This window comes from Mycobacterium sp. Soil_C_30, from assembly GCF_057656995.1.
In genome coordinates, this window is sequence record NZ_JBDGJH010000005.1 from 1 (window position 1) to 55,642 (window position 55,642).

The window sequence follows — 55,642 nt, forward strand, 5'->3', positions numbered from 1 at the left end:
AGGTTCATCGACCCGAACAGCGCGCCGTCCTGGAACATGACGCCGAACAGGGTGCGGATCTCGTAGAGCTCTTTGGCCGAGCACTCGATGATGTTGGTGCCGTCGACGATGATCTTGCCGCGCTCGGGACGCAGCAGACCGATCAGCGACTTCAAGAACACCGACTTACCGGTACCGGAGGGGCCCAGGAGCACGCTGACCTCACCCGGGGGCAGGTCGAAGGTCACGTCTTCCCAGATTCGCTGGGAACCGAAGGACTTGGTCAGTCCCTCGACCTGGATACCAATGCCCACGCGAAATCCTTCCGACTGTTCATCACCCCGGCCACCAGCACCCCGCCTGTGGCTTGAGTCACTGTAGCGCACGCCGTAACGGCCTACGCCCTTTGTGTCATTACCTTTATTGACGCAGTTGACGGGCTTGCCGTCGGTGAACCCCGGCGTCGAAGTCACCCTAGACGACAAACCGCCCGGGATCGCGAGGATCCCGGGCGGCTGTTGCAGAGCGTGGAACTACTTGACGGTCACCGAAGCGCCGGCAGCCTCGAGCTTGGCCTTGGCGTCCTCGGCGGCTTCCTTGTTGACCTTCTCGAGCAGCGGCTTGGGGGCGCTGTCGACCAGATCCTTGGCCTCCTTGAGGCCCAGGCCGGAGACGATCTCGCGGACGACCTTGATGACGCCGATCTTCTTGTCGCCGGCACCCTCGAGGATGACGTCGAACTCGGACTGCTCTTCAGCAGCCTCGGCGGGGGCGCCACCGACGGGGCCGGCAGCGGCGACGGCCACGGGGGCAGCCGCGGTGACGTCGAAGGTCTCCTCGAACGCCTTGACGAACTCCGAGAGCTCGAGCAGGGTCAGTTCCTTGAAGGCGTCGAGCAGTTCTTCGGTGCTGAGCTTGGCCATGGTGTGGTCCTTTCCTGATTCCTTGACCGGGTTGTCGATCGAGATGTGGTTCTTGGGGTTATTCGGTTGTCTCGGCAGGAGCCTCGGCGGACTCCTCCGCGGCGGGAGCCTCGTCGGCTGCCGGCGCCGCGGGGGCACCTTCGGCCTCGGTCCGCTTGTCCTGCAACGCCTGAGCCAGGCGGGCGACCTGCGACAGAGGCGCCTGGAACAGCGCCGCGGCCTGGCTGGTCTTCGCCTTCATCGCGCCGGCCATCTTGGCCAGCAGGACCTCGCGCGACTCCAGGTCGGCGATGGCCTGGACCTGCTCGACGGACAGCGGAGCGCCGTCCATGTAGCCGCCCTTGATGACCAGCGCCTTGTGGTCCTTTGCGAAGGCCTTCAGTGCCTTGGCCGCCTCGACCGGCTCGCCCTGGATGAAGGCGATGGCGGTCGGACCGGCGAAGAGCTCGTCGAGGCCCTCGACACCTGCTTCTGCCGCGGCACGCTTGACCAGCGTGTTCTTTGCGACAGAGTAGGTGGCCCCAGCGCCGAGCGAGCGACGCAGTTGGGCCAGGTTGGCCACCGTCAGACCGCGGAACTCGGTGACGACGGTGGCAGTCGAGGCCTTGAACTGCTCGGTGATCTCTGCAACGGCGGTGGCCTTGTCAGCCTTGGCCATGCATGCCTCCTCGGTGTGTCTAGCTGCTTACGTTCTGCCACCGAGGCCTGAAACGACGAACGCCCCGACGCAGGATGCGGCCGGGGCGTGAATAATCCAGGTTTTGACGCTGGTACCTCGTCCTCCTGCGTGGGCCGCCGGGATGTTCCCGGACCTTCAACCGATTGCTCGGTGGCCGACGGTCTTCGGTGGATCGTCGACCAGAGTAGCGTGCCGGTGCCCGATCAGCCAAAACGGCGCGACAAGCGCGGTCCCTGACCCTCTATAACCCGCCCCGGGTGCTATCGCGAACTGCAGCTGAGGGCTGCTTTCCGACACCCCGCACCACTCATGCGCAACCATCAGCTACATCGACAGGCCGTGTTTCCGCCAAACCAGCCACCTCGCCGCAGCACATGGCCGCAACAGCGATCACAAACACAAGAACCGACCACCCACAGCTGCGTTTCGCCGTAGTCCCGCAGCAGAGACATGACAGCACCTAAGACCGCAGCAGCGCCGCCGCACCCACCAGCCCGGCGTCAGCGCCCAGCACAGCGGGCACCACCTGCATCCCGGCCAGAAAGTCGAGCCGGGCATAACTGGCCACCGCTTCGCGCAGCGGGTCGAACAGAACGGGGCCCGCGTCGGCCACGCCCCCGCCGATCACCGCCAGATCGAGATCGCACACCGCGCCCACCGAGGCGATCATCGCCCCCAGCGCGTCGGCCGCTCGTTGGAACGCACGCAGTGCCACCCCCTCGCCGATGCGAGCCGCCTCGGCCAGCTCTCGAGCTCCGGCCGAAGGCGGTGCGTCCCAACCCAGTTCACGCGCCCACTGCGCCATCCGGGGTCCGCCCGCTATCGCTTCGACGCAGCCCCGCGCGCCGCATGAGCACAGCGGCCCACCGGGTTCGACGACAACGTGCCCGACGTGTCCGGCGTTGCCGGTGCGGCCGAAGTACGGCTTCCCGTCGAGCACCAGCCCGCCGCCCACCCCGGTGGAGATCACCATGCCCAGCACGAATGACGCCCCGCGGCCGGCCCCGCGCCAATGCTCGCCGAGCGTCATGCACACGCCGTCACCCGCCAGCCGAACGGGCTTGCCGGGAAGCGCAGCGGCCACGCGGTCGCGCAGCGGGAACTTCGACCATGCCGGGATGTTGATGGGGCTGACGGTTCCCGAGGGCAGATCGACGGGCCCGGCCGCGGCGATGCCCACCCCGGCGACATCGCTGTGCGCCGCGATCAACCCAGCGACCACGGCCCACACCGCTTCGGGATCACTGCTGCGCGGGGTGGGCTCGGTGCGTGCGGACACCAGGTTGCCGTCGTCGTCGACGAGGCCGGCGGCGATCTTGGTTCCACCGATGTCGAGGGCGAGCGTCAGGTCGGCCATCAGCGGCGACGGGCGCGGTGGTAGCCGGGGTTGGAATGAGCCAGCTCGGCGCTGCGGGTCTCGAGCCACTGCCGGAAGGCGCGGCGGCGTGCGGAGCCGCGCAGATGGGCCGCGATGGCCGGGCGGACGGCGTCCAGGGACGGCGTGCCACCCCGCAGGAGCGCCACCGTCGACGCGAACCGCCGGGGGTTGCGCTCGTGGTAGGCAGCGACTTCCATCTCGCTGACGTCGACGTCCTCGGTGACGTACCAGAACACCGCCCGCGCCATCGGGTCGGCCAGCGCCGCGGCGGCCAGGCTGCCGATCTCGAACCGGGCGGTGCCGTCGGGCAGCACGTCGGCCAGCGACGGGGCGTGGTCGACGGTGACGCCCAACCGGGCCGCTTCGGAGCGCAGCACCCGTTCAGTGATGATCAGTTGACTCAGCCAGCTCCGAAGCTGACGCCATTGCGCCGTCCCTACCAGCGGCAATGCCGCTCCGGGCGTGCAGGCACGGAACTGCGCCTCGCGCGCGTCGACGTCCTCGATCGATACCGGGACGGCGACCGTGTGCTGAATTGGCCGTGCCATGGCTTCAAGCTTGTCGGCGCGGTCGGCCAAAGCCATCGCCTGTTCACCGATCGTGCCCAAGAGTTCATTGGGCTGTGACCAGGATCCGGCCTCGCATGACAGGCCCCGCGCCCCCTGCTGTGCCACAGTGGAGTCATTGTGAGAAACCGAATCATCACCCGAAATCACAGTGGTGCGCGTGACCTACTGTCGTTGGGATTCGAGGCACACCGCAGCGCGCTGCTGTTGAAATTGCGGTGGCATCACTCGCGAGAGTCGAGGCGCGAGACCGTATCCGCGAACACGTCGACCACCAGTGGCCGGTGGTCGGAGACGGACAGCAGGGGCGCCGAGGACTGACCGGCCTGCAGTGTCGGGTCGTCGGTGAGGATGTGGTCCAGCTGGCGGGTCGGCGCCTGCGCGGGGAAGGTGTTGGCCACCGCCAGCGGCCGGAACCGTGACGTGCGCGCCACCGCGGGCGGCGTCATGTTCAGATCGCCCATCAGCACGCGCGGCCCCGGGAAGCCCCGCACGTCGCGGACCAGGTGGCGCAGCTGCGCGCGGTTCCAGGCCGGCACGAACGACAGGTGGGTGTTGGCCACCGTCAGCGGCCCGATCGGGGTTTCGAAACGCGCCACCATCGCCGCCCGGGGTTCTTCGTTGACCACCAGCACTTTTCCGGGCTCGTGCAGGTACATCGGGAACCGGAACGGGATGCGCGGCAGTCGCAGCACCTGCCACGTCACCGCGGGATACCGCGACAGCAGCGCGATGCCGTAGGCCGCCGTTCCGGGCTGCTCGGTGCCGGTGGCGGCCATCCACGTCGCACCCGGTGTGCCGGAGATCGCCGCGACGAACCGGTGACTCACCGCGCCCATGGCCTCGGCGGCCACCGCCGTCAGGTCGGCCATCGACGAGCGGGTTTGCGCCAGGTCCACCTCTTGCAGGGCCAGGATGTCGGCGTCGAGCTCTTTGATGCTGTCGACCAGCCGGTCCAGCTCCACCGCGCCGTCGTGCACGCTTCTTCCGTGCAGGATGTTGAATGTCGCGATCCGCATGGGGTATTAGGTACCCACCCAAGACCGAGGAGCACCATATGCTCGAACGCAATGACGACCTGCGCGATGCGCTCAAACGCGCCGCGTCGGCCTTCAAGGCGCACGGGCCGGACTTCGCCCTGGCCGGAAGTTATGCACTGTGGGTGCACGGCGGCCCGGAACCGGTGCACGACGTCGACTTCGTGGTGGCCGAGCAGGACGTCGAGACCGCGGCTCTCACCTTGGAGAAGGTGGGGTTCAACATCGAACGCACCCCTGAAGACTGGTTGTTCAAGGCCTGCGTCAAGGACGACTTCGTGATCGACGTGCTGCACCGGCTCAACGGTGTGGAGGTCACCGCCGACACCATCGCCCAGGCCGAGGAGCTCGATGTCCTGGCCATCAGGATGCCGGTGATCCCGCCCACCCAGGTGGTCACCGAGAAATTGTTGTCCCTCAACGAACATCACTGCGACTTCGCCAAGTTCCTGCCCAGTGTGCGCGCCGTCCGCGAGGCCGTCGACTGGGATTACGTCCGTGCCACCACCGCCGGGCACCCGTTCGCCGAGACGTTCCTGTTCCTCACCGACAAGCTAGCCATCACCAGCTGAGGCGCTGAGCCGCCGCGCCATGGTGCGCGCTCCTTCGATCACCTCCGGCGGCCCCAGGATCTCGAAGTCCTCGCCGACCATCGCCAGGAACAGCGTGATCTTCTCGGGGTCGTCGCCCCCGGCCGTCACCAGGCAGGCGTCGGGCCCGTCGGCTTCGACGGTTGCCGAGGCCGGTGAGAAATGTTGTTCCACAACCTCTTTCGAGCAGAAGAAGCGCACCTGCGCGACGTACGGGTACGGGTTGCTGCTGATCGCCCGGCTGACGTAGGTGGCTGCGTCCGGCGCCTCCCGCGGGGTGAACGTGGTGCCGCGGGCGCGCACCTCAGCCATCCGGTCCAGCCGCAGTGTGCGCCAGTCCTGCCGGTCGCGGTCCCAGGCCAGCAGGTACCACCGCCGGCCGGTGGTCACCAGCTGGTAGGGCTCGAGCCGTCGCTGGGTCTGGTTGCCGCGGATGTCGGTGTAGGTGGCGTCGACGTGTTCGTGGTCGCGGCAGGCGCGGGCCAGCGCCATCAGTGCGTCCGGCTCGACCGGGGTGTCGGTTCCGGAGGTCAGCGTCACCGTCGTCTCGTGCACGGCCGACACCTGCGATCGCAGCCGGGCCGGCATCACCTGATCCAGCTTGGACAGGGCCCGCAACGCCGACTCCCCCACACCGGCGACACTGCCCCCGGCCGCCAAGCGCAGGCAGACGGCCATCGCCACGGCCTCGTCGGGGTCCAGCAGCAGCGGCGGCAGCGCGGCCCCGGCGCCCAGTTGATAACCGCCGCCGTGTCCGGTGCTGGCGTGCACGGGATAGCCGAGTTCGCGCAACCGGTCGATATCACGGCGCACGCTACGGCCGGTGACCCCGAGCCGTTCGGCCAGCTCCTCGCCGGTCCACACTCGGCGGGCCTGCAGCAGGCCGAGCAGTTGCAGCACGCGACCGGTTGTTTCGGACATGCCAAGAGTCTGCCGCACTTCTAGGACCGAAACTGTCCTAAATGCCTGCGACGCTGTAGTCATGACAGCCCGAAGCCTCACCGACGAACTGGTGTTCCAACTGGACCTCCACTGGCAGAACGCGCTGCGGCCCCGCCTGGACGGTCTGACCGACGACGAGTATTTCTTCGAGCCGGTGCCTGACTGCTGGACGTTGCGACGCAACGCCGCCCGAATGGTTCCAGACTTCTCGTATCCGCCGCCGCGGCCCGAGCCGTTCACCACCATCGCGTGGCGGATGGCGCATCTGATCGTCGGTGTGCTCGCCGCACGCACGCACAGTCACTTCGGCGGTCCGCCGGCCGACTATTACAGCTGGGAGTACGCCCTCGACGCCGACACCGCGCTGCGCCAGTTCGACGACGCCTACCGCGGCTGGATCGACGGAGTGCGCAACCTCGACGACGACGGCCTGGCCCGCCCCGTCGGTGCGGCCGAAGGCGAGTGGGCGGCCGAACCCATGACCACGCTGATCCTGCACATCAACCGCGAGGTGATCCATCACGGAGCTGAGATCGCTTGTATCCGTGATCTTTACGCTCACACGTCGAAGGAGTCTTGATCCATGACCATGCCCGCACCGGTGGCCGATGAGCGTGCCGGCCTGCGTGAGTACCTCACGGCGCAGCATCAGGCCTTCCGGATCGTCACCGTCGGCCTCACCGATGAGCAGGCCCGCTCCACCCCGTCGGCCAGCGCCCTGTCCCTCGGCGGTCTGCTCAAACACCTCACCCAGGTCCAGCGCGGCTGGATGGCGCGGGTGTCCGCGGCACCCGAACTCACCGTCGCCGACCGGCGTCCCGTCGACGAACAGGGTGCCGAGTTCCACCAGGGTTTCGCCATGACTGATGGCGACACGCTCGCCCAGCTGCTGTCCGCCTTCGACGACAGCTGCGCCGAGGCCGTCCGGCTGGTGGAGACCGCGGACCTGGACATCACCGTGCCGGTACCGCCGGACGTTCCGTGGTTCCCCCAGGACGGATCCAGCTGGACGGTCCGCTACGCATTCTTCAAACTCATCGAAGAGCTGACCCGGCATGCCGGACATGCCGACATCATCCGCGAAACCATCGACGGCGCAACCCTTTACGAATTAGTGTCCGCTTATCACACCTCGAAGGAGAACTGACCCATGGCCGCCATGCCCCCACCCATCGCCGACGAACGCGCCGGGCTGCTGGAGTACCTCAAGGCCCAGCACTACGCCTTCCACGCCATCGCCTTCGGCCTCACTGATGAGCAAGCCCGGCAGAAGCCGACGGTCAGCGCCCTGTCCATCGGCGCGATCATCAAGCACGTCACCAGTTGCCAGCGCGGCTGGATGCAACGGGCGGCGTCGGCTCCGGAGCTGGCGCCGGCGGACACGCGGTCCATGGAAGAGCAGTCCGCTGAGTACGAGAGCCAGTTCGTCATGCGTGACGACGAGACGTTGGCCGGGATACTCGCCGATTTCGACGCCGGCAACGAGGAGGCGTTGCGGTTGATTCAGACCGTCGATCTGGGCGCTGCGGTGCCCGTTCCCCACGACGTGCCGTGGTTCCCGAAGGACGTCTCAGCGTGGTCGGTGCGGTGGGTGCTGTTCCACATGATCGAGGAGCTGGCGCGCCATGCCGGTCAAGCCGACATCATCCGCGAAAGCATCGATGGCGCAACGCTGTACGAGCTGCTGGCCGGGCTCGAAGACTGGGAGCCGACACCGTGGCTGACGCCGTGGGGCAAGGAGCCGGTGAGCGGCTGAGCACCGCATCCCGACTTGCCCGCGTCTGTGCGACAACCTTGCGACAAACCAGTTCTGTCGCACAGACGCGGGCAACTCGACTCTCGCCCCAGCCGGGTGCGGTACGGGGTAACCCGCCCCGGGGGAACGCGAATTCGCCCGCCGACATGGGAACGCCGGCAATACGTCCCGCGAGCCGACTTCCAACACATCCCACCAACGCACCGATCCGCCGCCTCCGATCCAGCGCGCGGATGCGCCATCCGCCGGAAGTCACCACCCCAAATGCCCGCGTCTGTGCGACAACCTTGCGACAAACCAGTTCTGTCGCACAGACGCGGGCAACTCGACTATCGCCCCGAAGAGCGCCGGAACGCACTACGAACTACGCCGCGCGCCCGTCGCGCCCTGACAACGCAGCGACTTTCGCGCGCAACGCCAACACTCGCTGGTCGATCCGATATTCGGTGGCGCGTGGCATTTCTCCCGGGCCGTAGCGCCCGCGGCCGCGTCGGATCACTCGGCCTATCTTGACGTCCGTTCGCAGCGCGTCGGACACCGTTTTCGACGGCCGGCCTCTGATCGAAAATCCTTGGTGGGCCAGGGACTCGACGAGTTCTTCCACGGAAACGACCCCGTGGTCGTAGATGTGAGTAACCAGTAGGTAGCGCAGGTCGGTGCAGCGCAACGGTACGAGCGGGTCCATCTCCAGACCATGGCACCCGTCACCGACAAAGCCGGCGAGGTCAGTGGCAGGCCGACCTGGTGGCCATCATCTCGAGGTAGGCGGAGGTCATCTCCGTCATGTCGAACCCGATGTCAAGGTCGGCCCTCGGGTGCACTCCGCCGGGGGCCGACTCCAGGACAGCTTCCCGGTGCTCACGGGGCACGGCGTCGGCCCGGCACTCGATGAGCGCTGCGCGCACCTCGGGTGCCAGGTCCTGCCACCAGTCGTCGAGCCGGTGCCTTTCGTCCTCGAGCAGGTTTGCTTCGGCGCTGCGCAGCAGCCACCGCCGCGGGTACTGCACGGTCTCGTCGTGACGGGCCGAATCGACATGGGGACGGATTTCTTCGGCTACCCCGTCGGGGAGATACCCGTGCGGGTCCGCCAACAGGGCAGCTTGCTGACCGAGATCGAGCCGGTGGAACCATGACAGTGTTCGATCTCTACGCATACATCCAGGCTACGCATGAGCGCTCATTCGCTTGCCGGCCGTGATTCAGCGTAGGCTGGACTTGTCGGCGGTACTTCGCACACGGTCCATTCGAGCCGTGTCATCGCTGATCACCGGCCATCTGGTGGCCGCAGATAGGAGCGTCACCATGACGCCACAACAGACACGCAGCGACACCCAAGACCATGCCGCACCCGAACGCCGACCGCGGTTACGGCTGAAACCAAAAGCCCCACAAAGCGGTTTCGTCGACGGCGCATGGTGGCCTCATACCGATGACCTGGCCGCGGAACTGCCGGACCTGCTGTCGGTTCTGTCGGTTCGCCTGGGCCGTATCAGTCGAGTGTTGTACAACCTGGACACCTGGCCTCCGGTGCCCAAGAAGATGGTTTTCGACGGGAACGTCGTGCGGCTCGGTGGATATCACCGGCAGCCGCTGAACACCGTCGAAGCTCTCGGGCTTCATGGTGGCCGAATCGTTCTACTGGTGGTACCGCCGAACACCGACGCGGGCGCCGCCCACAACACCATGATGGCCGCCGCGCAGCCCGAAGACAGGACCACCACCGAAGGACTGCTCGCAGTCAAGTCGCCGGTTCCTGCCTGACCCGTCGCATCGGCGCACCCACCTCGACCGCTCAACCCGAACGGAGCTCGCCGATGCGCGACTTCATCTGTCCGCGCTGCGGCCAGCACCTGGCTTTCGAGAACTCGCTGTGCCTGTCCTGCGGCAGTCGCCTGGCCTTCTCCCTCGAGCAGCGCACGATGGTGGTGATCGCCGACGCTGGTCCGTCCGCCGCCAGCTGCGCGAACGTCGACGTCGCCGGATGCAACTGGCTGGTTCACACCGTCGGCGGCGTCACACCACTCTGCGCGTCCTGCCGGTTGACTCGCACCCGGCCCAGCGATTCCGATCCGGCGGGCATGGTGCAATTCGCGACCGCGGAACGCGCCAAACGACGCCTGATCGCCGAACTGGCCGAGCTGAAACTGCCGATCGTCAGCCGCCAGGAGGACCCCGACTTCGGGCTGGCCTTCGACCTGCTGTCCAGCACCCATGAGCAGGTGCTCACGGGACACGAAAACGGTGTCATTACATTGGATCTGGCGGAGGTCGACGACGCCTACCGCGAGCAGCTGCGCATCACGATGGACGAGCCGTATCGCACCTTGCTGGGCCATTTCCGGCACGAGACGGGCCACTACTACTTCCACCGCCTGGTCGGAGCATCGGCGTCACAGTCCGCGCGGTTCCGTGAGCTGTTCGGCGATCCGGACGCCGACTACCAAGCCGCACTCGATCGTCACTACACCGGGGACACAGTGCAGGCATGGCGGGACAATTATGTCTCGGCCTACGCCGCCATGCACCCGGCCGAGGACTGGGCCGAAACCTTCGCCCATTACCTGCACATCCGCGAAACCCTGGACACCGCGGCGGCATTCGGGTTGGCGCCGGCCAATGCCACGTTCGATCACAAGCCTTTGGGCGCCAGCGCTTTCGACACGATCATCGGCATGTGGCTACCGCTGGCTTGGTCGCTGAACATGGTGAACCGCTCGATGGGCCGCGACGACCTCTACCCGTTCGTGCTGCCCACCCCGGTGTTGCAGAAGATGCGCTTCATCCACACCGCCATCGAGGAATTGTCCCGCGCCGTCGACCACGCCGCCTGAACTCGCACCGGCAGGGGTTGGACGCCGACAAGGAGGGGTACTAATCACCACCACCATCAGCACAGCCCCGGGGGCCCACATGGTCGCTACCAACTCTTCGGCCCATGAGATGGCCCATGGCAAGGCCCCTGAGACAGCACCCGAATTCCTCGAGGCCGAGATCTGGGCAGGCAAGGCGTACCCGCTGGGTGCCACGTACAGCGGGTCCGGCACCAACTTCGCGCTGTTCAGTGAAGTCGCCGAGCGGGTCGAGTTGTGCCTGTTCGATGTCGACGGCACCGAGACCAGGCTGGAACTACCCGAGGTCGACGGCTTCGTGTGGCATGGGTTTGTGCCCAGCATCGAGCCCGGGCAGCGGTACGGCTACCGGGTGCACGGCCCCTTCGACCCGGCCCGCGGGCACCGCTGCAACCCCAACAAACTGCTCACCGATCCCTACGCCAAAGCAGTCGACGGCACCTTCCAGTGGGATCAGTCGCTCTTCGGTTACAACCTGGGCGACCCGGACAGCCGCAATGACGACGATTCCGCGGCGAGCATGCCGAAGGCGGTGGTGCTCAATCCCTATTTCGACTGGGCCAACGACCGCCCGCCCGGCCATCACTACGCCGACAGCGTCATCTACGAAGCCCACGTCAAGGGGCTGACTCAGACTCACCCCGGCATTCCCCCACGCGACCGCGGCACCTACGCCGGTATCGCGCACCCGGTGATCATCGATCACCTCAAAGCCCTGGGCGTCACCGCCATCGAGCTCATGCCGGTGCATCACTTCGCCAACGACTCCACCTTGATCGACAAGGGTCTGTCGAACTACTGGGGTTACAACACCATCGGATTCTTCGCCCCCGACCCGAAATACAGCAAGAGTTCCACTCCGTGCGGGCAGGTGCAGGAGTTCAAGGCCATGGTGCGCACACTGCACGAGGCGGGTATCGAGGTGATCCTCGACGTGGTCTACAACCACACCGCCGAGGGTGATCACCTGGGCCCCACCGTGTCGATGCGCGGTATCGACAACGCCGCCTACTACCGCCTCACCGACCACGACAAGCGCTATTACACCGACTACACCGGCACCGGTAACACCCTCAACGTCGGGCATCCGCACTCCCTGCAGCTGATCATGGATTCGTTGCGGTACTGGGTCACCGAGATGCACGTCGACGGTTTCCGGTTCGATCTGGCCTCGACGCTCGCGCGCGAGTTCTACGACGTGGACAAGCTGGCGACGTTCTTCGAACTCGTGCAACAGGATCCGGTGGTGAGCCAGGTGAAGCTGATCGCCGAACCCTGGGATGTCGGGCCCGGCGGTTACCAGGTCGGCGGCTTTCCCCCGCAGTGGACCGAATGGAACGGCAAATACCGGGACACCGTGCGCGATTTCTGGCGCGGTGAGGCAGACGGCATCGGCGAGTTCGCCTCGCGGCTCACCGGCTCGGCGGATCTGTACGCGAACACCGCCCGCCGCCCGGTGGCCTCCATCAACTTCGTCACCTGTCATGACGGCTTCACGTTGCGAGACCTGGTGTCCTACAACGAGAAATACAACAAGGCCAACGGCGAGGACAACAACGACGGCGAACGCCACAACCGGTCGTGGAACTGCGGCGTCGAAGGACCGGCCGAGGATCCCGAGGTCAATGCGCTGCGCGCCCGGCAGCAACGCAATTTCATCGCCACCACGTTGCTCTCCCAGGGCGTGCCCATGCTGTGCCACGGCGACGAACTCGGCCGCACGCAGGGCGGCAACAACAACGGTTATTGCCATGACAACGAGATCACCTGGATCGACTGGGCGGCCGCCGACACCGACCTCTTGGAGTTCACCCGCTCGGTGTCGGCGCTGCGGGCCGCGCATCCGATCTTTCGCCGGCGCCGGTTTTTCACGGGCCTACCGGTGAAACATCGCGGTGTCGAAGGTCGGTCCGACATCTCCTGGTTCAGCCCGGACGGGTCGGAGATGACCGACGAGACCTGGGGTTCAGGGTCGGGCCGAGCGGTCGCCGTCTACTTCAACGGCCACGGGATCTCGGGCCATGACGACCGCGGCCGCCCCGTCACCGACGACTCGTTCCTCCTGTGCTTCAACGCTCATCACGAGGACATTGAATTCACCCTTCCCGCGGGCGATTTCGCGCCGGCGTGGACACCGGTGATCGATACCGCGGCCCCGCACGGGCCGCTCGACGCCCAGCCCGTCGTGGCGGGTGCGGTCGTGTCGGTCAAAAGTCGCTCGGTGGTGGCGCTGCAAGCCGTGCCTTGACGGTCCCGCCGCCCCCGAACCGCGATCCGGGCCAGATCTGGCAGCAGGCGTGACCACACTCACGCACCCCGAGACCGTCACCGAGAAATGCCCGTCTACCAGGGCCGACAACAGCCGGCCACGCCGCGAACCGGCGACACAGGCAAAGCCCATAGCACAGCTTCGTTTGGGCTCACACCAGAGGATTTGAGACACTGCAAGACATGAGTTCAACCAAACACCGCGAGGTGGCCAAACTCGACCGGGTGCCATTGCCCGCCGAGGCCGCCCGGATCGGCGTGACGGGTTGGCAGCTCACCCGCACCACCGCCCGCGTCGCCGCCAAACTCCGCGCCCGTGGCCCGTGGCAGTCGAAGGTCATCAAGGAGATCCCGCAGACCTTCGCCGACCTGGGGCCCACCTACGTCAAATTCGGCCAGATCATCGCCTCCAGCCCCGGCGCCTTCGGTGAGCCGCTGAGCCGGGAGTTCCGCACCTTGCTGGACTCCGTGCCGCCGGCCGACCCCGAAGAAGTGCACAAGCTGTTCATCGAAGAGCTCGGCGACGAGCCCGCGAAGCTGTTCAAGCACTTCGAGGAGAAGCCGTTCGCCAGCGCGTCCATCGCGCAGGTGCACTTCGCGACCCTGCATTCGGGTGAGGAAGTGGTGGTCAAGATCCAGCGGCCCGGTATCCGCCGGCGAGTGGCCGCCGACCTGCAGATCCTCAAGCGGTTCGCCCAGCTGGTCGAGGTCGCCAAGCTCGGCCGCCGGCTGTCCGCCCAGGACGTCGTCGCCGACTTCGCCGACAACCTGGCCGAGGAGCTCGATTTCCGGCTCGAGGCACAGTCCATGGAGGCGTGGGTCAGTCACCTGCATGCCTCCCCTCTGGGCAAGAACATCAAGGTGCCCGACGTGCACTGGGACTTCACCAGCGAACGCGTCCTGACCATGGAACGTGTCTCTGGTGTGCGCATCGATGACGTGAAGGCCGTCCGCGAGATGGGCCATGACGGCACCGAACTCGTCAAGGCTCTGCTGTTCTCCACCTTCGAGGGCGGCCTTAGACACGGCCTGTTCCACGGCGACCTGCACGCCGGCAACCTGCTGGTCAATGAGCAGGGCCAGGTGGTGTTCCTCGACTTCGGCATCATGGGCCGCATCGACCCGCGTACCCGCTGGCTGCTGCGCGAGCTCATCCACGCCCTGATCGTCAAGAAGGACCACGCCGCCGCGGGCAAGATCGTGGTGCTGCTCGGCGCGGTGGGCACGGTCAAGCCCGAAGCCCAGGCCGCCAAGGACCTGAAGGCGTTCGCCGAGCCGCTGACGCTGAAGTCGCTCGGCGACATGTCGTATGCCGACATCGGCAAGCAGCTCGGCGCGCTGGCGGAAGCCTATGACGTCAAGCTGCCGCGTGAGCTGGTGCTGATCGGCAAGCAGTTCCTCTACGTCGAGCGCTATATGAAGCTGCTGGCGCCGCGCTGGCAGATGATGAGCGATCCGCAGTTCTCCGGCTACTTCGCCAACTTCATGGTGGAGGTCAGCCGCGAACATCGCGCGGATCTGGACACCCCGGAGAAGGTGTAAGTGGACATCCGGAAGGGATACGCCAAGTCCAAGTCCAAGTCCAACGCCGGGCCTCTTACTCGCGGAAAAACGCCGCTCGACGAACCCGGCGGGTCCGGCGAGCTGGACATCTACTTCGAAGATCTGGGCGACGAGAACGATCCCGCTGTCCTGCTGATCATGGGCCTGGGTGCGCAGCTGCTGCTGTGGCGCGACGGGTTCTGCGAGAAGCTGGTCAACCGGGGCCTGCGCGTCATCCGGTTCGACAATCGTGACGTCGGGCTGTCGAGCAAGCTGGACGGCCAGGAAGTCGACACCAACCAGTACGCCAGCATGGCGCGCTCACTGGTGGGCTGGAAGAGCCCGGCGGTGTACACGCTGGAAGACATGGCCGACGACGCCGCGGCTGTGCTGGCTCATCTGGGCATCGAGCAGGCCCACATCGTCGGCGCCAGCATGGGCGGCATGATCGCGCAGGTGTTCGCCGCCCGGCACGCCGGCACCACGCAGAGTCTGGGTGTCATCTTCTCGAGCAACAATCGCGCGGCCCTGCCCCCGCCGGATCCGCGTGCGTTGTTCGCCGTCACCCGGGGTCCGCATCCGAACTCCCCGCGCGAGGTGATCATCGACAACGCGGTCCGCGTCAGCAAGATCATCGGCAGCCCGGGTTATCCGGCGGCCGAAGAGCGGATCCGGGCCGACGCCATCGAGGGGTATGACCGCAGTTTCTACCCGTGGGGCGTCAAGCGCCAGTTCGGCGCCATCCTCGGCAGCGGCAGCCTGTTGCACTATGACCGGCAGATCACGGCGCCGACGGTGGTGATCCACGGCCTGGCCGACAAGCTGATGCGCCCGTCCGGGGGCCGCTCGATTGCGACGACGATCCCGCGGGCGCGGCTGGTGCTGTTCCCCGGTATGGGCCACGAACTGCCCGAACCGCTGTGGGATCAGATCGTCGGCGAACTGTGTGTGACGTTTGCCGAAGGCACGCCGTCGTCGGCTCCGGACGCACTTGACTCTGCCTGTTGAGGTTCTCGCGGTAGAGTCCGAACCGGCATCGGGGTGGTTGTTGGTTTCGGGGGAAACGAGATGACCGGCCTCTGGGACTACCAGAAGGACGCACGTCAGTATGGCGAGAAAACTGAAACCGCACTTCGAAGACGTGCAGGCGCACTACGACCTGTCCGATGAGTTCTTTGCGCTCTTCTTGGACCCGTCGCGCACCTACAGCTGCGCGTACTTCGAGAAGGATGACTACACCCTCGAGCAGGCGCAGCAGGCCAAGGTCGATCTGGCGCTGGGCAAGCTGGGCCTGCAGCCGGGCATGACGTTGCTCGACGTCGGCTGCGGCTGGGGCGCCACCATGATGCGTGCCGTCGAGAAGTACGACGTCAACGTCATCGGCCTGACTCTGAGCAAGAACCAGAAGGAGCGGGTGGAGGAGGTCTTCGCCGCGTCGGACAGCCCGCGCACCAAGGAGGTGCGTCTGGAGGGGTGGGAGGACTTCAACCAGCCCGTCGACCGCATCGTCTCGATCGGCGCCTTCGAGCACTTCGGCCGCGACCGCTGGGACGACTTCTTCGCCAAGGCCTACGAGGTGCTGCCCGACGACGGTGTGATGCTGCTGCACACCATCACCGCGTTGACCATTCCGCAGATGGCCGAGCGGAAGATCCCGCTGACGTTCTCGGTCGCGCGGTTCATCAAGTTCATCCTCACCGAGATCTTCCCCGGCGGGTACCTGCCCACCATCGAGCTGGCCGAGGAGCACGCGCAGAAGGCCGGGTTCACGCTCACCCGCACGCAGTCGCTGCAGCCGCACTACGCCCGCACGCTCGACTGCTGGGCCGCCGCGCTCGAGACGCACAAAGACGAGGCCATCGCCATCCAGTCGCAAGAGGTGTACGACCGTTACATGCACTACCTGACCGGTTGCGCAGACGCGTTCCGCAAGGGCTACACCGATGTCTGCCAGTTCACGCTGGAGAAGAAGTAACGGCGTTTCGAGGTTCCGGACTGGGCTACAGCAGCGTGTCCCGTCGTTCGGTTTCAGGACCACTAGAGGTAGGGTGCCAGCAACGCAAGGGGCGACCTCGTGCTGCGCACCATCAGGAAGGGCGAGTAAGACAGATGGCTGATCAGACTTCGGGTACCGCGGATTTGCAGCCGCATTTCGAGGACATCCAGGCGCATTACGACCTGTCCGATGACTTCTTCGGGGTGTTCCAGGATCCGACGCGCAAATACAGCTGCGGATTTTTCACCGGCCCCAATTGCACACTGTCCGAAGCGCAGATCGCCAACGTCGACCAGCACCTGGACCGGCTGGAGCTGAAGCCGGGGATGACGCTGTTGGAGGTCGGGTGCGGCTGGGGTCTGACCCTGCAGCGCGCCATGGAGAAGTATAACGTCAACGTCATCGGCCTGACCCTGAGCAAGAACCAACAGGCTTACTGCAACAAGCTGCTCAGCGACGTCAACTCCGAGCGCACCTTCGACGTGCGCCTCGAGGGCTGGGAGCAGTTCTCCGGCTCCGTCGACCGCATCGTCTCCATCGAGGCCTTCGAGCACTTCGGGTTCGAGCGCTACGACGCCTTCTTCAAGACCTGTTTCGACAGCCTGCCCTCCGGCGGTCGCATGACCATCCAGAGCAGCTGCGGGTACCACCCCAACGACCTGATGGCGCGCGGTAAGAAGTTGACCTTCGAGCTGGCGCGGTTCGCGAAGTTCATCGGCGAGGTCATCTTCCCCGGTGGTCGCATCCCGACCACGCAGATGATGGTGGAGCACGGCGAGAAGGCCGGGTTCACCGTGCCCGAGACGCTGTCGCTGCGCAATCACTACATCAAGACGCTCGGAATCTGGGCCGCCCGCCTGGAGCAGCACAAGGACGAGGCCATTGCGGCCGCCGGTGAACAGTCCTACAACGACTACATGCGTTACCTCACCGGGTGTCAGTACTACTTCGTCGACGAGGCGCTGGACGTCAGCCTCGTGACGTATGTAAAGCCCTAAGAGCTTTTTCGGCTCGGCTGTCGGATCGCTGCATCGTCGTTCGTCCTTCAGGTAGAGAGTGGACACACCGGTTTCCGCTCACTGACGAGGACGGACGACGATGCACTATTTCGTACTGCTGCTGGGCCCGCAGACCACTGAAGGCGGAGAAGCCGCCCAACAGGCGCTCATCGCCGAATACACCGAGTTGGACACCCGCATCGCGTACGCGATTCGCGGGGGCGACGCGCTGGCCGACGCCGCGGAGGCGGTGCGCATCACCGGTGGGCCCGCCAACCCGGTGATCACCGACGGGCCTTTCGCCGAAGGCGCCGAGGTGGCGGGCGGTTTCTACGTACTGGAAGCCGACAACCTCGACGACGTTCTGGAGTTGGCCCGGCAGATGCCGGCATGCCGGGACGGGGCGGTCGAGGTGTGGCCGATGGTCGCGTGGGAGGCGCCGACGGAGCAGGTGGGCGCGGATTGGCTGGCGCTACTGCTCGAACCTCCCGGCCAGGTGTGCGGACCCGCCGACGAGGAGCAATGGGCCAACGGCCTGTGCGAGCACCAGGCGTTCGGCAAGGCCGCTGGTGATCACATTCTCGGTGGCGCTCCCCTGCATCCACCGTCGACGGCCACCACCGTGAAGGTTCGCGACGGTCAGACCCTCTTCACCGACGGTCCGTATGCCGAAGGCGCCGAGGTGGCCAACGGGTTCTATCTGCTGCGGGCCGCCGACAGAGACGAGGCCGTCAAGATCGCGTCGATGATTCCCGCTTCGGCGGTCGAGGTCCGGCAACTCATGGGTTGGGCGGTCGCGTAGAACGCTGTGTCAGACCTGGACGGCGTCTTCCGGCGCGAATGGGGTTCCGCAGTGGCGGCGTTGGCGCGCTGGTGCGGCGATCTCACCGTGGCCGAGGACGCCGTTCAGGAAGCCTGCGCCGAGGCACTGCGCACGTGGGGCCGTGACGGTGTGCCGGACAACCCGCGCGGTTGGCTGGTCACGGTGGGCCGCAACCGTGCGCTGGATCGCCTGCGGCGCGAATCTGCGCGTCCGGGAAAGGAATTGGCTGCCGTGGCCGATGGCATGCTGGTCCGCGCCTCCGGCAGTGAACCGCACCCGGTGCGCGACGATGAGCTGCGGATGATGTTCACCTGCGCACATCCCGCGTTGGAGCGCTCTTCGCAGTTGGCGCTGACGCTGCGCCTGGTGTCGGGGTTGACGGTCGCCGAGATCGCCCGTGCGTTGCTGATCAGCGAGGCCGCCGTCGGTCAGCGAATCACGCGCGCCAAGAACAAGATTCGGCACGCCAACATCCCGCTGCGGGTGCCGCCGGCGGAGCTGCTGCCGCAGCGGATGCCGCATGTGCTGTCGTGTGTGTATTCGGTGTTCACCGAGGGCTATTGGTCCACCGGCGGCCCGTCGGCCATCCGCGATGAACTGTGCGACGAGGGCATCCGGCTGTCCGGTGAGTTGTGTGCATTGATGCCGGCCGACCGGGAATCTCACGCTCTGGCTGCGCTTGTGCTGCTGCACGATTCGCGACGCGGCACCCGGGTGGACGCCACCGGCGCATTGGTTCCCCTGGATGAGCAGGACCGCCGGCGGTGGAATCAATCCAAAATCGCGCGTGGGCTGGAGCGGCTGCGAAGGGCGCAGGGCTCGTCCGGGCCGTATCTCCCCCAGGCGGTCATCGCCGCCGTGCATGCCTGCTCCCCCAGTTGGGAGCAAACCGACTGGGCCACCATCTGCGCGGCGTATGACCGGTTGTCGACGATGACGGACTCGCCGGTGGTGCGGGCCAACCGTGCGCTGGCGGTCGGCTTCCTTCGTGGTGCAGCAGCCGGGTTGGCCGAGTTGGAGAAGGTCGCCCATGATCCGCGTCTGGCCCGGTCGAACCTGGTGCCGTCGGTGCGTGCCGATCTGCTTCGGCGCGCCGGACGGCACGCCGAAGCAGGGCACTGGTATCGAGTTGCCTTGGATTACAACAGCTCAGAGCCCGGCAGGGCGTTTCTGCGGCGCCGGATCGCGGAGTGCGGGGCTCAGTAGGCGCCGGAGCTGGAGAAGACGGCGCGGACCGTCTTCACCGCGATCACCATGTCGGAGATCATGGTCCAGTTCTCGACGTAGAACATGTCGAGGCGAACCGAGTCCTCCCAGGAGAGGTCGGAGCGTCCGCTGACCTGCCAGAGGCCGGTGATACCCGGCTTCACCAGCAGGCGCTTCTTGGCGTAGTCATCGTAGGTCTTCACTTCGCGTGCCAGCGGAGGACGCGGACCGACGACGCTCATATCGCGCTTGAGCACGTTGATGAACTGTGGCAGTTCGTCGATGCTGAACTTGCGCAGAATGCGGCCGACGGTGGTGACGCGGGGGTCTTCCTTGATCTTGAACAGCACCCCGCCCTCGCTCTCGTTCTGCGAGGCCAGCTTGTCGATCATCTTGTCCGCATCGACCACCATGGTGCGGAACTTGATCATCTCGAACGGTTTGCCGTCGATACCGATGCGCTCGGAGAGGTAGAACACCGGGCCGCGGCTGGTGAGCTTGATCGCGATGGCGACGGCGATCAGGATCGGCGAGGCGAAAAGTAGCACTGCGCTGGAGAACACGACGTCGAAGAAGCGCTTCTCGAACCGCTTCGCGCCGTGGTACTGCGGCTTCTCGACATGGATGAGCGGCAGGCCGGCGACCGGGCGCATCTGCAGCCGCGGCACCGCAACGTCGACGACGCCCGGCGAGACCAGCAGGTCGATGTTGTGCTTCTCGAGCTCCCAGGACAGGTCACGGATGCCGCGGCCGTCGAGACGCTCGGTGGCCGTCACAGCTACCGCCTGGCAATCCGTCGCCGCCACGGCGGCCGGAATATTGGTCTCGTCACCGAAGGTGCGGATGGTGCCCACGCCCGGGACGTCGATGTATTTGCGTTGTTCCGGGCCCGCAATGCACGCGCCGACGACGCGGTACTCCGTACCTGGTTCGCGTGCAAGCGCTTTGGTGAAATCGCGAACGGCTGGGGCATTGCCCACAACCAGAACCCGGGTCAGGCAATGGCCGTCTTGGCGGGCCTTGACGATCTGGCGGCGGGCCAGCCAACGGAACAGCGCCAGAATCAGAATGCCGGTGGGCAACGCGATCATCAGATATCCGCGTGCGATCTCGAGCTTGAAGAGCATCGAGATAACGGCGACAGAACCGAACGTCGACAGCGTCGCGAGGACTACGCGGCGGTACTCCTCAGCACCGGAGCCGATGATGCGCGGTGAGCGAGAACGGTTGATGGACAACGCCAGCATCCAGGCGGCGGCGATGACGATGGAGACGGTGGTGTAGTTCGAATACTGGAAGGTGTGCTCGGTGGCCGGAAGTTCCCCGCCTGACAACTCACCGAATCGCAACCACTGCGCAAGTCCGATTGCCAAAATAACGCCGACGAGGTCGACCACCACGAGTCGCTGGGCATAACTCCGCTGCCAGCCCGGGACCTGGGAGGGCCTACGCGGAAAGCCATTTGGGGATTCGGAGTTTGCTAGGTTGCCTAGCCGCTCATGTACCGCCGTCATCGATCCCCCCACATAATCGCCCCCTTGGGCTGCAACTTTAACTCACCGACCACGCGATTCTCAAGGTCAGCTCAGCCTTCGCTCAGAAAACTAGCACGCCCGGGCCTACCGGCTCTCGATTGCGCGGTGAAAATTCACCCTTGCGTAACTTTGCAGGCCTCAAACAACAGCTACACGAATGGCCGCACTGCCTGAAAGCGGTTTCCACCGCGCAGCACCAGTTCTCGCAGCAAGCTCGCCGCGGTGGTCAAACAGGCATCGAAGAACGCCGAACTAGCTCGAGGATCGGGGGTAAGAAATCGGCTATCTGCGAGCCCACCGCGTCGAAAACCCTGGCTTCTTGGCCGATCGGGTCCGGCACATCGGCCAACGCCTGCGTGGCCAGTTGCGGCCGTAGCAGAGCCAGGTCCGCAATAGTTTCCGCTTCTGGATGCGCCGCGATGTGCGCAGCCTCGGACATCGTGAAGGTTCGTCGCAGTAGCCGAGGCGCGAGTCCAAGCACTTTGTCGCGGTGCGCACGAGTCATTGCCAGCACAAGATCGGCCTGGGAGGCGACCTTGGCTGTTAGTTGCCTCGCGACAAAGCCGGCGGGATCACCACCTAGCTCCTCCAGTACACGCGCGGCCTGCTCGTGCATGGGATGCGCAATCACAGCCCGTGTCCCCGCGCTAGACGAAATGAGGTTGGGAATGCCGAGCTGGGCGGCATGCGCTGCGGCCAGCCGCTCTCCGATCGGAGAACGACAAATGTTCCCGGTGCAGACAAAAAGAATGTGCAGAACGATCGCCTCCATCGTTATTCGGCCACATCCGATAGACCTTAGTTCAGAGTTCCTTCGCGGCTGCCTACGCGCGAGAAGCTCGCAGATGCCGCTAGCAGCGTCCTTAGATGGGTGAGGCGAGCGCGACCGGCCGCACGGGTAGCGAGTGTGGTGAGATTGGTGAATGCTGGTCCGGTCGTAAACACGACTCAGGGCGGCAAACGCGATGACACTCTGATGCGCTGGTATCGGGTGCGCTAATGGGGAACTAAGTGGGGGAAGTCAAATGGGTTGTCGGATAGCGGTTTTCGGAACCGGCTACTTGGGTGCGACACACGCTGCGTGCATGGCCGAGCTGGGACATGATGTGATTGGCGTCGATGTCGACCCCGTGAAGCTCGCGAAGCTAGCCGCAGGGGAAGTCCCCTTTTACGAGCCGGGGCTCGACGGGGTGCTCAAAGCAAACGTCGATGCGGGCCGCCTTCGCTTCACCTCGTCCTATGAAGAGGCTGCCGAGTTCGCCGACGTGCACTTCATCGGTGTGGCCACGCCGCAGAAACGCGGCGAATTCGCTGCTGACGTCACGTACGTTGACACTGTCGCAACAACTCTGGCGCCGCTCATAACTCGGCCGTCTGTCATCTTCGGCAAGTCGACAGTGCCTGTCGGTACGGCAGCCCGCGTCGGCGAGATCGTACGGCGCTTAGCGCCCGTCGGCGATGCCGCAGAAGTGGCTTGGAACCCGGAGTTTCTTCGAGAAGGGTTCGCGGTACAAGACACCCTCCATCCGGACCGGATCGTGCTCGGCGTGGACAGTGGCCGCAAAGGCCGCGCAGAAGAAGTTGCGAGAGAGGTGTACGGCAGCATACTGGCTGAGGGCGTTCCATTCCTGGTCACTGATCGTGAGACCGCGGAACTAGTCAAGACTGCCGCCAACGCGTTCCTGGCAACGAAGATCTCGTTCATCAACGCCATGGCGGAAGTGTGTGAGGCTGCCGGGGCCGACGTCACTGAGTTGGCCGACGCAATCGGGTACGACGCGAGGATCGGTCGGCGTTTCCTCAACGCAGGGATCGGGTTCGGGGGCGGCTGCCTACCGAAAGACATTCGTGCATTCATGGCGCGTGCGGGTGAACTTGGCGCCAACCAAGCGCTGACATTTCTCCGCGAGGTGGACAGCATCAACATGAGACGCCGCGCGAAGCTGATGGAGATGACCAGAGATATCGTGGGCGGATCCCTCATCGGGGCAAGGGTCGCTGTGCTTGGCGCCGCTTTCAAACCCGATTCAGATGACATTAGGGACTCGCCGGCGCTGAATATCGCTGGCCAGATTCAGCTGCAGGGCGCTTCGGTCTCTGTTTACGACCCGAAAGCAATCGATAACTGCCGCAAGCTGTTTCCGACGTTGGACTACGCAACTAGCGTAAAAGAAGCTTGCCGCGACGCAGATGTCACACTCGTGCTCACAGAGTGGGAGGAATTTCGGAAACTCGAGCCACAAGACCTGGACGGGATCGTACGTTCTAAGCGCATCATCGACGGACGAAACTGTCTCGATCAGGCAAAGTGGAGGGTCTCGGGCTGGACGTACAAAGGTATGGGCACGCGTTAGCGTGCACGACCTTTACTCCAGCAGGAGAACAGGGCCTGGCACGCTCGCAACCCGAGAGCCGCGTTCGGATTCGGTCACGCTGCCGCGTTCTACGCGTGCCGGCTCGTAACCGGGCGTTGCCCGGGCAGGTTGCAACTTAGATCGGCCTCGATCACACGCCCCTCGCCGGCGGCCAGTTATCGAAGGGTCTAGTTCGTTGGCGATGGACACCCGCGTCGGCGCACAAAGGTAGCAGCAGGTTTGCGGTCGGAGATCGGCACAACAGTTTCGTCTGGAAAATCGCCAACTGCGATGAACATAGTGATCATTTCGGAATCATCGATCGACAACAACTCCCGTACAGCGCGCTGATCCTTGTAATACATCATCGCGTTGAGTGGAACCGCTGCGAGGCCTTCGTGCTCGAGGCCGTACATCACCGACATCGAGAAAAGGCCCCCATCCACGAAGGCTTCGTTGCGCTCGACCGGACTCAGAAACGTGTTGTTCGAAACAGTGATTGTGAGCAGCACTTCCGGCATCTGCCGTTGCCCGAACCCTCGCTGGTGCTCAAGAACACGCGCCGCAAGCTCTTTATCCTCAACCCAGTAAACGCGCCATCCTTGCCGGTTGCACACCGATGGGGTCTTTTCGGCGGCTTGCAATGCGGCCATCACTTTCGAGGTGTCGATGGGCCGACCAGAGAACTGGCGCACGCTGCTGCGACCATACGCCACCTCGTAGAAGTTCTTCTCATTGTTCTGCAGCTTGTCGGCGCGATGCACAACTTTCGTTCCGGCAACCCCTTTGTCGGCTCGAGCATCGAGAAACTCGGGATCGACGATCTCCTCGAGGAAGCTGACATCGTGGTCGAACTTCGCGTGGAGCTCCTTATAACGCTGAAACACCGAAACGCCCTGCTCGTACGCGAAACCACTGAGATCATGACCGGCAGTCCGGTAAACAACCAGCGCGTCGTTCAAATTCGATAAGGCCTTGCGTCCGAAACCTGGTCGAAAGTCGCCGGTCCGGGCGAGTCCTTTCTCAATCGCATGCACGTTGTACATGACGCGCGATACAACCTGTTCATACCCGGTATCGAAGATCGAGAACGAGGCGGTTCGCGAGAAGCGAGCCACGTCCTTATGTGCGAGGTATCGCAGACGAATCTTCTGCAGGAGCTTCTTGGCGTGCTGCTTCGGCCGAGAGGTATTCGTCTTCACTGCATCTCCTGATTCGAAGAAACGGCGACATTCTCTTTGAGGTAGTTGCGAGTTCTCGCCCGCTCGATAGCAAGCATCTCATCAATCGCAATGTCATCCAATGGCGTTGACAGCACCTCATCAATCATGCCCGCACCATTGAGGCGGCGAGATGAGAGCCCGAACAGATCAAGTAGGAAGCCGAGTTTCTCCTCATTTCCGTAACCACCAGCATTACTAGCACGGACGATGGTTGCGAATGGACGATGGTTGATGATCGAGAAAATCGTGCCGTGGAAGGTATCGGTCACCACACCAATTGCATCACGGAAAAATGCTAGCAATTCGAATGGGCTGCATTCCACGAAAGCGTCGCCACACTCTTGCACTCCACCAAACGTTAAGATCTGCGCACCGATCCGGTCAGCGTAGTCTCGAAGGGCCTTGTTCTCTTCTGCGGTCAATCGCCCGGAATACCCGTAGACTATTAAGTAGGGCTGGGCATATAGCCGCCTCGAAGGCACTCGCGGGTCGCGAACCAGATCGTAGGCAAGAGCGGGATCGACGTGAAGATAAGGATCGCGGTCAATCAGTTCGCGAATGATCTCTTGCGAATTTAGATCACGCACCGACAGGACGTCGAAGTGCATCAGGTCCTTGGCTACGTCGTCAGCGATGCCCGCGGCGCGGATCTTGGCAAGCGACGTGTTTCCGAAGGATGCCGCGTAACTGATGAGTCGCCGTGCCGGCGACTCATGGCCGAACAAATCTCGCGAGTAGCCCACGTTCGAATTGCTCTGAACGCAGTTGAACACCTCGTCACTGCCTATGACTTGACAATCGAGCTCGAGGTCATAATTGGGGCTAGCCGGAATACCAACCATCGGAAAGTAGCGCTTGCCGTAAGCACGCTTGTGGTCGAAAAATCGCAGTCGGTCCTTGACAGGTGCGTTTACGTCGTTGTATTCGCGCAATTTGGCAACAACGCGGCCCAACTTTCCATTTTGCGAATTTGAATCCTTGACAAGCACATCACCCGGTCGATAATCCACGAATGAAACGCGTACCCCGGAGCCCGTTGCCTCGAGGAGCTGTTTGAGACTATAAGCCTGCAAGGTCGAACCATAGTTGTGGATCCGTTGCATCGACATGATCCCGACTGTTTTCACAAAAATCCCCTCGCAGACCGAGACTTGGCGCATACTGCGCTTGGTTATCATTGCCACGTAATCACCCGGGGCCGTGGCGCGCGATACTCCACCCGAGTCGAAGGTTACCGGTGCATAGGATGCACCGCATCACCGAGCGGCAATGGCGTCTGGCACATCGCGACACGAGCCATCACCCGCACCTGCCTGCAAAGGATGAGGCGGCGCCATGTTGCTCACTTTCGATCTCCCCCCTTGTATCAACACCCCCAACGGACTGGGAGCCGCCCCGAGCAGCGCCACGAGTTACCCGGTCGCTGCCGCTCGGCCGTGCTAAGCGACCGCCGGCTCAACTATCGGGGTCGGGTTCGACCATGGCCGACTGGGTCACTTGATACTGGCAGTGGGTTCCAACAAATTATCAAAGAATTCATTCAAAGTACGTGCCACTTCACTTCCGTCGAACGTGATCGGCTTCGTCCGCTCAACGACTCCGACAGCATTTGCAGTACGGACGTCTAAGATCTGATCGGTTAGGCTGATTGACTCAAAAACCCCTGATATCTTCGGGTCGAGGTCAAGATCGAGTAAAGCAACAGGCGTTGCGCCCTCTTTCAGAGCCGGAAGTAAAGCGTGAAGACGGTTTGATATTACGGCGCTACAGCCTCGGTATGTCGCGAATGCGGTGTCAATGCTTTCGTGGCAGTCGAGGAACGACACACGATCCGGCCAAGATGCTTTGGCTTTGTCCGCGAGCTCGCGCATAAACGGCTCGTCGCGAAGAACCTGTGAAACGAAAACGAACTCGGTTGCTTCCGGCGCGGTAGCACATACGCTCATGACGATCTCACTCAAACGTTCGCGGATGCCAAGATATTTGTCTGTTCGGAAGCTGAAGGCAATTCGGTTGCGAGCAACACCAAAGGGCGTAGGAGGTGTCGTAAACAGATTCAGCGTGACATCCGGCATCAGTCCGGTCGCACGCACCCCCAACTCCTGCATGTAGTTGAAGCTGGTCTTATCTCGCGGTACCGAAGCATAGAGAACGCGGGAACGCCATTTCAGGACCCTTGCGTGCCTCGGGCCGATATTCTCGAAAGACACACCCACCTGACAAACGCGGACACCCAAGGCAGCTAGCACCGATAGCCAGCAAATACGGACAATATCGACGAAGAATTGCTTCCAAGTTCGTTCTCCGTGGGGCGCTCCCGCAGTCAAAAAGTAGTAGCAGCGAACACCCTTTACGCGCGCACGAATAATATCGCCCACTAGCCCAGCTGCGCTTCGCCCTCGGTGTGCGACCACCGAAGTATTGCTCGCTATATCCAGTTGCCGAACGAAACTTTCCGGCCAGCGGCCGAGATATAGCTCCGTCGCGACTCTCGATGACACGAGGGTGATTAACTCGCGAAGCACAAGTGCATCACCAGCGTTCTCGGATTGGGCATGCATATTGACAAACGCCCGAGTAGATACCGCTCCCCTCGCGCCGTCTCGAAGCCTACCGATGTTTGAAACTTGCATGGGCACGTAAATCCTTTACTATCCCTTAATCCGCGTCGAGCATCGAACGTGACAATGTATCTTCAAAAGCTTATCAAGTGCCCGCAGTATTCGCCGAATCAAGTGCCGTTTACCGATCTCAATTTGAGCGAAGTGATGACGCAGGGCCGATTGAAGATTGTGGACTTAACTCACCGGCGCTCGATAGAACTTTATGACTTTCTATCGACAGGAATAACATCATGAGACAAAAAACCGTAGTGAGGAAGCCCGCGTACATTCCCCCGCCTGTAAGGCTGCCGAATACGCAGAACAAAACCAAGAAAAGACTGTAAGAATAGCGGTTCGAGCGGACCGAATAGCGCCAAGCCGCTATCACCTGGGTGATCACTAGCACTACCAGAATCGCTAATCCAACGAGTCCGATTTCGAAATAGGCCTGGATAAAGGAATTGTTGGCGTGACTCGGACGGAAGTTTCCGAAAAGATAATCGAAGACTGGAAGCTGAAATGTTCCAAATCCGAACCCCCAGAAATCGGAGCCGCCTTCAACCGCAGCGAGAGTTCTTTCCCAGACGTCAGTGCGGCCAGTCAACGTCAGATCGAAATTTTGGGATTCGAGGTAGGTCATCACCCTTCCATAGGAAAGCGCAATCCCAATAGACCCTACTGCCAACAGTGAGGCGCCTAGCCATCGTCGCGACGTCGCGCGGGAGAGAAGCCACGTCAAAAACAAAGATATTACGCCCGCTGCCACATACAGCCGGGTGCGCGAGAGATAGACAACAACAATCAGCACGATTAGAGCTGCGAACGCGAGGAACTTTGATTTACCGACGACCGAGCCGGCTTCTTTATTAAGGTACGCGATGACTACGAGCCCCAGCGCGACTGTGAGAAAGGCACCAAGAAACAGCTGATGTGCAAATACACCCCGCAGCTCAGGGGCGCCGCTTGATGAGACCGGTTGATACGCTAAACCCTTGTCGAGCTGCGACATAATCACCGATAACAACGCCGTCGCCACTGCGATCAACAGGACGAGACGGCAGACCCACACCTCTCGGAGGTCGCACAACAAGAACGTCGCGAGCCAAGGCACGATCATCGGGAGCGCCTGCTCTAGCGTCGCCTGCGACGAGACACTCCATAACGCCGAGAGCAATGCGAAGCCGAGATAGAACAGGTACATCCAGTCGTGAGAGAGCAGTCTGGTCCTACTGCTCGTGAAATTTGCAATAACCAAACCGATCATTACAAGAATGAGAAGGCCGTTCGCAGCAATTCCCTGGAAAAAATGCAGGCTGAGCCCCACTGCGGCCAGAACGTAGGCAGTTGCAAGCCTATAAGAGCCTGCCGGCTGACTTTGTGACTCTAACGCAGAAGCCAGATGGCCGGATTTGTTGGCCTTATCAACGCGCATAAATCACTTACCTACTCGCCAACTCAAAACCTAAACGGCTAGTGCCCATGCGGACTGGCCCGCTACTTTGCGATGGGAAAACCCCCCGGTCGCCGTCCAAGCCACAACACCCCCAGTTGACCGGCACCCCGCCTTCGTCAATCAGCCTAGCTTGCCCACCCAGGCAACGCATGTTCGTCCAAGGGTGGGGTCGCTCGGCATGAAGTCTCAGGAGATACGTCTGCGTTTCGTTACCAGCGTGGCCAGGCGAAACCCCGCCCTCCCTCCTAGGGCTTCGGCAGCCGTCGGAGAGCGTTCCACGGCAGCACAAGGCCCGGACTCTACCGGTGTAACTTGACGGCAGCGATCCCACGCAGCATCGCGAACTGAGGCCTAGAACCACGAAGCGCACCGGCAAGCAATTTTGCCGCTTCATGCCGCGCCTCCGGGCATCCCGTCTAATCCGCAGACCACGACGCTCGCTGCCGCTTTCAAGCACATGACTTGCGGGCGCGAGGTCCGCACACCGCTTCGCCATCATGGCCGCATGCGTCGCATTCTGGAAGCTGCGTACCGCCAGAGGCGACGCGCATCATCTCCGCGAGGCACTAAGAGATCACGCACGGAAATTTCATAACGTCGTCGACAGCTGATGATGTAGCCGATGAACAAGACATACCGCCCAAGCACCAACGCGATCGCGCCGCCGTTCACTCCCATATCGGGCACTAGCGCGAAAGCCATGGCCAGAGTAGTTGCCAAACTGGCGACAATTACCGGAGTGCCGAATCGCGCGTTGCCGCTACCGGAAAGCGTTTGATAGATGATCTTGCTGGCCGCGGTAGGGGCCATGCAGAGGGCCATGATCTGCAGAGCAGGGCCTGCTGCCGGATAGTCGCCACCTGCAATCGCCTCCACAAGCCGTGGCGCTGCTAAGACGACGGGGACAGCGAGGAGCATGAATAGCCAAAACATCCATGTCGCTATTCTCGCGTTTCGACCTAGGACGGTAACACCGTTCTCCTGCCGAGCTGCGTTGGAGAACAAGACAACACCCACAACGGTTGCCGCTTCCAATATCATCTCGTTCAAGCGGATGGCCGCAAAGAACTCTCCTGCCGGAGCCGCACCGAGATAGAACCCAATGACAAACATTGATAGCCGAGCGCTGATCGTGGTGAGGACTAGATTTACGGCGTAGATCAACCCGTAGCGGAAGGAACGTCCCAGCTGACGGAACCCGACGGCGAGGCGTCCCGTCCCCCTCAACGCAAGCCACACAACGACCGGCGAAGCAATTAAGAAGCTAAAGCTGTACGCCCACAGAGCGTTCCGCAACGTGACCGCGGAGATCAACGCCAAACCCGTGGTAATCCCCGTTAGCGCGAGACCGGGCATCGTCTCACTCAGAGTAAAGAGCCTGATTTCCCCACGCCCGAGGAAGACACCCTGCATCAAAATGATCAGAAGCGACCCCGCTACGGAGACGAAGATTATCCCGCCGGATTGCAAGGTCGACAAGGACGGTAGGTCTCGCCCATAAAGTAGCCACACGCTGGCCGCGGTCAAGGATGTTAACGGTAACCAGAGCGCAAGTGCGGTTCCCGCCGCCTCCCCTGCACTTCGGTGGTTTTGCCCGATCTCGTATCCAAAAGATGCGCGCAGGCCCAAACTGCCGATTAACGCGGCTACCGAAATCGCTGTGGTCAAAATCCCATACCAGCCGAAGTCAGCCGGCGTTAGAAGGCGTGCGAGTATTAGAAAAGTAAAAAACTGCGCGATCTTTATAACTCCGCGACCGAACAGTGCAGTGAGAACCTGCCTCAGAATTTCGTTCAGGGGAGTCCCGCTTTCGATCGTCTGTTCAGCGTCCCGAGCCTCATTAATTCGACCGTATCGAGAAGCCCGGCTGACCGGCATGATTGACGCGGATTCTGGAGAAAAGACCTTGGCACGTCGTCATGATCAAGGTTGACGACCGGGGTTGGAGTGGCGATTCGTGCGAGCGGTCCGCGCGACATTTATTGGCTGCGAAACCACTGGTCACGGGGTTAAATACCGTTGGCCGAGTCTGCGAAACGCGCGGCAGAGAAGGAGATTGGGTTCAATTAGATACCGATAAGCGAGGCGGCGCGGTTCGTTCACAAGGCGCCAAGCCCACTCAATCCCAAAGCGACCAATCCACCTAGGCGCCAGACGTGTTGTCCCCGCCACGTAATCGATTGCGCCGCCGACCGTAGCGTACGTTGCGTCCGGAAGGGCGTTCAAATGCCGAAGTAGAAAATGCTCCTGCCGCGGCATTCCAAGACCTACGATAACGAGGTCGGGCTGGAACTCTCCGATAAGGGACACCGCGAGCTTCTCATCGACATAACCGTCGACGCCCGAGATTTTCCAGTCCGGCAACAGCGCTCTGAGGTTCTCAATCGCATTCTTATTCGACTCATTCGTCGCGCCGAAGACGAACAGGCGACGTGCCCCAACGACACGGGGAAGCGCCGCAATCCAGTCAGTCGATGAGATCCTCAAGGCGGGCGACATCCGTGCTCTCGAGAAGATGGCAGAAAGCCACAGTATTGGGGTGCCGTCAACAACGACCCAGTCAGCGAGCTTGTACAACGCCCGAAACTTCTCATCAGTGTCATGCAAATACGCGCTGTGCAGATTGTGATTGAGAAGGAGCTCTTTACCGACAGTTGGGGCACTGCCGGCCAATTCAGCGGCGTCGATTGCAGTTAGGGGCGTGACGGATATACCAAGCGGACCTATGCGAACCCATTTTTTATCCCCGCGCGGGCTCGCGTATCTCTCCGCTGATTCGGCACCTTCATCCACCATGATCACTCACAATGTCACATCTCCCCACATATGAGATCGGATTTCATGCTCTATTTCTATTCTGCGTCAATCTCGAATGAGACAGTCGACTCAGTAGTTGACCGTTGACCAATCACTGGCATTAGACGCATCGTTTGCATGTGGAACATCGAACCGCACAGAATCCGAGTGGCGTATTGAGGCCTTAGGCGCGGTGGCCATCCTTCTTGCAACCAAAATTGCCAGCGGGCCGACCCGTGTCAGTCTCGCTCATCGACCAAAATGGCGCCGAGTTCACGTCTCAGCGAGCGTGCCGCGCGGTGCCCGTTCGCTCCGTTGCCGATCGCCACCATCATGATGGGAACCTCACTCGCTGGCAAGCCAGCATCCGTGCGTAGTGCATCAGCAGTGGCGTTGGTAATGCTCAGGTTCAACATGCAAGAATTCAGACCTAATCCATGTAGCGCCCAAACCAGACTCGAAGCAAAGATCCCTCCGTCGATCCATGCCTGATTCCTCTCTCTGCGGCCGACGAAAAAGCCCAATTCCACAGAAATGAGTGCGAGTAGCGGGATCCCCTCGGCAAAACCCCTGCTGCCACTCTGATGCCGAATTACGGGCGCAATCTTGTCGCCGGAATAAAGCCGGATTCTCCAGGGCTGGCGGTTGCAGACGGATGGCGAGAACGCGGCAAGCTCAATAGCTCGATGTACGGTATGCCGATCCACGGATTCCGAGCTGAAATGCCGGACACTACGCCGCGTTGTGAAGAACGCGTCGGTCACCTCGCGCTCCTGCCCCCTCCATATCGGCGCAACCGGTGATACTTCATCATCGATGGCGCCGGACTCGTTCCATGCCAAGAGTGCGTCGCGGGCTGCAACGGAAACGCCGACATACGGAGCGCCGCTTGCGGATTCGCTGGCGATTGGAATCAAGCTGTTTAGGCGATCAAGAAGGGCGCCTTGCCCGAAAGGTCGCTTCGGGTCTGGCAATGCAAGACCCTTCTCCACTCGGTGATAATCGCGGGTTAATTGCGACTCTAACCCCACCCCGGAAAGATCCGGAGACGCAGTTTCGGTCGGACTAGAGAACTTTGCAAACCGACGGCTATCGGTGGAAAATTCCCGTCGAATTAACTCGCGCTGAACCATACGTTTACCTGCTAGGGCGGTCAGCTGAGGCCCAAGCCCTCTAGGCAGTAGATTCTTCAATCTCTTTTGCAATGACAAAGTAAAGTCCCCTTATTACGCGCAGCGTACCTACCCCCGCGCCGCCATGCTTGTTGCGGCACGAGCCTAACGCGCTCCGTGAGCACTCGCCACTGCCGGCGGTGCCTAACGAAGCATGACCCCCACTACTCGGCCTGCAGCCTTCGACCGCGAAGACGCACGACACTGTTCGCAATCGCTTGATACAACCGATACGGTACGACAACCTGAGCCCCAACGATGACCGCATGACGCCACGGAAATGCGCGGTGCGTAACCGCCTGCAGATATAGCCGGATAGCGTGCGCACGATTCGACGTGGAGGCTACGCGCGCGCACGGCCACCCGCGACCCGCCCAGTATGCCCGATCAGAAATCTCCCCTTGTGCGCGCATCTTTTCGAAGTAGTCAAGAACGGGCGTGTAGCTCGGACTCCTTGAGACGCGGGCGTACCCAACCTTATCTTCAAGTACGACCAAAGGTTCGGCGATGAACTCAAATGACGCCCCAGAATTCGCGGCGCGAATCGCGAAGTCACTATCCTGAAACCAAGGAAGTGTTTCATCAAAACGTACTTTAAGAGCAAGAGACGTCGAAACGACGATTGTAGAGGTACGAATGGTACCGGGAGTGCAGAGTATGTACTCGTCTACACGCTCTAAAGCCCCCGCGCCCTTCGACGGCCGGATCCACTTCTTCTCCAGGCCCCGTTCCACAATCATCTGGGAATAAAGAAGAATATCGTCTTCGTGTTTGGCGAGAACATCAACGCAGCGCTCAAGCTTGTTCGGAACAAAAAGATCATCGGAATCGAGCAAAGCCACGTAGCGGCCACGTGCATGCTCGAAACCGCGGTTGCGTGCGCTACTAGCACCACCGTTTTCTTGGCGCACGTACCGGAAGCGTTCGTCGTCAAAAGACGAGACCAGGGCAGCGAGTTGGTCCCCATCGCTTGAGCCGTCGTCTATGACAAGACACTCAAAGTCACGATAAGTCTGCGCCTGCACGGACTCGAGGGTTGGACGAATTGTCGCGGATCGGTTGTAGGTGGGTATTATCACAGAAAAGAAAGGAGCGCCACGATTCGTGCTCATGGTGTATGACTCTTCTGCCTTTCAGAGTAGTGGGAAAACTAATTGGCGTCGCCCGCCGCTCAAGCGCGTGGCGAAGTTTCTACGCACGTTCGCACACTAATGTTCGCGGTTTCCGCCTAACGCCAGGCCACTTGCTTGAGGTGCCTTCTGGTTTCGCAGACCAGGGTCTAAGACTTGTTTCACCAAGTATCCAAAGGCGATGATCGCACCTACAAACAATAATACCGGATTCAGGATGTTCGCTATCAAATCCGAATTGGCGGTCAAGAACCAGATACCACCACTTGCGGCCGAGGCTAAAATCAAAATGGCCGGGATCGCCATGAACTGCGGCACATTCTTCAACGGTTCCAGCCGACTCCTCGTCGCATGACCACCCCACTGCGGACGTACAGCTGCGACAAGGGCGCTGTAGGAGATGAATGCCGCGTAGGGAATCAAGTTCTGTGAGAAAGTGATGTTCATGAGGAGGAAGACACCAAGGTGGAAGAAGGTAATCAGGGCTAGAGAAATCCGGAATGCGCGCCACCATGGGACTGCCGCGAGTATCGCAAATTCAAGTACTACTGTAGCCCAATCCAGAAGCTCCCAGACAGGTCGAACATTAAAGCTATACGCCCAGCTCGCCAACCACGATGTCCGCTCCTGCACCAAATAATATTCGAAGAAGTAGCCCCTAACCGCTTGACTTGAGGGGTTCAACCATCCCGTACCGAGTTTCATCGCAGCCGCGACAAAAAAGCTCAAACCTATAGCGAACGCCAAATAGCGCATTGGCCATTGAGGGGTCGTTCTCGGTTTATCGCGCCGGGCCAGTATCGAATCGACCGACAATCGGTCGCCCCAATTAGCGAAGCACAACACCAGTGGGGTTATCACCAGAAGGATTGTGTGGTCAATTTTGCCCAACGTGTACGTCAGGCCATAGGTACCGAGTAGCAGAAGAACCGTAGCGATTGAAGAGAACTTGGTCCACAACCCGATGCCAAGCAAGACGAGAGCCATCGTGCGCAATAGCTCTAAGCCGACTAGGACCCAGAGATCTGGATAGCCGGACAGGAGTTGGAAGGGCCCAGGCGGCGCAGAGTACATCGCATTCGGATAGCTATCCAGCCATTGGATACTAGGCGCCACGCATAAGGTGGTCAACGCATATACGATCCGGTAGATCCCGAGGTCGATTGGCTTAAACGGCCCTACCTGAACCCAGGCATCGAACGTCCTCGTGAGCGTCATGGCGTACGCTCGAAGTCAACGTGGAACACGTTACGCGTCTCGAAAGTGGGTCCCGATTCAGTACTGCCATTGATATTGAACTCCGCCTCCCGCCAGACGATGTCGACTCCGACGACGTGTTCGCTGGGAAAAATCTCTCCGAGTCGTTGCGCCATCCAATTCACAGTTTCGGGCTTTTGAGTAAACGCGTCGTCATAGAATTCCTCGCGAAAGACCGATGAGGCGAGAACCCCGGTATCGGCAGGCAAGAGTTGTCGGTAATCGATAGGGACGCGGTTTCCATCAGCCAGCAGTGCGAATACCGTGGGTTCGTTCCAATCGATCACTCCTGCATCGGTCGGTGTGCCCGCGAATCCTGGCATAGTTAGCGCGGGATAGGGTTGCGTTCGGGTTGTATAGATCATGGCCAGCTGAATAACGAATAGTATTAGCGTGCCCGCAAAGAGCAATCTAACGAGGACTGTTCTAGCCGTAGGCGTTGTATCCACGCTTTCAATCTTTGATTTCGCAGTCAACACCATGCACGCGCTTCGGCACCGAGAAAAAAGCTGCGTGATCTGCATCGCCGAGTAATTGCTCAGCGCGGGATTCACCTGCGCGGCATGTCAGATTAAATTTGTCCAAGCTGCCCACCGTGGCGGTCCCCTCCCCGATTCTGCGGCCGTTAGGCTCAGTAGCGCCACTGTACAACACGAATGGTGGGTTCGCGCGGTGCCCAAATCGTAGTTGGATCCGTAATGCGGAGGACTTTGCTGTCTCGTTGTGAACGCGTGCCAATGTCCCCCCGCGCCGATTACGAGGCCCTGGCACCAAGTGGAACCGGGTGATTAACGACGGTGTGTGAAATGGCACAGCGGCGGGTCTGACTGAAACCAAGCCGAGCTCTCTCGCCTGAACAGCTTTCCTGCCAATCCGTTGCTGAACTGCACGCTGGCGAAGAACGGTATTAGACAAGCCCCTTCGTGTGTCTACATCACCGTGAGCGGCGCCACGAGCGCTCCAAACTGGCTAGGGCTTAGGATCTGGGCCGGACAGCATCGGTGCTACTCGGTCGCAGAGCCACCGCCCTGGCCATGGCGGTGCACTGGCGCTGCCGGCCGGCCAGCTGCGTGCGTCAGACGTGAAAGTGCAGGAGTTCATATCGAGTCCATGCTTGCGAATCCGCGGCACAAGACGCGCGTAAGCCACTTATACGTTTCAGCGCAGTGTCGCTGTTACCGCTCGCCGAGCGAGCCTCTGCCTGAAGTGGGGAACGCATCGGTATCGAGCCACTCAATCGCCCTCGTCCGCCGCCGTCAAAGCGCATCTTAGAAAGCCCGCCGGTACTGCCGCAAGGGAAAATGGTATGCGCCTTCAACCTACGGCTGGCTTTCATGCGGCCCTGCGCAGAGGCAGCGAGCCATCTGCTCCAAGCCCCGTGACAGACAAAGCGGATATGATCCGGCGATGAGTGGGCCATCAAGAAAGCGCCGGGCGGTGCAAAGGGCCTTTTTGGCGGCACCAGCGACCGCCGCCGCCCTGGCTGCCGCATTTGCGTACGGCTGCGATGGCTTCTATTCGAATAGCCAGAATACCTACTTGCTACACGCGATTGGTACGGCCTACCCATCCCTGAGGCGGGATTGGCTCCTCAGTACCACTGATGCTTTTCCTATTTTCAGTGCGTTGGTTCGATTGGTTTTCGACATCGGCGGACAACGAGGGCTGGTTGCGCTCACTGTTTTCTTGGCTTTTATTGGGTTTCTCGCCGTCGCCGCTTGGTCTTGGCTCTTATTGCGCCAGCATTTAGATGTTTAGCGCCTCAGCTGGATTGTGGCGCTGGTTGTAGCGACGGTCGCAGTCGTCGGGCGGCAACTGCACCAAATCCCGATCTCGGACTTTAAGAGAGTGACGGTTTTCACCGGCTTCGCGGGCCAGAATCTCCTCCATACCCCCGGCCAATTACTTCCCAGCATGGGCGGCGTTTTCTTCCTCGCTGCACTTGCTTTCTTCTTTTGGTCGAGGACGTTCGACTGCTTGCGCTGGCCGCGGCTCGCGGCACTGGGCTCAGCCCTCTTGGCGTGCGTCCTCCATGCTGCCTATCTCATCCCATTGTCCATCGCGGTAATCGGCATGCTTTTAGCGGACGCCGCGTGTGGCCACGGATTGCGGCTTCTGAGGATGGCAGCGCTGACAATTGTTAGCGCTGGAGTGGGCGTAGCACTTACTAGCCCAGCCGCACGGGGGCTCGGCCGCGGTACATCCGCTACCCGAGACTTCCTTGCGTTTGAGCGGATACCTCACCACACCCTGATCACCCATTGGTCCTTCAATCAGACTTTAATCGCGACGTGCACGATTATTGCCGCAGCAATTATTTCTAGATTTACACTCCGCTCGTGGTGGTTATGTATTTTCCTCCTATTCAGCCTCTTTGTAGCACTGGCATGCGCTGCCTACGTGGTAGCAGACCACAGCTCCCGCTTAGGTCTCACGTTCCCCTGGCGGGTCTCCGTCGTCCTAGTGCCGATTGCTTCCACGGTCTCGTCTCATTCTTCTGGTTGTTAGTATTTCGAACCGTGCGGGCTGGTCAACCAATAATTAGAGTCATTTCTGTTATTGGCATAGCCGGAGTAATCGTTGAGGGGTTACCCGGGCCGCTCACAGCTGTTGACCGGCAACCCTCGCCGCTTATACAGGAGCTAAGAACTAGCCCGCTTCACGGAGTCGGCCTTGTTCCAGTAAGCGCCCAAGATATCCGGCTGAATGCCCGAGTACCGATCTTCGTTGATTGGAAGTCACACCCATTCGAAAATGGTGAGCTGACCGAGTGGATCCGCCGCGTTCAGGCGGCGCGGGCTGTGGAGGAATCTCCTCACCTAGTATGTGATCTGTTAGATCGCGAAGGACTCGACTGGGCCGTGCTAGAGGGCTTCCAACTACCGGGATGCCTCGAGGGATGGTCTACCGATCGAATAGACCACTACACTCTGATTATTCGACAACCCGCTTACTAGGCCCTTGGTAAGAACCGTCCACCCAGACATGTGCGCGAAGGCCCAGACGCGCATTCCCATACGACCACGCCTTGCGTGAACGTTTCCCAGACGTTCTTGGCGTGTCTCCGGTACTGAGACACCCAATTGCGGAGAGTCTGGTTGGTGCACAGTGGCGGACGCGAATCTGCCTCAGGAGCGAGGGTGTCCGCCACCGATCGGTAACGTCGCGTGCGCATGCAGCACGCCGAATCAGTCACTGTCCCGATACGGCACTCCGCTGAACTCAATCGACGGCACGGCGCACTAGCGGCGATTTGTATTCCAACCGTCGTACAACCGGCGCCCATCCGCCCTCAACAAGCCGGCATCCAGGCATTACCACCAAACTGCCGATTACTTCCGACGCATCGGCAGCTGCTCTTTACCGGGCGGCGACTGGTTACTAGGCGCCTTCTGTGGTTTGGGGTTTAGTAGACAGTTCCGCGTCGGGCGCCGCAGACGCAGCTTCTTTCGAGCGTACCGGCGCCGGTGTTGAAGCTTCGTCGTTCACTTCTCGAGGGACCGGCCGCCGCGCGTTGTCCTCGCCGTAGTAGCTGTACCCATACGACGCGCCCCCACGGGTCGGCGTCATAGTAAATACAGCACCCAAAATTGAGGCACCAACACTCTCGAGAGTTCCAACTGCATGGGAAAGTTGCTCACGCTTAGTCTGCCCATAACGTGCCATGATCAGCACCCCGTCTGCGCCTGCCGCCATGATCGCGGCATCTGTAACCGCAAGCAGCGGCGTTGAATCCACTATCACGTAGTCGAACTGCGCACGGAGTTCGCTAAGCAGCTTTTTAGCCGTGAGTGAGCCCAGCAACTCACTTGGGTTCGGCGGAATGGTTCCTGAGGTAAGAACAGTGAGTCCGGAGAACCGAGTTTTTTGCAGCGCGTCGTCTAGCGAGGCACCACCGCTCAAGACGGTGCTGAAGCCCACAGGCTGAACAAGGTCGAGATATTTGTGCAGTGTTGGTCGCCGCATGTCGCCGTCTATCAGCACCACATTATTTTCAGCTTCTGCCAATGCCAGAGCTATGTTGATTGCCGAGGTCGACTTTCCCTCGGATGGGGTCGAACTGGTTACCACGATGACCCGGGGGGGATTGTCGACCGCTAGAAACTGCAGGTTGGTTCGAAGCTTGCGAAAAGCTTCAGCGATTGCCGAGTTGTCGAAATCAAAGGAAATCGCAGCGTGCTTCCGACGCTCTTTGTCGAGCGGGATGCTACCGACGAGCCCCACACCCGTGATTTGTTCCACCGTCTCCCGGTTCTTCACCGTGTTATCAAGCATGTCCCGCAGCACCGCGAGCCCAACGCCCAGCGCCAGCCCAAGCGCGAGTCCTGTGGCGAGATTGCGAGTTGTATTCGGCACGACCGGCTTGCCTGGGATAGAAGCAGTCTGCTCGACGACAACGCGCGCGTCGGGAACCAAGCCGCCTTCAGGAGTCTCCAGCTCACGGACCATCACGACAAACTCGTCGGACAGGGCATTGGCGATGTCACGTGCTCGGACGGGCGACGGATCGAGAACCGCCACGTCGATAAGGACAGTGTCGGCCTTAGCGCTCGCCTTGACGTTGGCCTGAAGCGCTCCTGCACTCATCTCTAAGCCGAGCTTGTCGATAGTCCGCTGAGCCAAGGTCTCCCCCATGAGCAACTCTGTGTAGGAGAGCACCCGCTCCTGCGACAGCCGGTTGCCTTGATAGAGCTCCGCGACCGACGCACCCGCGGCGGTAGAAACGAATAGTCTTGTAGAAGCCTGGTACAGCGGAGTTGTTAGCAAAGTGATTGCCACAGCGCCGAGGACTGCCACTAAGACGGTGACGCACAACGTAATCCACCGCGACCGCAGCGATTTTGCAAAATCCTGCAGAGTCAACGTAACCCCTCCCCTGCTGTTTGACTTACCCCCCGGCGCTCCGTCTGGCGACGTTGCGATCTGCGGAAGTATACCGACATCCCATCACCGCAGCTTTCCTGCGAAAGCCACACCAGCAAACACTGCGCTATGCGGTGATTCTGTTTACTTGTGCTTATGCCCTTGCCCTCATCCCTGGCACTCGGGAACGGACACCACGGGCGCGACGTCATCGACTAACGGTTGGATTGGGACCCGCGCCGCACCAGCCACCGTCGGCTCTGTCAATCGAAACGTCAGTTCTCCTGATTTCCCAGGCGGAATCGCTACCTGTACTTCGAAACTGGGGTGGTTCCGCTCGGTGGATCTGAAAACTTGCACTTGCTGACCGTTAGATAGCGCACTGACCAGTTTCGCGTCTTTAGTGACGAGCAGACGAACTGAGGTCAGCATTGTGCCCCTCGGAACGTTGAGCTGAACACCGGGTAGAAAGCCCTCCTTACCCGAGACATAGTCGGGTAGCGGGACGTCTTGCACAGTATTCTTGAGCCGGATGGTAACCGTCGAATTCCTGGTATCGCCATCGCAACCGTCGGCTACGTACTCGATATCTCTCGTGAGGTAGTAATCAAGCTTGTTTCCACCGAGGTTGTTAACCACGACCTCCGCGTAGGGAGCCGGATCATCGGGAATCACGTTTGCAAGAGGCGTTTGTTCGAGCAGCGCCTGGTCGGTCGGCGAGGAACTCCACACCGCGATTCGCCGTTCGCTCACCGCTTTGCCTAGAGCGTCGAGAAGTCCGCGGGGAGATTCGAGCCGTCCGGTGACCTTCTTGACAACTTCGGTAGCGATGTTCTGCAGGTACTCTTTCCGCGCTAGCTGATCGTCAGGAAAGCGGACATAGGCGGTCGACTCGGTCAGCTCTACGACGTTGTCTTTCGTGACCTTTTCTCCGTCCGGCGTGGTCACCGGGCCGACAGCGCCAAGGATGTAACTGAGAGCCACGGGATCTATCGCAATGACGCCGTCAACATTGACACCCGTCTGTTGTGCCCACATGGACTTCCAAATTTGCGCCGCGTAGGGAAAATGGGAGCTTTGGTTGCTATTGCGGTAGTCAGTGGTCGGATTAGTGAACCCGTAATTCGCCGCATACTCGGGGCCGAGGTCCAAGGGTTTGAATTGCTTGTCGAGCTCGATGTTCGGCCCCAACGTGTCGACCATCGGCTCGCCATTTTCGAATCGAAGGATGCCGAACCCGCCCAACAATCCACCGGTGCCGCGAGCTTCGGCGTTTGTTTGAAAACCCATGAAATAGGTGCGTGGGCCGTCGGCTCCCATCAACGACGGCGCCAGCCGCGCAGCAAGCGTCGTGTTGTCAAGCAATTGAGCGATATCAGAAGTCTGTCGCTGTAATTCCAGCCGAGCGTTACCGAGCACGGAGATATAGCCAGGGTCGGTAATCGCCTGGGCTTCCGCATTCAGACGGCTCGCACTCTGCGACAGCGTGCTCAACTTAGGTTCTTGGTTGCGCAGCGCCCGGACGTCGAGCCGGCCGTCAGCGAGCAACTGATCGGGGGAGAGTACGGCTCCAGCCTCAGCCGAAGGCTTCAGCACGTCCGCTGCCAGGCCTGCGACTACATTCGAGATCTGCTGACCTGTCTCGAATGGGCTGCCAAGCCAGGGCACTGCGGCCGCGATGTTCCATGGGAGTGAATGCGTCGCGTCGCGCGCGGCCTGCGCGTGGGACTGGGCGTCGCCCGCGAATCGCGAGGCGCTATCGGCGTCCCCTTGTAGCAGAGCGTCTTTCGCCTGTTGTGCGTTGCTGCGTGCCTGCTCCAGGCTTGTTTTGGCGTCCATAGCGCGAAGGCCTAACCAGCATCCGAATGCAACGACGACTACCAGGAGTATCAGGCCTGACCACACGATGCGGCGAGGGCTCAGGAACCCTGGTGCCCAACGTGATTGGCGGGTTTCGTCGTCTGCCAGCAGATCAGATTTATCGCCGCCGTCCAACTCTTCGCGGGACGGACGTCGAGAGAACATACTCAAATCAAAGATTCCCGTGTTCGGGTGTGGATCACGCTAAACCGCATCATCCACAACGGCGCCAAACTCGAAACGGCGCGACCCGTCGACTGACGGGCCGCGCCGTTTGAGACAGCAACAGACCAAGGTCGTGCTTGAGCTTCTATTTAGCCCGAGGTGCCGTAGGGGCCAACACGGAAAATCCGTGCGAACTCGTTGAGGGCCGTGGCAGCCAGACCAACCACGAACTCGCCAACCTGGTAGAACCATCCGGCGATCGGCTGGACGATGTTGGTCCAGATGAACTGGATCGGGTTGAAGTCGCTGATGGCACCAACGGCAGCGGCACCTGCGGTGTCAACGGCGGCGTTCAGGCCGGTCGGCACAGCGGGCAGGCTGCTGAGCTCGGAAGTAACGGAGCTGCCAATGCTCTGCGCGACAGGCGCGAAGGCCGGCGAGGCCTCGGCGATGGCCGGCGTAATGGTGGCAGCGGCAACGACCGCCACAGCTGCAGTGCCGACCTTGACCCTGGTCGAAGCCGAAGAAATTCTTGCGGCAATGGTGGACATTGTCCCCCCTCTTTTCACGGTTGTTTCCTGAGCGGACCCTCAGGTTGCTGTAAGCATCTCAGGCTCCGCGTATCCCGTCAAGGCGAACGGGCTGCTCACGACGTGTCCGGGAGGTTAAATCTAACGCCGCCAACGCGTGCGCACCGAAGTTTGCCGAGGAATCCAGCACCCCAGGGCACTTTCAGCAAAACGAGGCTACCCGGCAGCCTCTGGCGACATGCGGTTGCGCATCGGTGGCCGACGCCCACCTCTTTCCTGCGGTGACCGGCGTATACCTACCGGCCCTGCCCGTGAGAGCGATTGAGCCCAGCACGATGAACAAGTTTCATTACTGCCAGTCTGAGCCTGGGGTCGACGCGCTAGGCAGTTTTCAGCAACATGCGCGTTGCGCCCTTGGCCGCCCACTGTCGTGCTGTGAAGCTCGCTTACTTGTCGGCTGTTTGCGTATTGAAGGAGTGGACTGTGCGCGTGTCGACGCACACCCCCATGCAACTACTGGTCCCCGCGCGGCTCATTCGGGAGTAGAGGAGCCGCTTCGGCGCACTTACGAACTTCAAACGCGTATACGGGTGAACCGACGGTCGCTTTGGCACGGAGAGGTACGGGTCCGATGCCAATGAATTTCGATCCGCGGTCGCGGGCGCTAACTACACAGCGGCCGCCGCCCACGAGCCGCTTCTCGGTGGGCCGGCGCGCCCAACTGCACACTTGGTGTCAATTTTGCTGCTGGACAAGCCTGTCAGCGTAAGGTGTCACCGTGCGGGGTGATGTATGCATGTGCGGCCATGACCGCTCGGCCCATGAGCATTACAGGCGAGGTACCGAATGTTCACTGTGCGATTGCCCAAGGTATCGCCGGGACACGGCCCTGAACCGTCTCATCGTGAGAGTGACGCGCAAATAAGCTGGGTGGCTCGAACTCGTTGCAGCGCAACCCGTTCCACCCCAAGTTCCAGCCTGCCATCCACCAGTGGATCCTGTGCCCGCGTCTTTAGGTAGGTGATCGCACGGCGATGTGCACGCCAAGCCAACCCGCACCACCGCTGGTAGCCTGTCCGCAGTAGTTGGCGCACAGGGAGGACGTGCTGCTCTCGATGCGCAGACCTCGGGTTCTCTGGGCGATTCTTGCAGTTGTCGCAGTCCTCTCAGCCCTTGCCATTCAATTTGTCCGGGCGCAGCCGATCACCAATGTGCTCGAACTCGTTGTGGCTGTCGGCGCACCTTACATCTCTCTTGCGGTGGCGCTCTCAGGCGTTGCGCTAGCGCTGCTGTCACGCCGCGTGATTCTGTCTGTCGTCGCCGTGTGCGTCGCCGTGGCAGCGTTGGCGATCCAAGTGCCGTGGTACTACATCGGAAACTCCCCCGTTGCGGATAGCCCGGCCGGTGTCAGGGTGCTGTCATCGAATCTGCGTTTGGGACAGGCAGATCCATCCTCATTTGTTGCGATTGCCAAGCAGAACGCCGACGTGATCACCGTGTCAGAGCTGACGCCGAAGGCGGTTGAGAACTTCGAAAGCGCCGGAATTGCTTCAGACTTCCCGCATACGGTGCTGGCCCCTCGGCCAGGCGCCGGCGGGATCGGACTCTACAGCCGGTTTCCCCTGATCGCTGTCCCGCCGGGAAAACCCCGGGATTACAGCATGGCAGCGGCGCGTGTGGATGTCCCCGGCGTTCGGTTCGATCCCCTGGTGGCCAGCGTGCACGTCACCTCTCCGGTCGCGTCCAAGAGAAACACCGTGGACCAGTGGCGTATTGGGGTAGGCGCGATGAAGACGGCGATGGGCGCCTTCGCCGTCGCGACTGACCCCGGGGCAGTCATCGTCGCCGGTGATTTCAACAGCACTCCGGACGAACGCCAGTTTCGCGACCTGATGACCAACGGCTACCGCGATGCCGTCGAACAAACCGGAGCCGGCTTCGCACCGACGTTCCCGTCCCGCACATGGCATCCTCCGCTGCTGACGATCGATCACGTGATCACCAGAAATGCTGCGGCAGAGTCGATCAAGACGGTGTTCATCCCCGGCTCCGACCACCGAGCACTGCTGGCAACCGTCAACGTGCCGCTGGATCCCACCGCCTCCTGAGACGACGAGACCCTCGATGCGACAAGCGCATCGAGGGTCTCGTGGGCAGATTGTGTTCTTACGCTTCTTCGGTGAAGTTGCGCGTGACGGCCGGGTCCACCGGGATGCCGGGGCCGGTGGTGGTTGAGACGGTGACCTTCTTCAGGTAGCGGCCCTTCGACGACGACGGCTTGGCCCGCAGGATCTCGTCCAGCGCGGCGCCGTAGTTCTCGGCCAGCTTCTTCTCGTCGAAGGAGGCTTTGCCGATGACGAAGTGCAGGTTGGCCTGCTTGTCGACGCGGAAGTTGATCTTGCCGCCCTTGATGTCCTGGACGGCCTTGGCCACGTCGGCGGTCACGGTGCCGGTCTTGGGGTTCGGCATCAGACCACGGGGGCCGAGCACGCGGGCGATGCGGCCCACTTTGGCCATCTGATCGGGGGTGGCGATCGCGGCGTCGAAGTCCAGGAAGCCGCCCTGGATCTTTTCGATCAGGTCGTCGCTGCCCACCACGTCGGCGCCGGCGGCAGTGGCCTGCTCGGCCTTGTCGCCCACGGCGAACACCGCGACGCGGGCGGTCTTGCCGGTGCCGTTGGGCAGGTTCACGGTGCCACGGACCATCTGATCGGCCTTGCGGGGATCCACACCGAGGCGGATCGCGACCTCGACGGTGGCGTCCTGCTTCTTCGACGAGGTTTCCTTGGCCAGCTTCGCGGCTTCCAGCGGGCTGTAGAGCTTGGTCTTGTCGACCTTCTCGGCCGCTTCGCGATATGCCTTGCTGTTCTTGCTCATTGATGTCTCCAGTTCAGAGTGTGTGGTTTGCGGGCCGATGCCAGCCCTCCCACAAATTGCGGGGTTACTACTGCGACGACTTACTCGACCGTATTTCTGGGCCGATCCGTTCTGCGAGTTTGTCGGCTGGGGCTCATTCTTCGCCCCGCCTCCTCACTCTTGAACTACTCGACCGTGATGCCCATGGAGCGGGCGGTGCCGGCGATGATCTTGGCGGCCTGGTCGATGTCGTTGGCGTTGAGATCTTCCTTCTTGGTCTCGGCGATCTCACGCACCTGATCCCAGGTGACCTTGGCGACCTTGGTCTTGTGCGGCTCGCCGGATCCCTTGGGCACGCCGGCAGCCTTGAGCAGCAGCTTGGCAGCGGGCGGGGTCTTCAGGGCGAACGTGAAGCTGCGGTCCTCGTAGACGGTGATCTCCACGGGGATGACGTTGCCGCGCTGCGACTCGGTCGCGGCGTTGTACGCCTTGCAGAACTCCATGATGTTGACGCCGTGCTGACCGAGCGCGGGACCCACAGGCGGGGCAGGGTTGGCCTGACCAGCCTGGATCTGGAGCTTGATCAGCCCGGTGACCTTCTTCTTCGGGGGCATGCTGGGTGTTCCTTTTCTTTCTTGTCTTTAGATCTTGGCGACCTGGGTGAAGGTCAGTTCCACGGGTGTCTCGCGGCCGAAGATGGACACCAGCACCTTGAGCTTCTGCTGCTCGGCGTTGACCTCGCTGATCGACGCGGGCAGCGTGGCGAACGGACCGTCCATGACGGTGACCGATTCGCCGACCTCGTAATCGACCTCGATGACCGGGCGCTCGAGCGTGGCCTCGGTGGAGGCCGCGGCGGCGGCACCGCTGGTGGCCTTGGCCGGCTTCTTCGGCTGGCCCTGCGGCAGCAGGAACTTCACCACGTCGTTGAGCGACAGGGCCGTCGGGCGTGACGTCGCGCCCACGAAGCCGGTGACACCCGGGGTGTTGCGCACCGCAGACCAGGAGTCGTCGGTCAGGTCCATCCGCACCAGGATGTAGCCGGGCAGCACCTTGCGGTTGACCTGCTTGCGCTGGCCGTTCTTGATCTCGGTGACCTCTTCGGTGGGCACCTCGACCTGGAAGATGTAGTCGCCGACGTCGAGGTTCTGCACGCGGGTTTCGAGGTTGGCTTTCACCTTGTTCTCGTAGCCTGCGTAAGAGTGGATGACGTACCAGTCACCGGGCTTGCTGCGCAGCTCCCTCTTCAGGGTGACGGCCGGATCTTCATCCTCGTCCACCTCGGGGGCCTCGACGGCGTCTGCCGCACCCTCGGGCGCGGCGTCCTCGGTGGCCTCGACCGCGCCGGCGGTGTCGTCGGCCGGCGTCGCCGAGTCAGCGGCGTCGGTGGTCGTCGACTCGCCCGACTCAGCTGCGGGCTGGTCGCCCTCGAAGCTAGTCACGGTTGTCAGTCCTCTCTTACAGTTCAGCAGTTCCGGTGACGGTGACCGTCATGGTGCAACTCCGCTAGCCGAATACCAGCGAAATCAGCTTGCCCAGACCCAGGTCCACCCCGCTGATCAGCGCCACCATGAAGGCCAGGAACACCAGCACCACGGAGGTGTAGGTGACCATCTGCTTGCGGTTCGGCCAGATGACCTTGCGCAGCTCCGCCACCACCTGCTTGAGGTAGGTGACGACAAAGAGGAACGGATTCCGGGACGGGCCGTCGGCCGCGTCCTTTTTCGTCTTCGCCTTGGGCGCCTTGCCGGATCCATTGGTGCTGGCGTCGGTGTCGACCTCGGTCGACGGCTCGGCGTCAGCGGTATCGCCGGCCAGCGCCCGCTGACGCGAACGCTTGCCGGTTGGACGCTGCGGGGTCACTGTGCCCGTCGCCACCGCTCGGCCGCCCTGGTCACCGGTGTTCTGGTCCGTGGTGCCGTCGGCTGCGTCGGCGTTGTCGCGCTCGTCGCTCACCGCATGCTCCTTCGTGGTCCCTGTCTGGGAGGGCCCTGGTTCCCGTGTCGAACAGCTCGGGTTCCAGTGTCCACCATCTCGATTATTCAGTTGAGCAGGGGCGACAGGACTTGAACCTGCAACCTGCGGTTTTGGAGACCGCTGCTCTGCCAGTTGAGCTACGCCCCTTCGCGGGTTGGATTCCAACCCTCAAAGGTGGGGCTCCACATAACTCGCGCGCTACCCGAGTCGGTCAAACCGCCGGACAGCGCGCTTGGTTACAGGAGATATCCCGAGGTCCGAGTGTACAACGGGGTAATGGCTATCTACTAATCCGCTACTCGGGTGACTTGACCAGTGGCGATGTCGAACTTGATCTTCGCGGACGCTTCACCCTGCTGGCCCATCAAGGTGGTGAAGGCTTCCAGGATCGTCTCGCCGTGTTCGTCGAACAGGGTGTTCCGGGTGACGACGATATCGGCGCCGAAACGCTCGGTCACCGAGATCACTTCCATCACGGGAAAGAGCTTGTCGCCCACTTTGATCGGCTTGTGGTACAGGAACTGCTGATCCACCTGGACGATCTGCATGGTCTCGAAGCCGGTGTCGACCTTGCGGAAGAAGTCCTGCTGCACCAGCAGCGCGACGGTCGAGACGAAGGTCAAGGGCGCCAGCAGGCTGTCATGGCCCAGCGCGGCGGCTGCATCCTCGTCATAGAACGCCGCATCGTCGTTTTTGACCGCCCGGGCGAACTCACGGACCTTCTCCCGGCCCACGACGAAGTGATCGTCGTACTTGTGGACCATCCCGAGGATGTCAGTTTTGATGGCCATCCGTTATGCCAGCTTCGCTTTCGCCACCGCGCGCCCGAAGATCTTCTTGCCACCGGTGGTCGCGGTGAGCGCGATGGTGACCAACTTGTCTTCGGGGTCGACGGACTTGACCCGGCCGCTGAACACCAGCTCGGCGCCCTTGCCGTCGTTGGGCACCGGCACCACTGCGGTGAAGCGCACGTTGTACTCGGTGACCGCGCCGGGGTCACCCACCCAGGAAGAGACGAACCCGCCACCGAGCCCCATGGTGAGCATGCCGTGCGCGATCGCCACGTCCAGACCCACCAGCTGCGCGATTTCGTCATCCCAGTGGATGGGGTTCAGATCGCCGGAGACGCCGGCGTAATTCACCAGGTCCTGCCGGGTCAGCGGAATGACCTTCTCCGGCAGCACGTCGCCGACCTTGACCGAACTGAACTCACGCAGAGCCATCGTTGAAGCCACTCTCTCCGTTTTCTTCGCTACGCCCCGCAAGGGTGGTGTAGGACTCCTGAACTAACTCGCCGTCCTGATTCGAGATCAGAACCTTGGTGACGATGATGTCGGTGCCGTGAGCCTGCCGAACCGAATGCACGTACACATCGCTGTAGAGCTTGTCGCCCACCTGGATCGGCTTCAGGAATTTGAACTCCTGGTCCACCTGGACGATCTGCCGATCGGAGATGCCGATCTCAGCATCCTTGAAGAAAGCCAACTGCGAGGTGTATCCGAAGACGGAGACGAAAGTCAGCGGCGCCACCAGGCTGCTGTACCCGAGCTCCGCGGCGGCACTCTCCTCGAAGAACAAGGGATCGTCGTTCTTCACTGCGACGGCGTACTCGCGAATCTTCTCGCGCTCCACCTCGTAATGGTCGGGGTAGCGGTAATGCATCCCGACCAGGTTTCCGGACAACGGCACGGGTTGAACCTACCTAGATCGACTCAACAACAGTTAACGGGCCGACCACCCGGTCGACCCGTTAGGGAATCAGCGCGATTCGCGGTGACCCTGATGCTTGCCACAGTTCGGGCAGAACTTCTTCAGCTCCAGCCGATCGGGGTCGTTGCGGCGGTTCTTCTTGGTGATGTAGTTGCGGTGCTTGCACACCTCGCACGCCAAAGTGATCTTCGGCCGAACGTCAGTACTCGAGGCCACGATTCGTCCTTTTCCAACACGTCTTGTCTGTCTTGTAGCGGTGGGGAGGCTCGATCTCCCGACCTCACGATTATGAGTCGTGCGCTCTAACCAGCTGAGCTACACCGCCCCGATAGGCACGGGCGGCGCCGCCGCCGCGCTACCGAGCCCCCTAACGGAATCGAACCGTTGACCTTTTCCTTACCATGGAAACGCTCTACCGACTGAGCTAAGGGGGCCTGCACCCTCTGCAGCAGCGCACGCTGTTGCTCGGGCCTTAAAGAGGGTACAGCCTGGGACATTTAGACGCCAAACCGCTGGTCAACACCAGCGGCTTGGCGGCAAATGACCATTCGGGCTTCGGTGGTGGGCTACCCCAGCAGCCAGTCATTGGGCGAGAACAGCTCGCAGTGCACCCGCTCGGTCGGCAGGCCCCGGTCCACCAGTTGGGGACGCACCGCCTGGACGAAGCCGTCCGCCCCGCACAGATAGACGTGCGCGTCCTCGGGCAGGTCGATTCCGTCGAGCACCATGCGGCCCGCGTGGACGTTGGGCTCCCCCGCGGTCACCCCGTCCTCGTACCAAACGTTGAGGGTGGCATTCGGCAGGGCGTCGACGAGCTCATGCTGCCTCTCCCGCAGCGGATGAGCGCCGTCGCCCCGGTCGGCGTGCAGCACCTGCACCCGCGTCTCGGGTTGTTCAGCGGCGAGGTACTCCAGCAGGCCGATCATCGGCGTCACGCCGATACCCGCCGAGATCAACACCAGCGGTACCCCCCGGCGAGGGGTGGGCAGGTCCCCGAACGGCACGGTGACATCCAGCAGGTCCCCGACACGCAGGTTGGCCTGGATCCACTCCGAGACCTCACCGGCCGGCTTGACCGCGAAGGTCAGTTCGCCGCCATCGGCGTTCACCAGGCTGTACTGGCGTAACTGCCGCGCACCGTCGGGCAGCGTGACGCCCACCGAGACATATTGCCCGGGAAGGGTTTTGAACTGGTCGGCGCCGGCGACGGTGACCAGTACCGCCCCGGAAGGGTCATCGACTCGCCCGGTCACCCGCATCCGCCGGTACACATCACCGGGCTGCACTCCCGCGGCGGCGTAGAGATCGCGTTCCAGGGCGATCAACGTGTCCGCCATGATCCAGAACACCCGATCCCAGGCCGCGGCCACCTCCGCGGTCACCGTGTCCGCGCCCAGCACCTCGACGATGGCGGCGAAGAGATGCTCGTGGACGATCGAGTACTGATCGGCGGTGATACCCAGCGACGCGTGCTTGTGCCCGATCCGGGACAGCAGATCGGCCGGATGCGGCAGGCTGGGATCCACCAGATGAGCGGCGAAGGTGGCGATCGATGCGGCCAGCGCCCGCTGCTGCGCACCCTGGGCCTGATTGCCGCGGTTGAACAGATTGCGCAACAACTCCGGGTGCGCCTCGAACATCCGGCGATAGAACTCTGTTGTGATCTCGTCGATGTGCGCACCCACCAACGGCAATGTGGCCGTGATGGTTTCGGCGTACTGCGGCTGGAGTTCCTCGCGGGTGGAGGCGGTCATCGTGGATTCCTTTCCATCGGGGTGAGGCTCAAGAGTTGGAGCGCTGGAGTGCGCACCAGGTCTGTGACGGTGTAGCGGTCGAGTTCGGCGTAGAAGGCGTTCTTGGCGTCGGCGAGCGCGCGGCGCAGCCGGCACCCGGCGATCAGCGGGCAGAGTGCGGCGCCCTCGCAGTCGATGACCTCGCGATCGCCTTCCAGCTCGCGCACCAGCCACCCGATGGACGCGGCCCGGCCGGCATCGGTGAGCGACAGACCGCCCACCCTCCCCCGCCGGGCGTGCACCAACCCCAGGTCCACCAGCCGGGAAACGGCTTTGGCGATGTGGTTCTCTGAAGCGCCGGCACCGGCGGCAATGTGGCGGGTGGTGACCCGCTGCTCGCTGGTCTCGCCCGCGGCCAGCAACATCATGGCCCGCAACCCCAGGTCGGTGAATCGGGTGAGTTGCATGCTGGCGACGCTACTAATTGCGCATCGTACATGCGACTTTTCAGGCTGTGCCGTTAAACACCCCATGACGTGCGGTTTTTAGACCTGCGATAACGAGTCGTAGAGAGCCTTCTACGCTGGCCGAATGGCTTCCAGCGCAGATGACCGCCTCTACTTTCGCCAGCTCCTCTCCGGGCGGGACTTCGCCGCCGGCGACATGATCGCCACCCAGATGCGCAACTTCTCCTATCTGATCGGCGACAAAGAGACCAAGGATTGCGTCGTCGTCGACCCGGCGTACGCCGCCAACGACCTGCTCGACATCCTCGAGGCGGACGGCATGACACTCTCGGGCGTGCTGGTGACCCATCACCACCCCGACCACGTCGGCGGAACGATGATGGGTTTCACGCTCAAAGGCCTGGCCGAACTCCTGGAACGGCAGAACACCCCGGTTCACGTCAACACCCATGAGGCGCAGTGGGTTTCACGCATCACCGAGATCCCGCTGGGCGACCTGACGGCCCACGAACACGGTGACAAGGTGCATGTGGGCGCCGTGGAGATCGAACTGCTGCACACCCCCGGCCACACCCCGGGCAGCCAGTGCTTCCTGCTCGATGGTCGCCTGGTCGCGGGCGACACCCTGTTCCTGGACGGGTGCGGACGTACCGACTTCCCGGGCGGCAACGTCGACGACATGTTCCGCAGCCTGCAGCAGCTGGCCACCCTCAGCGGCGACCCTGTGGTTTTCCCGGGCCACTGGTACTCGGACGAGCCCAGCGCGCCACTGGAAAGCGTCAAACGCAACAACTACGTCTATCGCGCCTCCAGCCTGGACCAGTGGCGCACCCTGATGGGCGGCTGACATTCCTTGACGTTTCGGAACGCTGTTACGTAACGTCGCTTCGAAACGTCATCGGCACTCGGAGGAGCAGTCATGAGCGGCGCGGTCATCTATCGGCACGACGAGTCCATCGCGGTCATCACCCTCGACGACGGCAAAGCCAACGTCCTCGGGTTGGGCATGCAGCAAGCCATCAACGACGCACTGGACAATGCCGAACGCGATGACGTCGGCGCGGTGGTGATCGCCGGAAACCAGAAGGTGTTCAGCGGCGGATTCGACCTGAAGGTCTTTCAGTCCGGGGATGTCGACGCATCCGTGGCCATGCTGCAGGGCGGCTTCGAGCTGTCGCACCGACTCCTGTCGTTTCCACGCCCGGTGGTGATGGCCTGCACCGGCCACGCCATCGCGATGGGCGCCTTCCTGCTGGCCAGCGGCGATCACCGCATCGCCGCCCCCGGGTACAACATCCAAGCCAACGAAGTTGCCATCGGCATGGTGCTGCCGTACGCCGCGCTGGAGGTGATGAAGCTGCGCCTGACGCGGGCCGCCTATCAGCAGTCGGTGGGCCTGGCGAAGGTGTATTTCGGCGAAGCAGCGCTGGCAGCGGGCTGGATCGATGAGATCGCACTGCCGGAGGCGGTCTTGGAGCGCGCCGAGGAATCCGCGCGCGAGTTCGCCAAACTGCACCGCGGCGCGCACGCGGCGTCGAAACTGCGGGCCCGCGCCGAGGCGCTTGAGGGGATCCGCGCGGGTATCGACAACATGAAGGCCGAGTTCGGAATCAAGTAGCCGTGCCGCGGGCCAAGCAACGGACCCCGGAGTTACGCGAGCGCGTGCTGTCGGTGGCCGTGGAGGTGCTGAGCAAAGACGGCGTCTCGGGGCTCACCACCCGCCGGGTCGCCGAACGCGCGGGCACGTCGGTGCCGGCGGTTTATGAACTGTTCACCGACAAGGCGGGTTTGGTCCGCGAGGTCTACTTCGAGGGGTTCCAGCGACTGGGACGGGCGATGGCCGCGGTCCCCGAGACCGCCGACCCGGTCGCCGATCTGAAACACCTCATCCCGGTGTTCCGCCGGTTCTGCCTGAACTACCCGGCACTGGCCCGGGTCATGTTCTCGCGCCCCTTCCAGGATTTCGACCCCGGACCCGCCGAGCTCGCCGCCTCACCCAGTGTGCGAGACATCCTGATCCGCAAGGTCCAACGGTGCGTCGACGCCGGGCGATTGCACGGCAGCCCGGTCGACATCGCCCACGTCCTGTTGGCGTTGGCGCAAGGACTGGCCGTACAAGAAGGCGGCCGCTGGCTGGGGGCGACCCAGGAGTCGGTGGACCGCCGTTGGACGGTCGGGGTGGCAAGCGTGCTGCGCGGCTTTGCTGATCACGAGATGTGACCCCAACCCAAGCCTTCGAGGATTCTTAAAGGTCTCCAAAGTTACAGCAGTTCAACGCTTTTCACACGGTACTCCGCGAACCACTCGGCAACGCCCGCCAACTGGAAGAATTCAACTGGTAACGTTCGCCCCTCCTGCGCGATAGAACGAGGGACCAGACGATGGTCCGATGTGACGAAGGGGTATCTGTCGATGACTGCACACATGGGGGGCTTCGTGCTCAACGCCAAGAAGCTTGTTGCACTTGGCATCGGATCGGCCGCGGTGGCCGCAGCGTTCCTGAGCGTGAGCGCCGCCACCGCCAGCGCCGAGGTCCGCGAGGTCGCCCCCCGCCCCAACGTCACCAGCCGCCAGGCCACCGTCATCGACCAGAACGCACTGCGCCGCACCGCACAGGGTGAGGCCCGGGGACAGTGGGAGAACCGTTCGGCAGACGGCGGCGGAGTCCGCGCCCAGGGCGAAGTCCGAGACAGCGTAAAGGCGGTGGTGGGCACCAGGTCCGCTCCGTTCGGCGTGCGCCAGAATGGCGAGTTCCGCCAGGGCGCACCTATCGGCAGCTGGTGACCAGCCGCCTCTGACTACGGTTTGACCGGGTGTCGACTCAGAATCGACACCCGGTTGAACGCGTTGATGGCGATGGCCACCCAGACCACCGCTGACACTTCCCCATCGGTCAAAACCGCACGGGCACGGCCATATTCACGTTCGGCAGTGTCATGATCGGGCAGCGTCGTGGTGATTTCGGCCAGCCGCAAAGCGGCCTGTTCCCGGGCGTCGAACAGTTCGGTGTCGCGCCACTGTGACACCGTGGCAAGCTGCCGGGAGCTCACACCGGCGGCCGCGGCCTTACGGACATGGACGTCCAGGCAGGTGGCGCAGCCGTTGATCTGCGACACCCGGACATTGATCAATTCCACGAGTGTGCGGGGTAGCCCGTTGTCTTTGGCTGCGGCGCTCACTGCCGTCGCGACCCCAACGGCTGCCCGGTAAGCATCCGGCGCCGCTTTGTCGATCAACACATGCTTGGTGTCCATCGCCCGCCTTCGAGTTGGCCCGCTCGCGCGCGGGTAGGGTCGACCTGTGGCGTCGATGGTAGCCAGCCCCCAGCGGGTGAACGTCCGATGAGCAATCTCGACACGGCTCCCGTCGAGGTGGATTGCACAGCCGGACCCAGCAGCGGGATCGAGATTCTCGAGCCGCGCGACGTGCCGCTGGGTGGCCCCCGCGCCATGCGGGTGCGCCGGACCTTGCCGCAGCGGCAGCGGTCGCTCATCGGCGCGTGGTGTTTCGCCGACCACTACGGACCCGACGATGTTCGCGGTGGCCCAGGCATGAACGTCCCGCCTCATCCCCACACCGGACTTCAAACCGTGAGCTGGCTGTTCGCCGGCGAAATCGAGCATCGGGACAGCAATGACGTCCACGCGATGGTGCATCCCGGTGAGCTGAATCTGATGACCGCCGGGGCCGGCATCTGCCATTCCGAGGTGTCTACCTCGGCCACCACGATCCTGCACGGGGTGCAGCTCTGGGTCGCGTTGCCGGATGGCGCTCGGGACACCCAGCGGCGCTTCGATCATTACGCGCCTGAGCCCGTGTCACGTGACGGCGCCACCTTGACGGTGTTCTTGGGCGAACTGGCGGGTCGACGCTCGCCGGTGTCCACTTTCACGCCCCTGCTCGGCGCACAGGTCGACCTGCCGGTGGGCGGCTCATTCACAGCTGAGATCGACCCGGCCTTCGAACATGGCCTGTTGCTCGACACGGGCAGCCTCGAGGCCGCCGGGCATCCGGTGGCCGTGGGCGAGATGGCATATCAAGGCACCGGTCACACGTCATTGGTGCTCACCAACATCGGGGACACCCCGGTGCGGGCGGTGCTCCTCGGAGGGGAGCCCTTCACCGAGGAACTGCTGATGTGGTGGAACTTCGTGGGTCGCAGTCACGACGAGATCGCCGCCTTCCGCGAGGAATGGCAAGCGCAGTCGGCACGTTTCGGGGTGGTACACGGCTACGCAGGCGAGCCGGAATGGCTGCCTGCTCCCCCGCTGCCCACCACACGGCTCAAACCTCGACAGCCGCCCCGCCGGAAGGAAAGCTGATGGCACTCACGGACAAGACTGGCGCGCCGCTGGACATCGCGAAAGCCGAGGACAGGTTCGCGGTGTCGGTGGAGGGAACGCCAGTCGGACTGGCGGCGTTCCGT

The 55,642-nt window shown here is 62.3% G+C and carries 58 protein-coding genes and 3 tRNA genes (1 of these 61 cut by a window edge); 23 read left to right on the top strand and 38 right to left on the bottom strand.

Annotated elements, in window-relative coordinates; genetic code table 11:
• The 6 genes from AC3A6P_RS10635 to AC3A6P_RS10660 all read right to left on the bottom strand — a co-directional run.
• The coding region (locus AC3A6P_RS10635) for an ATP-binding cassette domain-containing protein (protein WP_487691461.1) at window positions 1–293 on the bottom strand (293 nt) is incomplete at its 3' end.
• 219 nt (window positions 294–512) lie between these two features.
• Window positions 513–902: a 50S ribosomal protein L7/L12 gene (rplL, locus tag AC3A6P_RS10640; protein ID WP_487691462.1), complete on the bottom strand. Its 390-nt coding sequence runs from the start codon at window positions 900–902 to the stop codon at window positions 513–515.
• Window positions 903–960: 58 nt separating this feature from the next.
• Window positions 961–1,560, bottom strand: a complete 600-nt coding sequence (gene rplJ / locus AC3A6P_RS10645) for a 50S ribosomal protein L10 (protein WP_487691463.1) — start codon at window positions 1,558–1,560, stop codon at window positions 961–963.
• Between the two features lie 481 nt (window positions 1,561–2,041).
• On the bottom strand, window positions 2,042–2,938 hold the full coding sequence (locus AC3A6P_RS10650; RefSeq protein ID WP_487691464.1) for an ROK family protein: 897 nt from the start codon (window positions 2,936–2,938) through the stop codon (window positions 2,042–2,044).
• Window positions 2,938–3,507, bottom strand: coding sequence for a DUF7158 domain-containing protein (locus AC3A6P_RS10655; protein WP_487691465.1), 570 nt, complete (start codon window positions 3,505–3,507; stop codon window positions 2,938–2,940). The genes AC3A6P_RS10650 and AC3A6P_RS10655 overlap by 1 nt, the downstream gene beginning before the upstream one ends.
• Before the next feature lie 242 nt (window positions 3,508–3,749).
• Window positions 3,750–4,544, bottom strand: coding sequence for an endonuclease/exonuclease/phosphatase family protein (locus AC3A6P_RS10660; RefSeq protein WP_487691466.1), 795 nt, complete (start codon window positions 4,542–4,544; stop codon window positions 3,750–3,752).
• 38 nt (window positions 4,545–4,582) lie between these two features.
• Between AC3A6P_RS10660 and AC3A6P_RS10665 the strand changes: the two genes are divergently transcribed.
• Entirely contained in the window at window positions 4,583–5,134 is a 552-nt protein-coding gene (locus AC3A6P_RS10665) for a hypothetical protein (protein WP_487691467.1), read from the top strand.
• On the opposite strand, the gene AC3A6P_RS10670 is transcribed toward AC3A6P_RS10665, so the two are convergent.
• The gene (locus tag AC3A6P_RS10670) at window positions 5,117–6,073 is read right to left on the bottom strand and encodes a helix-turn-helix transcriptional regulator (protein ID WP_487691468.1); all 957 of its coding nucleotides are present in this window, start codon (window positions 6,071–6,073) and stop codon (window positions 5,117–5,119) included. The two genes, AC3A6P_RS10665 and AC3A6P_RS10670, sit on opposite strands and share 18 nt — an antisense overlap.
• Before the next feature lie 61 nt (window positions 6,074–6,134).
• Here AC3A6P_RS10670 and AC3A6P_RS10675 point away from each other — a divergent pair, with 61 nt between their 5' ends.
• The 3 genes from AC3A6P_RS10675 to AC3A6P_RS10685 are packed head-to-tail and all read left to right on the top strand — an operon-like array spanning window position 6,135 to window position 7,850.
• The gene (locus AC3A6P_RS10675; RefSeq protein ID WP_487691469.1) at window positions 6,135–6,674 is read left to right on the top strand and encodes a DinB family protein; all 540 of its coding nucleotides are present in this window, start codon (window positions 6,135–6,137) and stop codon (window positions 6,672–6,674) included.
• A gap of 9 nt (window positions 6,675–6,683) precedes the next feature.
• Entirely contained in the window at window positions 6,684–7,241 is a 558-nt protein-coding gene (locus tag AC3A6P_RS10680; RefSeq protein WP_487691915.1) for a DinB family protein, read from the top strand.
• Window positions 7,242–7,244: 3 nt separating this feature from the next.
• Complete coding sequence (locus AC3A6P_RS10685) at window positions 7,245–7,850, top strand: DinB family protein (protein ID WP_487691470.1); 606 nt, start codon at window positions 7,245–7,247, stop codon at window positions 7,848–7,850.
• A gap of 364 nt (window positions 7,851–8,214) precedes the next feature.
• On the opposite strand, the gene AC3A6P_RS10690 is transcribed toward AC3A6P_RS10685, so the two are convergent.
• A complete protein-coding gene (locus tag AC3A6P_RS10690) occupies window positions 8,215–8,535 on the bottom strand; it encodes a hypothetical protein (protein ID WP_487691471.1) in 321 nt (106 codons plus the stop codon).
• A 40-nt stretch (window positions 8,536–8,575) separates the two neighbouring features.
• Window positions 8,576–9,004 carry a hypothetical protein gene (locus AC3A6P_RS10695; RefSeq protein WP_487691472.1) on the bottom strand — a complete coding sequence of 143 codons (429 nt, stop codon included), beginning with the start codon at window positions 9,002–9,004 and terminating at the stop codon, window positions 8,576–8,578.
• A gap of 148 nt (window positions 9,005–9,152) precedes the next feature.
• Between AC3A6P_RS10695 and AC3A6P_RS10700 the strand changes: the two genes are divergently transcribed.
• The 9 genes from AC3A6P_RS10700 (at window position 9,153) to AC3A6P_RS10740 (ending at window position 19,532) form a co-directional block, all read left to right on the top strand.
• Complete coding sequence (locus AC3A6P_RS10700) at window positions 9,153–9,611, top strand: DUF5994 family protein (protein WP_487691916.1); 459 nt, start codon at window positions 9,153–9,155, stop codon at window positions 9,609–9,611.
• Window positions 9,612–9,664: 53 nt separating this feature from the next.
• Window positions 9,665–10,681 carry a zinc-binding metallopeptidase family protein gene (locus AC3A6P_RS10705; protein ID WP_487691473.1) on the top strand — a complete coding sequence of 339 codons (1,017 nt, stop codon included), beginning with the start codon at window positions 9,665–9,667 and terminating at the stop codon, window positions 10,679–10,681.
• A gap of 109 nt (window positions 10,682–10,790) precedes the next feature.
• On the top strand, window positions 10,791–12,947 hold the full coding sequence (glgX, locus tag AC3A6P_RS10710; protein WP_487691917.1) for a glycogen debranching protein GlgX: 2,157 nt from the start codon (window positions 10,791–10,793) through the stop codon (window positions 12,945–12,947).
• A 203-nt stretch (window positions 12,948–13,150) separates the two neighbouring features.
• Window positions 13,151–14,509, top strand: coding sequence for an ABC1 kinase family protein (locus AC3A6P_RS10715; RefSeq protein WP_487691474.1), 1,359 nt, complete (start codon window positions 13,151–13,153; stop codon window positions 14,507–14,509).
• Window positions 14,510–15,517: an alpha/beta fold hydrolase gene (locus AC3A6P_RS10720; RefSeq protein WP_487691475.1), complete on the top strand. Its 1,008-nt coding sequence runs from the start codon at window positions 14,510–14,512 to the stop codon at window positions 15,515–15,517.
• A 100-nt stretch (window positions 15,518–15,617) separates the two neighbouring features.
• Window positions 15,618–16,484: a cyclopropane mycolic acid synthase family methyltransferase gene (locus AC3A6P_RS10725; protein ID WP_487691476.1), complete on the top strand. Its 867-nt coding sequence runs from the start codon at window positions 15,618–15,620 to the stop codon at window positions 16,482–16,484.
• A gap of 134 nt (window positions 16,485–16,618) precedes the next feature.
• Complete coding sequence (locus AC3A6P_RS10730; RefSeq protein WP_487691477.1) at window positions 16,619–17,503, top strand: cyclopropane mycolic acid synthase family methyltransferase; 885 nt, start codon at window positions 16,619–16,621, stop codon at window positions 17,501–17,503.
• A gap of 100 nt (window positions 17,504–17,603) precedes the next feature.
• Entirely contained in the window at window positions 17,604–18,305 is a 702-nt protein-coding gene (locus AC3A6P_RS10735) for a YciI family protein (protein WP_487691478.1), read from the top strand.
• Between the two features lie 6 nt (window positions 18,306–18,311).
• Complete coding sequence (locus AC3A6P_RS10740; protein WP_487691479.1) at window positions 18,312–19,532, top strand: RNA polymerase sigma factor; 1,221 nt, start codon at window positions 18,312–18,314, stop codon at window positions 19,530–19,532.
• Here AC3A6P_RS10740 and AC3A6P_RS10745 read toward each other — a convergent pair.
• Both AC3A6P_RS10745 and AC3A6P_RS10750 read right to left on the bottom strand, forming a co-directional pair.
• On the bottom strand, window positions 19,526–21,046 hold the full coding sequence (locus tag AC3A6P_RS10745) for a sugar transferase (RefSeq protein WP_487691480.1): 1,521 nt from the start codon (window positions 21,044–21,046) through the stop codon (window positions 19,526–19,528). The two genes, AC3A6P_RS10740 and AC3A6P_RS10745, sit on opposite strands and share 7 nt — an antisense overlap.
• 247 nt (window positions 21,047–21,293) lie before the next feature.
• The gene (locus AC3A6P_RS10750; protein WP_487691481.1) at window positions 21,294–21,839 is read right to left on the bottom strand and encodes an arsenate reductase/protein-tyrosine-phosphatase family protein; all 546 of its coding nucleotides are present in this window, start codon (window positions 21,837–21,839) and stop codon (window positions 21,294–21,296) included.
• Between the two features lie 253 nt (window positions 21,840–22,092).
• Here AC3A6P_RS10750 and AC3A6P_RS10755 point away from each other — a divergent pair, with 253 nt between their 5' ends.
• Window positions 22,093–23,421, top strand: a complete 1,329-nt coding sequence (locus tag AC3A6P_RS10755) for a UDP-glucose dehydrogenase family protein (RefSeq protein ID WP_487691482.1) — start codon at window positions 22,093–22,095, stop codon at window positions 23,419–23,421.
• Window positions 23,422–23,609: 188 nt separating this feature from the next.
• Here the strand turns inward: AC3A6P_RS10755 and AC3A6P_RS10760 are convergent, their stop codons facing one another.
• The 10 genes from AC3A6P_RS10760 to AC3A6P_RS10805 all read right to left on the bottom strand — a co-directional run bounded on the left by AC3A6P_RS10760 (window position 23,610) and on the right by AC3A6P_RS10805 (window position 35,420).
• Window positions 23,610–24,623, bottom strand: a complete 1,014-nt coding sequence (locus tag AC3A6P_RS10760; protein ID WP_487691483.1) for a nitroreductase family protein — start codon at window positions 24,621–24,623, stop codon at window positions 23,610–23,612.
• Window positions 24,620–25,822: a polysaccharide pyruvyl transferase family protein gene (locus AC3A6P_RS10765; RefSeq protein ID WP_487691918.1), complete on the bottom strand. Its 1,203-nt coding sequence runs from the start codon at window positions 25,820–25,822 to the stop codon at window positions 24,620–24,622. Before AC3A6P_RS10765 ends, AC3A6P_RS10760 begins: the two co-directional genes overlap by 4 nt.
• A 315-nt stretch (window positions 25,823–26,137) precedes the next feature.
• On the bottom strand, window positions 26,138–27,277 hold the full coding sequence (locus AC3A6P_RS10770; RefSeq protein ID WP_487691919.1) for a polysaccharide pyruvyl transferase family protein: 1,140 nt from the start codon (window positions 27,275–27,277) through the stop codon (window positions 26,138–26,140).
• A 118-nt stretch (window positions 27,278–27,395) separates the two neighbouring features.
• Window positions 27,396–28,679, bottom strand: a complete 1,284-nt coding sequence (locus tag AC3A6P_RS10775) for an O-antigen ligase family protein (protein WP_487691484.1) — start codon at window positions 28,677–28,679, stop codon at window positions 27,396–27,398.
• Window positions 28,680–29,195: 516 nt separating this feature from the next.
• Complete coding sequence (locus AC3A6P_RS10780; protein ID WP_487691485.1) at window positions 29,196–30,578, bottom strand: lipopolysaccharide biosynthesis protein; 1,383 nt, start codon at window positions 30,576–30,578, stop codon at window positions 29,196–29,198.
• Window positions 30,579–30,701: 123 nt separating this feature from the next.
• On the bottom strand, window positions 30,702–31,496 hold the full coding sequence (locus AC3A6P_RS10785) for a WecB/TagA/CpsF family glycosyltransferase (protein WP_487691920.1): 795 nt from the start codon (window positions 31,494–31,496) through the stop codon (window positions 30,702–30,704).
• Window positions 31,497–31,735: 239 nt separating this feature from the next.
• A complete protein-coding gene (locus AC3A6P_RS10790; RefSeq protein ID WP_487691486.1) occupies window positions 31,736–32,629 on the bottom strand; it encodes a nitroreductase family protein in 894 nt (297 codons plus the stop codon).
• 203 nt (window positions 32,630–32,832) lie between these two features.
• Window positions 32,833–33,780, bottom strand: a complete 948-nt coding sequence (locus AC3A6P_RS10795) for a glycosyltransferase family 2 protein (RefSeq protein ID WP_487691487.1) — start codon at window positions 33,778–33,780, stop codon at window positions 32,833–32,835.
• 96 nt (window positions 33,781–33,876) lie between these two features.
• Window positions 33,877–35,016, bottom strand: coding sequence for an HTTM domain-containing protein (locus AC3A6P_RS10800; RefSeq protein ID WP_487691488.1), 1,140 nt, complete (start codon window positions 35,014–35,016; stop codon window positions 33,877–33,879).
• On the bottom strand, window positions 35,013–35,420 hold the full coding sequence (locus tag AC3A6P_RS10805; protein WP_487691489.1) for a hypothetical protein: 408 nt from the start codon (window positions 35,418–35,420) through the stop codon (window positions 35,013–35,015). Before AC3A6P_RS10805 ends, AC3A6P_RS10800 begins: the two co-directional genes overlap by 4 nt.
• Window positions 35,421–36,462: 1,042 nt before the next feature.
• On the opposite strand from AC3A6P_RS10805, the gene AC3A6P_RS10810 reads away from it, so the two are divergent.
• Both AC3A6P_RS10810 and AC3A6P_RS10815 read left to right on the top strand, forming a co-directional pair.
• The gene (locus AC3A6P_RS10810; RefSeq protein WP_487691490.1) at window positions 36,463–36,813 is read left to right on the top strand and encodes a hypothetical protein; all 351 of its coding nucleotides are present in this window, start codon (window positions 36,463–36,465) and stop codon (window positions 36,811–36,813) included.
• Window positions 36,814–37,442: 629 nt separating this feature from the next.
• Window positions 37,443–38,012 (top strand): DUF6798 domain-containing protein, encoded by a 570-nt coding sequence (locus AC3A6P_RS10815; RefSeq protein ID WP_487691921.1) that lies wholly within the window; start codon window positions 37,443–37,445, stop codon window positions 38,010–38,012.
• A gap of 424 nt (window positions 38,013–38,436) precedes the next feature.
• On the opposite strand, the gene AC3A6P_RS10820 is transcribed toward AC3A6P_RS10815, so the two are convergent.
• The 3 genes from AC3A6P_RS10820 to AC3A6P_RS10830 form a co-directional block, all read right to left on the bottom strand.
• Complete coding sequence (locus AC3A6P_RS10820) at window positions 38,437–39,918, bottom strand: tyrosine-protein kinase domain-containing protein (protein ID WP_487691491.1); 1,482 nt, start codon at window positions 39,916–39,918, stop codon at window positions 38,437–38,439.
• A gap of 168 nt (window positions 39,919–40,086) precedes the next feature.
• Entirely contained in the window at window positions 40,087–41,757 is a 1,671-nt protein-coding gene (locus tag AC3A6P_RS10825; RefSeq protein WP_487691492.1) for a DUF4012 domain-containing protein, read from the bottom strand.
• Window positions 41,758–42,092: 335 nt separating this feature from the next.
• The gene (locus AC3A6P_RS10830; protein ID WP_487691493.1) at window positions 42,093–42,494 is read right to left on the bottom strand and encodes a hypothetical protein; all 402 of its coding nucleotides are present in this window, start codon (window positions 42,492–42,494) and stop codon (window positions 42,093–42,095) included.
• Window positions 42,495–43,576: 1,082 nt separating this feature from the next.
• Here AC3A6P_RS10830 and AC3A6P_RS10835 point away from each other — a divergent pair.
• Window positions 43,577–44,581, top strand: coding sequence for an endonuclease/exonuclease/phosphatase family protein (locus tag AC3A6P_RS10835; protein WP_487691494.1), 1,005 nt, complete (start codon window positions 43,577–43,579; stop codon window positions 44,579–44,581).
• Window positions 44,582–44,639: 58 nt separating this feature from the next.
• Here the strand turns inward: AC3A6P_RS10835 and rplA are convergent, their stop codons facing one another.
• The 13 genes from rplA to AC3A6P_RS10900 form a co-directional block, all read right to left on the bottom strand.
• The gene (rplA, locus tag AC3A6P_RS10840) at window positions 44,640–45,350 is read right to left on the bottom strand and encodes a 50S ribosomal protein L1 (RefSeq protein ID WP_487691495.1); all 711 of its coding nucleotides are present in this window, start codon (window positions 45,348–45,350) and stop codon (window positions 44,640–44,642) included.
• A gap of 164 nt (window positions 45,351–45,514) precedes the next feature.
• Window positions 45,515–45,943 (bottom strand): 50S ribosomal protein L11, encoded by a 429-nt coding sequence (gene rplK, locus AC3A6P_RS10845; protein WP_011895939.1) that lies wholly within the window; start codon window positions 45,941–45,943, stop codon window positions 45,515–45,517.
• 27 nt (window positions 45,944–45,970) lie between these two features.
• Complete coding sequence (gene nusG / locus AC3A6P_RS10850; protein ID WP_487691496.1) at window positions 45,971–46,771, bottom strand: transcription termination/antitermination protein NusG; 801 nt, start codon at window positions 46,769–46,771, stop codon at window positions 45,971–45,973.
• A 64-nt stretch (window positions 46,772–46,835) separates the two neighbouring features.
• The gene (gene secE / locus AC3A6P_RS10855; RefSeq protein WP_487691497.1) at window positions 46,836–47,285 is read right to left on the bottom strand and encodes a preprotein translocase subunit SecE; all 450 of its coding nucleotides are present in this window, start codon (window positions 47,283–47,285) and stop codon (window positions 46,836–46,838) included.
• Window positions 47,286–47,380: 95 nt separating this feature from the next.
• Window positions 47,381–47,453: transfer RNA gene (locus AC3A6P_RS10860), tRNA-Trp, on the bottom strand.
• A 140-nt stretch (window positions 47,454–47,593) separates the two neighbouring features.
• On the bottom strand, window positions 47,594–48,097 hold the full coding sequence (gene hadC / locus AC3A6P_RS10865) for a (3R)-hydroxyacyl-ACP dehydratase subunit HadC (RefSeq protein WP_487691498.1): 504 nt from the start codon (window positions 48,095–48,097) through the stop codon (window positions 47,594–47,596).
• Between the two features lie 3 nt (window positions 48,098–48,100).
• A complete protein-coding gene (hadB, locus tag AC3A6P_RS10870; RefSeq protein ID WP_487691499.1) occupies window positions 48,101–48,529 on the bottom strand; it encodes a (3R)-hydroxyacyl-ACP dehydratase subunit HadB in 429 nt (142 codons plus the stop codon).
• Window positions 48,516–48,968 carry a (3R)-hydroxyacyl-ACP dehydratase subunit HadA gene (gene hadA / locus AC3A6P_RS10875; protein WP_487691923.1) on the bottom strand — a complete coding sequence of 151 codons (453 nt, stop codon included), beginning with the start codon at window positions 48,966–48,968 and terminating at the stop codon, window positions 48,516–48,518. The genes hadB and hadA overlap by 14 nt, the downstream gene beginning before the upstream one ends.
• A 96-nt stretch (window positions 48,969–49,064) precedes the next feature.
• Window positions 49,065–49,232: a 50S ribosomal protein L33 gene (gene rpmG, locus AC3A6P_RS10880; RefSeq protein WP_068915518.1), complete on the bottom strand. Its 168-nt coding sequence runs from the start codon at window positions 49,230–49,232 to the stop codon at window positions 49,065–49,067.
• Window positions 49,233–49,267: 35 nt separating this feature from the next.
• Window positions 49,268–49,341 (bottom strand) — tRNA-Met (locus AC3A6P_RS10885).
• Between the two features lie 36 nt (window positions 49,342–49,377).
• Window positions 49,378–49,450: transfer RNA gene (locus AC3A6P_RS10890), tRNA-Thr, on the bottom strand.
• A 132-nt stretch (window positions 49,451–49,582) separates the two neighbouring features.
• Window positions 49,583–50,770, bottom strand: coding sequence for a globin domain-containing protein (locus tag AC3A6P_RS10895; RefSeq protein ID WP_487691500.1), 1,188 nt, complete (start codon window positions 50,768–50,770; stop codon window positions 49,583–49,585).
• A complete protein-coding gene (locus tag AC3A6P_RS10900) occupies window positions 50,767–51,216 on the bottom strand; it encodes an Rrf2 family transcriptional regulator (protein WP_487691501.1) in 450 nt (149 codons plus the stop codon). Before AC3A6P_RS10900 ends, AC3A6P_RS10895 begins: the two co-directional genes overlap by 4 nt.
• 124 nt (window positions 51,217–51,340) lie before the next feature.
• On the opposite strand from AC3A6P_RS10900, the gene AC3A6P_RS10905 reads away from it, so the two are divergent.
• The 4 genes from AC3A6P_RS10905 to AC3A6P_RS10920 all read left to right on the top strand — a co-directional run bounded on the left by AC3A6P_RS10905 (window position 51,341) and on the right by AC3A6P_RS10920 (window position 54,000).
• Window positions 51,341–52,063, top strand: a complete 723-nt coding sequence (locus tag AC3A6P_RS10905; RefSeq protein WP_487691502.1) for an MBL fold metallo-hydrolase — start codon at window positions 51,341–51,343, stop codon at window positions 52,061–52,063.
• 72 nt (window positions 52,064–52,135) lie between these two features.
• Window positions 52,136–52,834: a crotonase/enoyl-CoA hydratase family protein gene (locus AC3A6P_RS10910; protein WP_487691503.1), complete on the top strand. Its 699-nt coding sequence runs from the start codon at window positions 52,136–52,138 to the stop codon at window positions 52,832–52,834.
• A gap of 2 nt (window positions 52,835–52,836) precedes the next feature.
• Window positions 52,837–53,436: a TetR/AcrR family transcriptional regulator gene (locus AC3A6P_RS10915; protein WP_487691504.1), complete on the top strand. Its 600-nt coding sequence runs from the start codon at window positions 52,837–52,839 to the stop codon at window positions 53,434–53,436.
• 192 nt (window positions 53,437–53,628) lie between these two features.
• Window positions 53,629–54,000, top strand: coding sequence for a hypothetical protein (locus AC3A6P_RS10920; protein ID WP_487691505.1), 372 nt, complete (start codon window positions 53,629–53,631; stop codon window positions 53,998–54,000).
• A gap of 14 nt (window positions 54,001–54,014) precedes the next feature.
• On the opposite strand, the gene AC3A6P_RS10925 is transcribed toward AC3A6P_RS10920, so the two are convergent.
• Window positions 54,015–54,470: a carboxymuconolactone decarboxylase family protein gene (locus tag AC3A6P_RS10925; RefSeq protein WP_487691506.1), complete on the bottom strand. Its 456-nt coding sequence runs from the start codon at window positions 54,468–54,470 to the stop codon at window positions 54,015–54,017.
• An 87-nt stretch (window positions 54,471–54,557) separates the two neighbouring features.
• Between AC3A6P_RS10925 and AC3A6P_RS10930 the strand changes: the two genes are divergently transcribed.
• Window positions 54,558–55,538, top strand: coding sequence for a pirin family protein (locus AC3A6P_RS10930; RefSeq protein WP_487691507.1), 981 nt, complete (start codon window positions 54,558–54,560; stop codon window positions 55,536–55,538).
• Window positions 55,538–55,642 carry the start of a GNAT family N-acetyltransferase gene (locus AC3A6P_RS10935; protein WP_487691508.1) on the top strand. It continues 228 nt past the right edge of the window, so the window shows 105 of its 333 coding nt (coding positions 1–105); the start codon lies at window positions 55,538–55,540; its stop codon lies off the right edge, out of view. Before AC3A6P_RS10930 ends, AC3A6P_RS10935 begins: the two co-directional genes overlap by 1 nt.

Coding starts and splice junctions, on each gene's coding strand:
- AC3A6P_RS10905 (WP_487691502.1), top strand. CDS start 51,341: ATGGCTTCCAGCGCAGATGACCGCCTCTACTTTCGCCAGCTCCTCTCC.
- AC3A6P_RS10690 (WP_487691471.1), bottom strand. CDS start 8,535: ATGGACCCGCTCGTACCGTTGCGCTGCACCGACCTGCGCTACCTACTG.
- AC3A6P_RS10790 (WP_487691486.1), bottom strand. CDS start 32,629: ATGGTTCAGCGCGAGTTAATTCGACGGGAATTTTCCACCGATAGCCGT.
- AC3A6P_RS10825 (WP_487691492.1), bottom strand. CDS start 41,757: ATGGACGCCAAAACAAGCCTGGAGCAGGCACGCAGCAACGCACAACAG.
- AC3A6P_RS10700 (WP_487691916.1), top strand. CDS start 9,153: ATGACGCCACAACAGACACGCAGCGACACCCAAGACCATGCCGCACCC.
- AC3A6P_RS10900 (WP_487691501.1), bottom strand. CDS start 51,216: ATGCAACTCACCCGATTCACCGACCTGGGGTTGCGGGCCATGATGTTG.
- AC3A6P_RS10650 (WP_487691464.1), bottom strand. CDS start 2,938: ATGGCCGACCTGACGCTCGCCCTCGACATCGGTGGAACCAAGATCGCC.
- AC3A6P_RS10810 (WP_487691490.1), top strand. CDS start 36,463: ATGAGTGGGCCATCAAGAAAGCGCCGGGCGGTGCAAAGGGCCTTTTTG.
- AC3A6P_RS10795 (WP_487691487.1), bottom strand. CDS start 33,780: ATGAGCACGAATCGTGGCGCTCCTTTCTTTTCTGTGATAATACCCACC.
- AC3A6P_RS10930 (WP_487691507.1), top strand. CDS start 54,558: ATGAGCAATCTCGACACGGCTCCCGTCGAGGTGGATTGCACAGCCGGA.
- AC3A6P_RS10775 (WP_487691484.1), bottom strand. CDS start 28,679: ATGCGCGTTGATAAGGCCAACAAATCCGGCCATCTGGCTTCTGCGTTA.
- AC3A6P_RS10895 (WP_487691500.1), bottom strand. CDS start 50,770: ATGACCGCCTCCACCCGCGAGGAACTCCAGCCGCAGTACGCCGAAACC.
- hadA (WP_487691923.1), bottom strand. CDS start 48,968: ATGCATTACCGCTACCCCGACCATTACGAGGTGGAGCGCGAGAAGATT.
- AC3A6P_RS10920 (WP_487691505.1), top strand. CDS start 53,629: ATGACTGCACACATGGGGGGCTTCGTGCTCAACGCCAAGAAGCTTGTT.
- AC3A6P_RS10830 (WP_487691493.1), bottom strand. CDS start 42,494: ATGTCCACCATTGCCGCAAGAATTTCTTCGGCTTCGACCAGGGTCAAG.
- AC3A6P_RS10665 (WP_487691467.1), top strand. CDS start 4,583: ATGCTCGAACGCAATGACGACCTGCGCGATGCGCTCAAACGCGCCGCG.
- AC3A6P_RS10745 (WP_487691480.1), bottom strand. CDS start 21,046: ATGACGGCGGTACATGAGCGGCTAGGCAACCTAGCAAACTCCGAATCC.
- AC3A6P_RS10750 (WP_487691481.1), bottom strand. CDS start 21,839: ATGGAGGCGATCGTTCTGCACATTCTTTTTGTCTGCACCGGGAACATT.
- rplL (WP_487691462.1), bottom strand. CDS start 902: ATGGCCAAGCTCAGCACCGAAGAACTGCTCGACGCCTTCAAGGAACTG.
- AC3A6P_RS10780 (WP_487691485.1), bottom strand. CDS start 30,578: ATGCCGGTCAGCCGGGCTTCTCGATACGGTCGAATTAATGAGGCTCGG.
- AC3A6P_RS10800 (WP_487691488.1), bottom strand. CDS start 35,016: ATGACGCTCACGAGGACGTTCGATGCCTGGGTTCAGGTAGGGCCGTTT.
- AC3A6P_RS10725 (WP_487691476.1), top strand. CDS start 15,618: ATGGCGAGAAAACTGAAACCGCACTTCGAAGACGTGCAGGCGCACTAC.
- AC3A6P_RS10660 (WP_487691466.1), bottom strand. CDS start 4,544: ATGCGGATCGCGACATTCAACATCCTGCACGGAAGAAGCGTGCACGAC.
- AC3A6P_RS10675 (WP_487691469.1), top strand. CDS start 6,135: ATGACAGCCCGAAGCCTCACCGACGAACTGGTGTTCCAACTGGACCTC.
- rplJ (WP_487691463.1), bottom strand. CDS start 1,560: ATGGCCAAGGCTGACAAGGCCACCGCCGTTGCAGAGATCACCGAGCAG.
- AC3A6P_RS10730 (WP_487691477.1), top strand. CDS start 16,619: ATGGCTGATCAGACTTCGGGTACCGCGGATTTGCAGCCGCATTTCGAG.
- hadB (WP_487691499.1), bottom strand. CDS start 48,529: ATGGCTCTGCGTGAGTTCAGTTCGGTCAAGGTCGGCGACGTGCTGCCG.
- AC3A6P_RS10670 (WP_487691468.1), bottom strand. CDS start 6,073: ATGTCCGAAACAACCGGTCGCGTGCTGCAACTGCTCGGCCTGCTGCAG.
- hadC (WP_487691498.1), bottom strand. CDS start 48,097: ATGGCCATCAAAACTGACATCCTCGGGATGGTCCACAAGTACGACGAT.
- AC3A6P_RS10755 (WP_487691482.1), top strand. CDS start 22,093: ATGGGTTGTCGGATAGCGGTTTTCGGAACCGGCTACTTGGGTGCGACA.
- AC3A6P_RS10705 (WP_487691473.1), top strand. CDS start 9,665: ATGCGCGACTTCATCTGTCCGCGCTGCGGCCAGCACCTGGCTTTCGAG.
- AC3A6P_RS10785 (WP_487691920.1), bottom strand. CDS start 31,496: ATGGTGGATGAAGGTGCCGAATCAGCGGAGAGATACGCGAGCCCGCGC.
- rplA (WP_487691495.1), bottom strand. CDS start 45,350: ATGAGCAAGAACAGCAAGGCATATCGCGAAGCGGCCGAGAAGGTCGAC.
- AC3A6P_RS10715 (WP_487691474.1), top strand. CDS start 13,151: ATGAGTTCAACCAAACACCGCGAGGTGGCCAAACTCGACCGGGTGCCA.
- AC3A6P_RS10695 (WP_487691472.1), bottom strand. CDS start 9,004: ATGCGTAGAGATCGAACACTGTCATGGTTCCACCGGCTCGATCTCGGT.
- AC3A6P_RS10805 (WP_487691489.1), bottom strand. CDS start 35,420: ATGATCTATACAACCCGAACGCAACCCTATCCCGCGCTAACTATGCCA.
- AC3A6P_RS10765 (WP_487691918.1), bottom strand. CDS start 25,822: ATGATAACCAAGCGCAGTATGCGCCAAGTCTCGGTCTGCGAGGGGATT.
- AC3A6P_RS10735 (WP_487691478.1), top strand. CDS start 17,604: ATGCACTATTTCGTACTGCTGCTGGGCCCGCAGACCACTGAAGGCGGA.
- AC3A6P_RS10680 (WP_487691915.1), top strand. CDS start 6,684: ATGCCCGCACCGGTGGCCGATGAGCGTGCCGGCCTGCGTGAGTACCTC.
- rplK (WP_011895939.1), bottom strand. CDS start 45,943: ATGCCCCCGAAGAAGAAGGTCACCGGGCTGATCAAGCTCCAGATCCAG.
- AC3A6P_RS10910 (WP_487691503.1), top strand. CDS start 52,136: ATGAGCGGCGCGGTCATCTATCGGCACGACGAGTCCATCGCGGTCATC.
- AC3A6P_RS10770 (WP_487691919.1), bottom strand. CDS start 27,277: ATGCAAGTTTCAAACATCGGTAGGCTTCGAGACGGCGCGAGGGGAGCG.
- AC3A6P_RS10925 (WP_487691506.1), bottom strand. CDS start 54,470: ATGGACACCAAGCATGTGTTGATCGACAAAGCGGCGCCGGATGCTTAC.
- AC3A6P_RS10815 (WP_487691921.1), top strand. CDS start 37,443: ATGCGCTGCCTACGTGGTAGCAGACCACAGCTCCCGCTTAGGTCTCAC.
- glgX (WP_487691917.1), top strand. CDS start 10,791: ATGGCCCATGGCAAGGCCCCTGAGACAGCACCCGAATTCCTCGAGGCC.
- AC3A6P_RS10685 (WP_487691470.1), top strand. CDS start 7,245: ATGGCCGCCATGCCCCCACCCATCGCCGACGAACGCGCCGGGCTGCTG.
- AC3A6P_RS10655 (WP_487691465.1), bottom strand. CDS start 3,507: ATGGCACGGCCAATTCAGCACACGGTCGCCGTCCCGGTATCGATCGAG.